The organism is Citrobacter sp. Cu231 (assembly GCF_030332265.1).
Lineage (GTDB): Bacteria > Pseudomonadota > Gammaproteobacteria > Enterobacterales > Enterobacteriaceae > Citrobacter > Citrobacter meridianamericanus.
In genome coordinates this window covers 57,672-115,342 of record NZ_JAOWIE010000020.1, presented here as the reverse complement: position 1 = coordinate 115,342, position 57,671 = coordinate 57,672, and the positions used below count along the sequence as shown (strand labels likewise).

The following is a 57,671-nucleotide window of genomic DNA, read 5'->3' as shown; positions in this document are numbered from 1 at the left end:
AATTGTGGGCCACGGCCCGTTGCACGACGAATTGGTTGCCCAATACCCGGATGTTGAGTTTTTAGGTTATGTGCAACAAGGGGAGGCTCTCGACAAGCTTATCAAGCATGCGCGGGCGGTGATCCTTCCTTCTGAATGCTATGAAAACTGTTCGATGGCGATATTAGAGGCGATGTCCTTGGGCAAGCCGGTGATCGGGTCGCGCATCGGCGGCATCCCGGAACAAATTCGTGACGGTATTGAAGGGATTTTATTTGAACCTGGCAATGCGCAGGAGTTGGCAAATGGGATGGACGCCCTGGCCGACTCGCCAGAAAAGGCGCGGACTATGGGGCTGCAGGGTCGTGCGCGGTTGAGTGAGAAATATGCGTTGAGTAAACATATGGATACCCTACAGGCGCTGTATAAAGAATTGCTGAGCAGGCCATAGCATGAGTAAAAAAATAACGGTTTTTGGTACGCGTGGAATTCCTGATGTATTGGGCGGTGTGGAGACACATTGCCAAAATCTTTATCCAGCCATTAAACAGCAGTTTGACGTTGATATATGTGTGATTGCTCGCTCGCCGTATGTAAATTACAAACGTTCGATCTATAAGAAGGTCGAAACTTACGCGCTGTGGGCTCCCAAAAAGCGTTCGCTGGAAGCGATTGTCCATTCCGTTTTAGCGGCGTTCAGGACAAGTATCGACCATTCGGATATTGTGCATGTCCATGCTATTGGGCCTGGCCTTGTGATCCCATTACTACGCATGTTAGGCAAGAAGGTGGTTTTCACTCACCATGGGCCCGATTACGACCGTCAGAAGTGGGGATTCGTTGCCAAAAAAATATTGTTGCTGGGCGAACGTTGGGCAGTGCGATATGCCAACGAAGTGATTGTGATCTCTGAAGTCATTAATCAACTGATCCAGAAAAAACACGGTCGCTATGATGCGCATTTAATTCACAATGGCGTCAATGAGCCGCGGTTGCTATCTGAACAGACCATCGACAATACGCTCTCCCGCTTTGGGCTACAGCCGAAAAATTACCTTGTGGTGGTTGGGCGGTTTGTGGAAGAAAAAGGGATGCATGATGCCATCGCCGCCTATCAGTGCAGCGGTTTGACCATGCCGTTGGTGCTAATTGGCGATGCGGATCATCCAACCGAATACAGCATTCGCCTCAAAAAGCTTGCCGCAGATACACCAGGCGTTGTGATGACTGGTTTTTTACGCGGTGATGAGCTGCAGGCGGTGTTTTCGCAGGCCCGGCTGTTTGTGATGCCTTCATACCATGAAGGTTTGCCCATTGCGCTGCTGGAAGCGATGTCATTTTCTCTTCCTGCCGTCGTCAGTGATATTCCGGCAAACCTCGAAGTTCAACTTCCCGCCGAGGCCTATTTTAAGGTCGGAGATGTGGTTAGTCTTGCCGAGAAATTAACCCAGTGGGCGCCAACCCATAGTGTGGACTATCGTGTATATTTACAACACTATAACTGGCATGAAATCGCCAAAAAGACGGTTAACGTCTATCACTCAATTAATAAAGATATAGGTTAATTTTGACCAGTTATCAAAACCGTCCCCCTGTCATCGAACGATTTTATACTCATCTTGATGAGACGATTGCGCAGGAATTGACCCCTGAACAGAAAGAAGGGGTGGAAAATGCGATTCTGGCCTCGACTCTGGCTTCGCGGCATCAGATCGATATTCGGCGAAGTTTTCCCTTTTTCAGTAAGCGTTATTATCTGGTTTTTTTGTTTGGCAGAGATTTACGCCGCCAGCACCGCCAGGAATCGACCCTGTCGAGAATGTTGCTCACTTTTTTGCTGCTGATTGCCGTGCTGTTCGTCACCTGCTGCGTATTGTTGACGCTGTATATGATCAAATCCGCGTTAGGTATTGATGTGTTCCAAAATTTTCACGTAGGTATCTGGGATTGGTGGTTAAGTCTGAAAAACCACTAGCGTTAACAAACCTGTGGAGGCATTACTGCGATGAAGTGTAAATGGGTTTCTGCGCTGTTGTTAATGTCCTTTCCGTTAACGGTCATCTCCGCATTAACGACCGTAACCCCCAAAGCATTAACTGGCCCGCTGACCAATCCGGGGATCGGCGTGGCAAGTTTTCATCAGGGATACGGTGAAACGCTGGGTCTGGCTGATTACCCCAATACCGGGTTTGAATACGACCGGTTTTACTGGCAAGAACTGGAACCTGTTGAAGGTCAGTATAATTTTGCGCTGGTGGATGCTGCCTTCAAATACGCGGCGGCACATCGTCCTGCGATGAACGTCGGGTTACGGTTTATGGCGCTAGCCGACCCAGGGGACGGTTCAAAAATTCCCGACTGGCTAATTAAAAAAGGCGTGAAAGGTACGTGGACACCCGATAATAAAACATTTATTCCGGATTTAGATGACCCTCTGTTTATTGAATACAGCCAGCGTCTGCTGAACGCATTCGGAAAACGCTACGACGGTAATGAGAATCTCGCTTTTGTCGATATCGGCATGGTGGGGGCTTGGGGAGAGTGGCATAACAGCAATTTCCCTAATCTGCAGCCACTATTGGAGCGATACACCACGGCGCAGTTGGACCGCTATGTTGCAATGCATTTTTCCGCCTTCCCCTCGACCCCGAAAATTATGTTGATGAGCGGTGGACAAAGCCTGGCGAATGCGGTGGCGCGAGGGGCGGGATGGCGCGCGGACTGCTGGGGTGATCTGCGCGTATTTTCAGAAAACTGGAACCATATGGCCGATGATTACCCGCAGCGATTACTGGCAGCACAGCAGAGTTATGCAGGGTTTAACGATGCCTGGAAACGTGCGCCGGTCAGTCTGGAAATCTGTTCATATATGCAAGACTGGAAGAATACTTTTCATTATACGCGTGCCGAAGTGCAGGGTATTTTTGACTGGGCGGTCAAGCAGCACGCCAGCACCATCAACCTGAAATCGAGAACGATCCCAAGCGATTATCGACCGATTGTCGACGATGCGCTGACCAAACTGGGCTATCGGTATCGCTTAGCGTCTCTGAGTCATGAATCAGTGTGGGACGGTGGACCAACGCTGGTATTAAACAGTATCTGGTATAACGAGGGTAACGCACCGATTTATCTGCCCTACACGTTGGCATTTCGTGTGGTGGATAGCGCTAATAAGGTCGTTGCGCAGGGTAATGCGGCGGATGATATACGGCACTGGTTGCCTGGAAAGTATCAGGTCAGCTATGCGTTGCCCATCCCGGGACAACTCGCGAAAGGTCAATACGCGATTGAGGTCGCGATACTGGATAAATCCGGCGCGGCACGAATTAACTTTGCTAACGAAGGGAAGCAGAGCAGCGGCTGGTATCGCGTATCAACGATTACTGCACGCTAGCCCGTTACGACAACGAGCCTGACCGTCAGGCTCGTTACAGGGCATATCAGATGTTATAACCATTCGGGTTATTTTTTTGCCAGTTCCAGGTGTCACGCATCATTTCATCAAGGTTGTAGACCGCCTTCCAACCGAGCTCTTTGTATGCCAGTGACGGGTCAGACCAACATTCGGCAATGTCTCCGGGTCTTCTGGCGACAAACTGATAATGAATTTTGGTCTGGGCCGCTTTCTCAAACGCCTTAATCAGATCAATCACGGAATAACCGACCCCGGTACCGAGATTAATCACCTTGTAGGCAGCGCCTTTGTTCTGGCAATCAAGCGCGGCTAAATGACCAGCCGCCAGATCCATGACGTGGATATAATCACGCACGCCGGTTCCGTCAGGGGTTGGATAGTCATTACCATACACCGATACGGTTTTTAGCTTACCAATCGCGACCTGGGAGATGTATGGCACCAGGTTGTTTGGGATACCGTTAGGATCTTCACCAATGCGACCCGATGGATGAGCGCCGACTGGGTTGAAATAGCGCAGGCAGGTAATGCGGAAATCAGGTTGCGCACGCGAGAAATCGGCCAGAATCTGTTCGACCATTAATTTAGAGGTGCCGTAGGGATTGGTGGTACCGCCCGTGCGTGATTGCTCGCTCAACGGCACGCTTTCCGGATTACCGTATACCGTAGCTGATGAGCTAAAAATGAATCGGTTAACGCCTGCGGCCAGCATCTCATCCAGTAAAACCAGCGTTCCTGTGACGTTGTTTTCATAGTAGGCAAGAGGTTCTTTTATCGACTCGGAAACCGATTTGAGCCCTGCAAAATGAATGACATCGGTGATGTGATGGTTGGTAAAAATGTTTTTTAAGGCCTGTCTGTCGAGAACATCGGCGATATAGACAATGGGTTCCTTTCCGGTAAGTTCCGCGACCCTGTCCAGCGATATCCGACTCGCATTTGCCAGATTATCGATGACAACGACATCATCGCCTCTTTCCAGTAGTGATAAAACAGTATGTGAACCAATATAACCTGCACCACCTGTGACAAGAATTGCCATACAGACTCCAGAAAAATGCTAGAAACCCGAACAATTTTCTACCAATGTCACCTGAGAATCCAGTGAATCAGTTGTGTTGCCGGGAAAGGTAGATGTTTCTGTATTTTACCATAAATTTATATGATAGTTTTTTTAAGATAGCCAACAGACTGAACTTATTGATTTTTGTATCATAAGCAATGAAATTATTTGAGAAATTCAGCGTATGAACACCGTCACTGTGGTTGATCGATGAATTGATTTGTTCGATCAGATTCTCATCAAAGTTAATATCGTTAAGTGTAACTAGTTCTTTGATATAGATAGATTTTCCATAAGTTTCGGGCGTGCATTCCTGGGTGAGGAAGTACATTTTATTATCGACAAGATAAGGGGTACCAGCTCCTCGATGATGATGATTACTCACCTTTAATGTAGGGGTGATCCGCTGCCACTGACCGTGAAGATGCTCTGCGGAATGAATAATTATTTTATTATCCATGGTGGTCGACAAAAGATAGCAAGTTTCATTTATTGAAAGAAAAATGTTATCTGTGACTTCGGTATCAGAGAGTAGAACTTTAATTTTCTTCCAGCGCGCAGGAAACTCTACCGACTGGAACAGGAGCACTTCTTTTCTTTCTGATGATTCTGGGATCATGAAGAGTTGATTGTTAATATTAATCAGGAAAGGGAATGACAAATGACACCTCAGGTCGTCAAATCCTTCAAGTTTCACATCATCAATTTCAGTTAGTTCACGATCAAGAATGCGGCAGCGGAGCGTGCCTTTCGAGTTGCGGAAGCTAAAAGCTTCATAAAAAACATACAGTTTGTCGTCTTTTTCAATAAGAAAAGGATCGGCCTGAAACGTATATTTCTTTTTTAACTGCTGCGCAGTAGATTTATTCAATATTTCCAGCGTGTTATCAGGAAATAAGTGTATACCATGATCCTTAATAATCATGATATCCCACGACTCATGATAGAATAACATGTTTATTATTCTTTTTATTTTCGCTTGCATTCGTACCTGCTCCTTTTTATCGCTTGCACCATGTATGAACAGCTACTTGCGGGGCAGCTCATGAGACTTGTCGCAATGTCGCAATGTCGCAATGTTGTATGAATGTGCGAAAACCGCGTGGTAACACCTGCGGTTATTTTAATGTTAGTAACAAGGATGTTTTTTGTCCATAGCACCAAAGTAGGTAAAAACTATCCAGAGCATCCTTGCTCCAGTGGAAGAATTACTCGAAATGCACCTGCGGGTTTTCAGCAAGGGAAACGTAGGTTTTGCTGTTTTTATCCAGGGTACGGATTTCACCGCTTTCGATGTCATATACCCAGCCGTGCAGACGAAGCGCATTATTTCGCAGTCCAACCGCGACACAAGGATGCGTTTTAATGTTGTTGAGCTGCGCGATAACGTTCTCTTCCACCATGGCGTTAACTTTATCGATTGGGTTAGCCCAGGTTTTTTTCTCGACCACGGCTTTCGCGGCATCGGCATAGTGCAGCCAGTGAGCCACAGCAGGCATCGGATCCAGAGGCTGGCTATCGGCGATGGCTTTCATTGCGCCGCAGTTGGAGTGTCCGCAGATGACGATATCCGTCACGCCAAGTGCCACAACCGCGTATTCAATAGTCGCGGATACGCCACCCGGTTCCGGGCCGAAAGAGGGGACGATATTACCGGCGTTGCGGATAACGAAAAGCTGTCCGGGGTCTTGCTGAGTAACGAGTTCTGGCACCAGGCGGCTATCGGAACAGGAGATGAAAAGCGCTTTAGGATTTTGGCTGGATGCCAGGCTGCGAAAGAGTTCCTTGCGTTGAGGGAAAATCTCTTTTTGGAAGTTGAGGAAGCCCTCAATGATATGTTGCATAGCAGTGTCTCTTTTCTCTGTTTAAGCAGGTTATGATGAAGATCACACTTTCCAGTTTAACACCAGCCGACAGAAGAGAAAGACTTTATAGCAGTTCTGCAACATCTTTGGCTAACTTTTCTCCACCGCGGCGAGGCGAATAGCGTGATGTGCGCTACGTGCTTTCCCCTTTTTTGCCAATAAATCGGAGTTATAGCGATAGCCAGTATTCACGCGATACCGTACATTTTTATATGTATCCACATTTTAAGGAATCATCATGTCCAGACTTCGTGCTTTAGCAACAGCTTTAGTCGCCGTTGCCGCGATGACGATGTGCGCCACCCCAGTATTGGCCAACCCCGGTAATGGCAACGGCAATGGTAATAGTGGCAACCATGGAAATAGTAGCAATCATGGTAATAGCGGGAATAAGGGCAATAGCCAGAAAAGCAATTCGCAAGCAGAACAACGTAAAAATTATGGTAAGCCGGACCATGTTGATAGTGACATCAGCTATAACGTGGCCAGACAGTATGCCGTCAGATATGGTTTGACGGGCTATAAGTCACTGCCTCCGGGTATCGCCAAAAATCTGGCGCGAGGAAAGCCGCTTCCTCCGGGGATCGCTAAGAAAAGTGTTCCATCCTCTATGCTGAACCAATTGCCGTATTATCCAGGTTATGAATGGCAGGTTGTGGGCGACAATCTGGTGTTGATTGCACTGAGTACGGCGATTGTCACCGCGGTAATTAATGGTGTGTTTGATTAAGTATTTTCGGGCTTAATTTGCTCTGTTATACCGATGAGAAGCCCGCGTTGTGCGGGCTTCTCAGTTAATAAGGAAAGCTTACAGTCCGTACAGTTTTATTTTTCGATAGAGTGTGGCAATACTGATCCCCAGTTCTGACGCGGCCTGTTTTTTGCCCTCCACACTTGCTCCAAATCGCTGGATGGCATTTTCGATGGCGTCCCTTTTCGCTTGTTTCCCTTGGTTCGCCAAAAGTCGGGGGGGCTCGGTCATCGTTGTTTTTCTGCCGTCAGCCGAGGTGAGTAAATAAGGGGGCAGATGGCTGGCATTGATACCGGCAGCTTCTCCGCGCATCACAAAAATGTATTCGATGACATTGCGTAATTCACGAATGTTACCCGGCCAGTGCCAGGCATAAAGGCGGTTAATAACGTCGTCGGGCAGCTTCTGCGGTGAACGCTGGTAACTGACCGAAAATTCATCGGCAAAATATTGTGCGAGAACAGCGATATCAGCCCGACGTTCGCGCAGGGAAGGAAGTACCAGAGGGACAACATTCAGACGATAGAATAAGTCTTCGCGAAACTGATTATTCTCCACCATCGCACTAATATTTTTGTTAGTCGCTGCAATAATGCGCACATCAATATTAATGGTGTTATTAGAACCAACGCGGGTAATTGCCTTTTCCTGCAAAACCCTGAGCAGCTTGGCCTGCAGGTGCAATGGCATATCACCGATCTCATCCAGAAACAGACTGCCGCCGTTGGCCAGTTCAAATTTCCCCATTCGTCCTTTGGGGTCTGCACCGCTAAATGCACCACGCACGTAGCCAAACAGTTCGCTTTCCAGGAGTTGCTCGGGGATTGCCGCGCAGTTAATTGTCACGAAAGGGGCGGCTTTGCGTGGGCTGTTTTGGTGAATGGCAAATGCCACGACCTCTTTACCCGAGCCGCTTTCCCCGGTGATGAGCACGCTGGCATAGCTTTTGGCAATTTTGCCAATGGTGCTTCTGAGCTGTTCCATTGAAGAAGAGTGACCAATCAGCCGCACCTGCGCGTCTGATTCATAAGGGGATGGGGTAAGGGTACTCAGGTAGTCGTATGCATCACGAAAGATGACCATAGTTAAGCGATCGTTATCCAGCGAGGAGAGCGAAATTTGTTTGCACAGTACATGGTGTTTCTGGCCTTCAAGCGTCAGCCACGCTTCTTCATCGCCATACAAGCTGTCCCCGGTTATTTCAATAGTCAGCGGTAATCCCTGAACCTCGCGGTTAAGAATACGATCGGCTGAGTGATTGGCATGCCAGATAAGACCATTGCCATCAATTGCTACAACGCCGCGGTCCATGGCATCTATCAGACGTCGAAATGCGCCGAGCGTTTCCTGCGCACGTAAACGCTCCAGACAATCAAATACCTTACTGGAGATCATCACCGCGATTTGCTCAATAAAAGTGACAAATTTATCAATCTGGCTCAATAACGTGTCACGCTGCGTCTGGGTTGAGCAAATAATGCCGATTACTCCAATCACGCGGTTGTTGAGAAAAATAGGTGCGTTCAAATCGAGCATTTCAGAACAGTAGCGGTGTTTTTCACATAACTGACAAAGCGGATGTTCGCCGGGGTTTTTGATAAGAACCGTTTCTCTGACCTGCAAAACGTGGCGGTAGATGTAGCCATTTTTTGCCACGTTCTCATTGAGCATATGCCGGTATTTACCGGTACCAGCGATGCGCATTAAAGATTCATCGATGATTTCAACGTCCGTACCGGTTATGCCAGAAATCGCGTCGGCATAATTGCATATATCATCCTGAATATTGCTGAGTACTGAAATCATGGTACTTCTCCGGCAGTGTGTCGTATTTCTCAAAGAAAATGATAAATAGGCGAACCACTACGGAAATGATTTGCGAAAAATCAATCTACTGCTTTGTTTTATTATGTTTTTTCTGTTTTATCTTCCTCGATCACACTATTTATCAACAGTGAGAATTTCTCAAATTCAGGCGATAAACTGACGCTGTAGTATTTTTAGTATCAATCATGGTGTTGCTTTAATTACTTGAAAATAAAGTCTTTATTAAAATATTTCTAAGATTTTACTCAAGGCGTAAAAAACTGGTAAGCATTTTGCTCTATTGGGAATACCGATAGCGTAAATATCTCTGTATTACCTTAACTACAGGGAATGAAATACCAGGACAATGAGGTTTTATGATGCAGGAAAACTTATCATTTTTTATCAACCAGACACCGTTTACCGAACATCCGAGCGCGCCGCTGGCACCGTTTAGTCGCCAGGAACTGGTAAAAGCGTTGAATTTTCATCGGTCTATTCCGGGCTATGCGCCGACGCCGTTATATGCGCTGCCGGCTCTTGCACAAAGGCTGGGTGTTAAAAATATCTATCTCAAGGATGAGTCTCAACGTTTTGGCCTGAAAGCCTTCAAAGCGTTGGGCGGGTCCTATGCGATGGCTTGCCATATCGCTGAATTAGTCGGCAAGGATATCAGTGACCTGCCGTTTGACGTGATGACCAGCGAAGAGGTGCGCCGCGATCTACAAACCGTTACGTTTGCCACCACCACTGATGGTAACCACGGTCGCGGCGTGGCATGGATGGCGCGTCAACTGAAGCAAAAAGCGGTGGTTTACATGCCTAAAGGCTCTTCGCAGCAGCGTCTGACGTCCATCCGTAATGAAGGCGCTACCGCTGAAATCGTCGATATGAACTATGACGATGCGGTGCGTATGACCGCGGAACAGGCACAAAAACATGGCTGGATTGTGGTGCAGGATACTGCCTGGGAAGGATATGAAAAAATCCCGCAGTGGATTATGCAGGGTTACGGCACGCTAATGCTGGAAGCGATAGACCAACTGCATCAGGTTGCACCGACGCATATTTTTGTTCAGGCAGGCGTTGGTTCGTTTGCTGGAATGGTTCAGGGAATGGTGACGGCAGCCTGGGGGGAAAATCGTCCAAAAGTGATTGTCGCCGAGGCATTGATTGCCGATTGTCTTTACCGCTCCGCACGTTCTAAAGAGGGGGGTGCGATCGCGGTGGGCGGTGATTTACTCACCGTGATGGCTGGTCTCGCCTGCGGTGAGGCAAATAGTATCGGCTGGAAACTGCTGCGTGATTATGCCAACGCATTTGCCTCCTGCCCTGATGAAGTTGCGGCGCTGGGTATGCGCATGCTGGGTAATCCGCTGGCGGGCGATCCGCAGATCGTATCTGGCGAGTCAGGTGCGGTCACTACCGGCCTGCTGGCGCTGCTGATGACATCGCCTGAACTGGCGCATACGCGTGAACAATTGGGGCTGGATGTGCATTCCCGGGTGTTGCTGATCAGCACCGAGGGAGATACCGACCCGCAACAATACCTGAATATTGTCTGGGGCGGTCAGTACCCGGGCATCAACAACTCGTTTCCTGATTGTGAGAAATAACGGAGAAACCCATGTTATCTGCAAACCGTATTGATGAAGTCATTAGAAACTGTCAGGCGCTAATCCAACAAAAAAGTTATTCGGGTCAGGAAGGGGATGTGGTTAATGCCATAAAAATAATGATGCAGCATTACCAGTTTGATGACATCCATGTTGATAAGTACGGCAACATAGTTGGTGGTATTGTCGGTAATCAGCCGGGGAAAACGCTGGTTCTCGATGGACATATTGATACCGTACCGGTCAACGAAGAGAAGTGGAGCCGCAATCCATACGGCGGCGATATCGAAGATGGCAAAATTTATGGTCGCGGCACAACTGACATGAAAGGTGCCGTGGCGGCGATGATCTCCGCCGTGGGTTTTTTTGGTCAGGACAATCAACGTAATTTCGCCGGCAAAATCTACGTTGCCTGTATTGTGCATGAAGAGTGCTTTGAAGGCATTGCCGCTCGGCTGGTCAGCGAGCGCTATAAGCCGGATTACGTGATTATCGGTGAAGCTTCCGAGTTAAACCTGAAAATTGGTCAGCGTGGCCGCGCTGAAATTGTGGTCGAAACGTTCGGTAAACCTGCGCACTCCGCCAACCCGCAGGCAGGAATTAACGCGGTGTACAAAATGGCGCAATTGATCGACAAAATTCGCACAATTACACCGCCAACGCACCCAATTCTGGGGCCAGGCATCCTTGAACTTACCGACATTAAATCTTCGCCGTACCCAGGAGCTTCGGTCGTGCCAGATTACTGTCGCGCAACCTACGATCGTCGTTTGCTGGTGGGTGAAACCAAAGAAAGCGTTATTGCCCCACTGGAAAATGCGCTCGCGGAACTTACCGCACAGGATCCACAGTTTAAAGCCTGTGTTTCCTACGCGGTGGGTCAGGAGTCTTGCTATACCGGTGCCACGATTGAGGGCGAGCGCTTCTTCCCGGGTTGGGTGTATGACGAGTCCGACGAATTCGTGCAGGCCGCTCTGGCTGGCATTCGCGAGGCCGGGTTTAATCCAACTATCACGCAGTACTCATTTTGTACCAACGGCAGCCACTATGCGGGAGAAGCGGGAATCAGAACCATCGGTTTTGGTCCTTCGCGGGAAAATCTGGCCCACACCATTGATGAGTATATTGAGATCGAGCAGTTAACCGGCTCGGCCAGCGGCTATTACAGCATCATCCAGACACTCTATCGCCAATAACAATAAAGAAACCACCTCTTACCTTACAAGCGGTGTCGTAAATCGACATCGCTATGGAGAATAACGATGAAAACCATTTTCAAAAACGGAAATGTAATCGATGGGACGGGCTGCGACGGCAGAATTGCCGATGTGATGGTTGATGAAGGACGTATTGTCGCAATCGGCAAAATTGATGTTGGCGTTAATGATCAGGTTATTGATGCAACAGGTAAAATTATTTGTCCCGGTTTTATTGATACTCATACGCACTCTGACCTTTCGGCCATTATTAACCCCGCACTGTCGGCAAAAATTCGCCAGGGTATTACCACCGAGTTATTAGGGCAGGATGGTGTTGCTTTGGCACCGTTGCCTGAAGAATACATTCCGGCCTGGCGTAAAAATATCGCTGGCCTGGATGGCGATACTGACAAAATAGACTGGAAATATAAAAATACTGACGGTTACCTCAATCTGCTGGCATCGCGTCATCCGGCGACAAACCTTGCGTATTTAGTGCCACATGGCAACGTGCGTATGGAAGCCATGGGTCTGGATGGTCGTCCTTCCACCCGTGAAGATGTGGCGAAGATGTGCGAAGTCCTGGAACGGGAATTAAAAGCCGGAGCATTTGGTCTTTCAACTGGGCTTATCTATATGCCTTGCGCCTTTGGTGATACCGCCGAAATGATTGAACTATGCAAAGTGACGGCGAAATATGACGGGATCTTTGTGGTGCATCAGCGCAGTGAAGCGGACGATATTATCAACTCCACACAGGAGCTGATTGATATCGCCACAGCTACTGGCGTCTGGCTGCATATTTCTCATATGAAGGTTTGCGGTAAGAAAAACTGGGGGCTGATTGACCAGATGCTGGGCATGCTGGAACAGGCGCAGGAAGCCGGGATTCGTATCTCTTTCGACCAGTATCCCTACGTGGCGGGCAGCACGATGCTCGGCGTGATCCTACCGCCGTGGGTCCATTCGGGTGGAACGGATAAATTGCTTGAGCGCCTGGCCTCGCCTGAACTGCGCGCCAAAATGATTGACGATATTCAGCAAGGCATTCCCGGCTGGGATAACTTTATCGATTTTGCCGGGTTGGATCAGATTTTTGTCACCAGCGTGAAAACGGCAAAAAACCAGGATGCCGTCGGTCTGAACCTTGTGCAACTGGGGGAGCTACGCGGAAAAGATCCCTACAACGCCACCTTCGATCTGCTGTTTGAAGAAGAAAACGCCGTGGGGATGGTCGACTTTTACGGTACTGAAGAACATGTGATTAAGTTCCTTTGCCGCCCGGAGCAAAACGTTTGTACCGACGGTTTAATGGGTGCTGGCAAACCGCACCCGCGCGTTTTTGGCGCATTCCCTCGCGTGCTCGGTAAATATGTGCGTGAAGAGGGATGTCTGAGCTGGGAGGCGGCAATCCGTAAGATGACGGGTAAACCTGCGGAGGTATTAGGCCTGCAGGATCGCGGACTGCTGAAGGTGGGGTACGCGGCGGATATTGTGATGTTCGATCCGAACACCATTGCTGATAAGGGTACCTTTGTTGAACCTAATCAATATCCGGAAGGGATTGAAATTGTCATGGTTAATGGACGCATAGCCTTAATCAATGGCACTGAAAGTTATGCCTGTAGCGGTACGGTTATTAGAAAACAATATTAATAAATAACGCTAAACACGCATTGATTTATCGCGACCATTTATGGCCGCGGTAGATCACTACACCCTAAGGACATCACAATGAACCTACAAACATCTTTACCTTCAGGTAAACCAAAGACCTGGAAAGCAAGATATACCGTCCTGACATTGATCTGGCTGGCGTGGCTGCTCTCTTTTCTCGACAGAATGGTGATGAGCGTCTCGCTCCCTTATATCGGCAAAGATTTAAATCTGGATACGACCCAACAAGGGTTAATTATTAGCGCCTTTTTTATTGGTTATGCTGCGTTTCAAATTCCCGGCGGTTTGCTGGCGGATAAGTTTGGCTCGCGCAAAATCATGGCCATCGGTATTGCCTGGTGGTCTGTTTTCACCAGCTTGACCGGCGCCGTATTGACGCTGCCATTGATGCTGGCCGTTCGCTTCTTCTTTGGTGTTGGTGAAGGTTGCTTCCCATCGGCGTCGTGGAAGATGATATCGACCTATTTCCCGTCGAAAGAGCGTGGCCGCGCCACAGCGATTCAGTCGACGGTAAACACCTTAGGCCCAGCGCTGGCAGTAGTTGTAGCGGCAAGTATAATCGGGGCTTTTGGCTGGCACATGGTCTTTATCGTGCTGGGTATTCCGGGTCTGTTTATTGCGGCGGGCATCTACTTATTTACTCGTGATAACCCGAAAGATCACCCTGCCATTACGCAGCAGGATCTAGCGGAGCTGGCTGCTGACGAACAGGGGAGCCTACAAAACACCAGCGGTATCGCGTTTAAAGATGTGTTGAAAATGCCGGTGCTCTGGCAAATGGCAATTATTTGGTTTTTGTTTGATATCACCTTCTGGGGGTTTTCAACCTGGCTGCCTAGCTACCTGATCACCGTTCGTGAGTTTTCTCTGGCAAAAACCGGTGTTATGGCGGCTATTCCTTTCCTGTTTGGCGCAGGTGGAACATTATTGGGCGGCTATTGCTCAGATAAATTTAAACCCCAGCGTAAAACGTTGTATGTCGTGACCTCGGTTATTGCTGCGGGTTTCCTGTATCTGACTTTCAGCGTGAGCAGTGCAGATATGGCAGTGGTGTATCAGTGTATTTCAGCCCTGTTCATGTTCTTCGCCATGGCGACATTCTGGGGCATTCTGATGGATACCATTCCCAGCAACATTATGGGACGGGCATCCGGTATCGTTAACTTTGGTGGGCAGATGGCGGGCGTTGTTTCTGCTCCGATCATCGGCTGGCTGATTCAAAGCGGCGGCGGAAGTTATAACAGTGCTTTTATCTTTATGATTGCCGCGCTGTTGTGTTCTGCCGTCGTTACGCTGACCGTGAAAAGCTCGCATGCAATAGGGGCATTGCCCAGTAAAGCCTGATTAATAGCGGCCTCCCTGTGGCACTGCTGTTTCAGAGCCGCAGGGAGTTTCTCTCTAAATTCAGCAGGTTTTCTCTATATTTGGTCGGGTATAAAATTGATTTTTAGATAGCTATTTTTCATATACGCCCCCGCAGTTCTGATGAACAATATTCCGACTATATGTTCCTGGTCATTAAGAATAAATTATAATAAATGAGCGATTTGTCCTACACGTGTAAGAATATTCCTTTATATTGTGTTAATAGTTTGATATTTAGATAGGTTCAAGGTTTAAAATTTGTAAATTACAGTGTTGCGTTTATGCCTTGATCTTCGTTTTTATAAAAAAATGAATAAAACAGACGAGTAATTATGTTAGGATTTACCTGAAAAAGCCTTATTTTCATAAATCATAACGTTGAAGGCACACCTGCTCTATAGCCATCGCCTCTCTTTATTTATCGGGATTCTTACACGCAATGAACGCGATAATCGTTGACGATCACCCATTAGCTCGCATAGCCATCCGCAATTTGCTCGACACTAATGGTATTACCGTAACCACCGAGCTTGACAGCGGGGAGCAAGTGGTTCAAACCGTTGAAAAAATGAAGCCTGAACTGCTGATTATTGATGTGGATATTCCGGGGATCAGCGGCATCGAAGTACTGGAGCAACTGCGAAAGCGACACTATGCTGGTGTAATCATTATCATTTCAGCCAAAAATGAATTTTTTTACGGCAAACGTAGCGCCGAATATGGCGCTAACGGATTTGTGAGTAAAAAAGAAGGTATGAATAATATTCTCGCCGCAATCGAAGCAGCAAAAAATGGCTATAGCTATTTCCCCTTTTCCCTTGAGCATTTCACTGGTTCATCTGTTAGCGAGCAGGATAAGCTTGATACGTTGTCAACCCAGGAAATGAGAGTGTTGCGCTATATTCTTAACGGTATGGATTACAGCACTATTGCCAGCAAAATGAACATCAGTAATAAAACAGTAAGCACCTATAAAAGTCGTTTAATGGAAAAATTAGATTGCTCATCATTAATGGAAATTTATGATTATGCGCAGAGAAATAAAATAGGATAGAGTAATGCTGGCACGCTTGTTTATTTTTTTGATGGTCATATTTACCATCGGGTTGTCTACGGGTGTAAGCTCGGCTCGGCAAGTTGAGCTAAAAAGTAACTATAATACCTCAGTACAGAATATCAGCTTGAACAAGGAAGAAACAAACTGGTTAGCGCATAAGAAAACCTTGGTTGTTGGCACCTGGTTACCGGAAGTTTCCCCCATTGTTTATCAAAATAGCGGTGAATATTATCGGGGAGTCAACGCAGACTATCTGGCGCTGATGCAAAAGATTCTCAATCTAAAAATTGTTATAAAGCAGTATGATAATGAGAAAGAAGCGTTGGCCGCACTTGCCAGTAACGACGTTGATACGTTGATAACCCAGCTTTCAAGGCGCCAGGAGATCGGCGGGCATTTATTGCGTACTTCTGCCTTGCTGACGACGTGGCCGACGTTGGTGACTTCGCTAAAAAACACCATGCTGCCGCTGACCTCCGGGCATCAGGTTAGCGTCGCGTGTGTGCGAGATTGTCCTTTTCTTGATGTTATCCAGGATGCTTTTCCTGAGGCTAAAGTTTCATTCTACGACGACGAATATCAGGCTATGGCGTCGGTAGTAAATGATGAGAACCAATATTATATTGGTAACAATATCACCAGCAGTCATTGTATCTCACGATATTTTTCGCAATCACTGGTTATTACGCACTACTTTGATCAGCAAGAACAATATAATTATTTTGTAGTAAAGGAAGACCAGCCGGTATTAAGAACTATTCTTGATAGTTTCATTACGTCAATCAGTAATGAAATCCATATGCAGGTCATGCAGAACTGGCTGAACCGCGGTAACCTTGCTTATCTGAATGCGCCTATTCCTTTCACTCATCAGGAAAAAGCGTGGCTGGAGAAAAAACACACTATTCGTATTTTGATCAACCCAGACTACCCACCGTATACTCTGGTCGATCGCAGCGGGGAGCTTCGCGGTATTCTTGGTGATTTGCTGAATATTGTTCATCTGCAAACGGGTCTCGATTTTGAACCTATTTTAGCTGATTCCAAAAGCGAACAGATGAAAATAATCAGCGGTGAAGACTGGGATATGTATCCCACCATTACGCTGACTACGCAAAATCAGCGAAATTCTACCTTTAGCGATCCGCTGATGAATGTTGCATTTGTGATGATCACTTCCCGCGAGGAAGCAGCCGACTCGCTACTGAATAAACCGATCCGTATTGCGTTGCCCGCCGGACATGCATTGGAAAGTGATTTGAGACAACGCTATCCCCAGGCCGCCTGGGTGGATGCTGATACAGGCAGCGTCGCGATGTCTATGCTCAGGGAGGGTAAGGTTGACGCGGCGATCGCTACCGAATTGTCGGCAAGGTACATGGTCGATCATTACTACCAGAAAAATATGCACTTTTTTAGGCTTCCGGATATGCCTGGCGCCTCCGTGAGCTTTGCAGTTTCTCCCCGCGAGCCCATGTTGAAGTCTGTTATGGATAAAGCGCTCCAGGCCATTCCGCCGCGTGAGATTTTGCAGATGACGGAGAAGTGGTCGAAAATTTCTAATACGCAGGTCGATATCTGGAGTCGATATAGCAAACAGTTCTATCAACTGGTGGTGTTTGCGCTTTTGCTGATAGCGGTTAGCCTGATCTGGGGGATTTCACTCTCTCGTGAGGTAAATAAAAGAAAACAATCTCAGCGGCTATTGGAAGAACAACTTCATCTCAAAGAGGCTTTATCTCAAGAGCTGGAGATCGAAAAGAACAAAGCGATTGAAGCGACCAAGGCCAAAAGCCGTTTTCTTGCGAGCATGAGCCATGAATTGCGTACCCCAGTAAGCTCTATTGTTGGCTTTCTGGAATTACTGTCGAGTTCAGAACTCAGTCCGGCGCAGCGAAAAGAGGCGATTGCCCTTACCGGGGCGACGGCTCAGTCCTTGCTTGGGCTGATCGGTAAGATTCTGGACGTGGATAAGATTGAGTCTGGTAAATACCAGGTTGTTCCTCAATGGACGGATCTCTCACAGCTCCTTGCATTGCAGTGCCACTCTTTTGATGCTTTAGCCAGACAGAAAGGCATAACGCTTGCTTGCACGAGCCAATTGCCGGCAAACGAGCGGGTATTTGTCGACCAACAGGCTTTGCGGCAAATTATTACCAACCTCGTGGGCAATGCGCTGAAGTTTACCGAACAGGGGAGTATTCATGTGACGGCCCGTTTGACGCCTGACGAGGAGAATCACGGTACCCTGATCATCACCATTAGCGACACAGGTTGCGGGATTAGCGAAGAGGAGCAGGCTGGGCTGTTTCATCGTTACGCTCAAGGGTGTTGCGGACGTCAGCAAACGGGGTCTGGTCTGGGATTATTTATCTGCAAAGAGCTGGTGACGCTGATGGGCGGCACGCTGGAGCTGATGAGTATCCCGTCGCAAGGAACCACGTTTACCATAACGCTGCCGGTCGAGACTGCCCGCCAGTCGGTTGTACCGGATGGCGACACGCCAGGTACTCTGTTGCCGCTGCCGTGTCTGTCTATTTTGATAGCCGATGACAACCCAACTAATCGCCTGCTGCTTAAGCGACAGCTGAACACCATTGGTTACAGTGTGGATGAAGCCTGTGATGGTGAGGAAGCTGAAGCCAAACTGGCTAAAAAATCATACGATCTGTTGATAACTGATGTGAATATGCCGAAGAAGGACGGGTTTGATCTCGCGGCTTCGCTACGTCAGCAGCAGCCCCATTTACAAATCTGGGGGCTGACGGCAAGTGCACTTCCGCAGTCTCGCGATCGATGTCTGCAAAACGGAATGAATTTATGTCTGTTTAAGCCCGTGTCTATTCAGACCCTGACGCATGAATTGAGTAAAATCGAAACCGGTTATTCGTCTCCTGGTGCAATCCGACATCTGAAATTCAATGTCTTGACGGAAAATACCGGCGGCGATCGCACGTTAATGAACGAGATACTCGAAACATTTCGTGAGGCCACGCTCAGCGATCTACAGGCGGCAGAGAAAGCCGTTAGGGAAGATGAACCTCAGCTGTTTTTGCGCGCCCTGCACCGGCTGCATGGTTCAGCGCAAATTCTGGGGATTACCGCGCTTCAGACGCTATGCAAACCTTTTGAATCTATGCGACATGAGGATATTCCTCTGGCGGTATGTCAGGAAGCATTACAAAAGATTGTTGCTGTGATGCGGGAAATTGAGATTGAGATCGACAGTCTGATTAGCCATTAACCCTCCCGCTCGGGTAGCCGTAGCTGCCCGGGCAGGAGAGAAAGTCCTGGTTCAACACGCCGTAGTGCTGAGTATTACTGGCCTGCGCCCAGCATCTCGCTATCGATCACAATGCCTTCTTCAGCACCCTTTAACACAAGGTTTGCTTCATAGTATTTACCTGAAGACAGCAGTTTCTGCGCGCTGGTAACGGCTTTACGCGTCTGATTCAGGGGCATCAGATATTGAGTCTGAAGTACGCTGATACCAGCCAGTTGCAAAGTATCTACTGCACCTTTCCAGTCGCCTTTGGCCATTTTGCCATTCGCTGTTTTGATTGCAGATTCTTTGGCCGGAGTAGCAATATAATCTTCTGACAGCGCAACCGTCGCATTGATGACCACGTACTGATCGTCAATCATCTTGGCTTTAGGCGCAGCCTTTACAAATTTCGCCCAGTCGTGGCTGTCACCTGCCAACAGGGAAGCGGCGTCATCTGTTAATTTTTTAGCACTGTCAGGCTGTCCATGAAACAGAGCCAGACGGGCAAGCTGAATATCACGCATCGCATTTGCACCTTGTACCGCGACCTGCATAATATCGGCAGCTTCTTTTTGTACATTTGCTGTAGCAGTTTGTGCCGGAGTGGTAGTGGTCGCTGCCATTACCGGTGCTGAACCCATCATGGTTGCTAGCAGACCCGCAAGAATAATCTTTTTCATTACTTTCTCCTGAATAAAGTTGGTATATGTCACCAAACGAAATAAGCATATTAAATAAATTAAATGAGAGGAATCAGAGCCAGGAAGGAATAATGAGCGTTTAATCTTACAGATGTCAGACGTCTGACGTGTGTAGGATTTTACGGATAACGGATTTCCTTTATTCTTATATACGAATCCTGAGTGGAAGTCTTATCATTCCATGGTAATTGATATGTATCAACTGAGTATTATTCTTTTATTTGCAGGTTACATTGCATTGCTATGTGACGGAGGATGTATGTTTGTTTTTAACCAGCGCAGCCTGAAAGCGTTCAATGAAAAAACACTATTTCACTATAAAAGACACGCCACGATCATGGCAGTGCTGTTATTGATTTGCGGCATCTGCTGCTTAATCTATCCAATCGCCGCAGGCGTTTACTTAAGCTATGCCACAGGTTTTATGTTCCTGGTATGTGGCTTCTATTCTATTTATAGCCTGTTCAGCGCGGGTAAAAAACAGTTGAAAGCCAGATTCACTTACGCCTTTTTTGCTATGGCGTGGTTACTGTTGGGATACTGTTTCCTTGTTAATCCGGTGATTGGCATGAATTCGCTGGCAATGGTTTTTTGCTGCCTGTTTATTCTCGGCGGTATATTCCGTGTTGCTTCCGGTGTCAAAATGTTCCGCAGTCCGGGCTATGGATGGAATACCTTTATTGGTATTTTTGACCTGCTTATTGCTGGCGCGTGGCTGAATATGGATCCTGACAGATCTTATGTGTTTACCTCCATCTTTATTGGTGTGGAGATGATCTTTAGTTCTTTGGCTTTTATCAGTCTGCGCAGAAATACGACCTTGGCACAAACTGATAAACTCGCTGATAAAAATTAATGCGCCCCTGGAGTGCATTTTGAGTGTTAAAATGTGTCATCAACATCCTGATGCTAAATTGGGTGAACTGGCTGTAAATCTGCAGGATACCGGCCTGCACTATTGATTAACCGTTTTGATAGCCTGGCATTAGTTAGAATTGACAACCTCTGTACCTACCCCGGTCGTTCCCCTACAAGAAAACCAGCTATCCGCGAGAAATTCGCTGGATAGCCGGGTCCGCTAATACTCGTAGATCTCACAAGTGAAGCGCTATCCCTGGGATCTTATATCTTTATCCCAGGGATAGGGCAGGGTATCAGCGCCGTGCTTTAAATCGCGCCAGCATGTTTTCAACAAGCACAAAGAAGAGCGGAACAAAATAGATTGCCAGCACCGTTGCGGCCAGCATCCCACCGATAACACCTGTACCGACAGCATTTTGCGCGCCAGAACCCGCGCCATTGTTTATAGCCAGTGGAATAACTCCAAGAATGAAAGCCAGTGACGTCATCAAAATAGGGCGTAAGCGCATTTTGGCCGCTTCCACCGCGGCTTCAAGCGGCGTTTTCCCTTCTTTTTGCATAATCTCGACGGCGAACTCGACGATCAGAATGGCGTTTTTAGCCGACAGTCCCATGGTGGTGAGCAGGCCGACCTGGAAGTAAACATCATTGCTCAGGCCGCGCAGATCGGTTGCCAGCAACGCGCCGACCACCCCAATTGGCACAACCAGCATCACGGAAAATGGGATCGACCAGCTTTCATACAGCGCCGCCAGCGCCAGAAATACGACGATCAGCGAAATGCCGTACAGCATTGGTGCCTGGTTTGTGGACAGCGCTTCCTGATAAGACAGGCCAGTCCAGGCATAGCCGACGCCCGCGGGCAGTTTATTAATCAGCGAGGCCATAAATTTCATCGCATCACCGCTGCTTTTCCCTTCAACCGGTTGGCCCAGAATTTCCATTGCTGGCTGACCATTGTAGCGTTCAAGGCGTGGAGAGCCGTAGGTCCACTCGGTTGATGAGTACGCGGAAAGCGGCGTCATCGCGCCAGAGGCATTACGTACGTACCAGCGATTGATATTGTCCGGCAACATACGGAATGGCGTATCAGCCTGGACATACACTTTTTTAACGCGTCCCTGGTTCAGAAAATCATTGACATAGCGACTACCGAAGGCCGTGGAGAGAGTCTGATTGATATCCGCTAATGCGACGCCCATGGCTTCCGCTTTCCTTGCGTCGACGTGAATGCGGAACATCGGCGTGTCTTCAAGACCATTCGGACGCACCCCGTCGACCTCACCGGACGACTGACTGGCCAGAGCCAAAAGCTCGTTTCGAGCCTGCATCATTTTTTCATGCCCAAGGTTACCGTTATCCAGCAGCTCCATATCAAAACCTGAAGCCGTACCCAATTCTGCCACTGCGGGTAAATTAAACGGATACACGACGGCATTATTGATGGTACTTAAGGCCATCATTGCCCGTCGAATAATGGCGGTAACCGAGTTTTCTTCGCCAATGCGTTCTGACCACGGCTTCAGGCTGATAAACGCCAGGCCATTGTTTTGTCCCTGACCGCTAAAACCAAATCCGCCTACGGTAAAAACAGACGCGACGTTTTTCTGTTCTTTCGTCAGGTAGTAATCCGTTATTTCTCCAAGCACTTTGCTGGTGTTTACCATCGTTGAACCTGAGGGCAATTGCGCCGTGGTCATGAATACCCCCTGGTCTTCTTCAGGCAAAAAGGAGGTCGGCGTACGTAAAAACAGCACCATCATGCCCGCGCCAATGACTAAGTAAACGACCATGTAACGGCCCGTGCAACGTAACAGTTTTCGGGTGCTGTCCGTGTAGTGCTGAGTGCATTTCTCCATGAAATGATTGAATCGGGCAAACAGAAAATGCGTATTTGCCTGCTCGTCATCGTGTGCTTTTAACAGCATGGCACAGAGTGCTGGCGTCAGGCTCATCGCCACAAACACCGACAGCAGCATGGAGGAGATCAAGGTGATGGAAAACTGACGGAAAATTTCTCCTGTCGCGCCGCTCATAAATGCCATCGGCATAAATACGGCGGATAACACGACGGCAATACCAACCAGCGCCCTCTGGAGCTGGCCCATTGCTTTATGCGTTGCCGCTTTGGGTGACAAGTGTTCTTCGGCAATAATACGTTCTACGTTCTCAACCACCACGATAGCATCATCGACTAGCAACCCTATCGCCAGCACCATGCCAAACATTGTGAGTGTATTAATCGAGAAACCGGCGACGTCGAGAATGGCAAAGGTGCCGAGGATAACCACCGGAACGGCGATTGTGGGGATAAGCGTTGCCCGGAAGCTTTGTAAAAACAGATACATGACGAGGAACACCAGAATGATTGCCTCGATCAATGTATGAAAAACACCCTGAATTGAAATCTCGATAAACGGCGTGGTGTCATAAGGATAAACGGTTTTCATGCTGGCCGGAAACCAGGCCGATAATCGGTTCAGTTCGTGTTTGACCGCCTGAGATGTTTCCAGGGCATTGGCGCCAGCGGCAAGTTTAATCGCAATCCCGGCTGCGGGTTTGCCGTTGTAACGAGCAACCGTAGCATAATTTTCCGCGCCCAGTTCAATGCGGGCGACATCACGCAGCAAAACCTGGGAGCCATCTTGCTGAACTTTGAGGAAGATCTTGCCAAACTCATCGGTAGTTTGCAGGCGCGTCCGGACGATGATCGACGCATTTAGCTGCTGATCGGCAGCCTGTGGCATGCCCCCCAATTGTCCGCCTGAGATCTGATTGTTCTGAACTTTGAGCTGGGTAATGACGTCCTGCGGGGTGAGGTTATACTTGTCGAGTTTTTGCGGATCAAGCCATATGCGCATAGCGTATTGTGAACCGAATAGCTGCACGCTCCCCACCCCAGCAGTACGGCTTAGCGGGTCTTTAATGTTCGAGGCCACATAGTCGGCAATATCATATTGGCTCAGACTGTTATTATCAGAGATAAAGCCGGCGACCATTAAAATATTGCTGCTCGATTTATCAACGCTGATCCCTTGCTGCTGTACCTCCTGCGGCAAGGATGGCATTGCCAGTTGCAGCTTATTCTGTACCTGAACCTGCGCAATATCGGGCGATGTGCCCGTTTTGAAGGTCAGGATGATTGACGCATTACCTGCCGCATCGCTGGTGGATGACATATACATCAGGCCATCAAGACCATTCATATTCTGTTCAATCACCTGAGTCACGGAGTCTTCAACGGTCTTGGCGTCAGCCCCTGGGTAGGCGGCGCTGATGGTAATGGTCGGGGGAGCAATTTGTGGATATTGGGCGATCGGCAGATTCATTATTGCGATACCGCCGGTAAACATCATGATAATGGCAAGCACCCATGCGAAAACCGGGCGCTCAATAAAAAAGTTGGCCATGAAGAGAGTGTCCTTAATACCTGAAATATTACTGTTTTGTTACCGCATCAGGGGGGTTCAGTTTTGAAGGGAGGACCCGGGCTTTGACTCCCGGACGAATTCGTTGTAGTCCGGACACAATGACCCGATCGCCGGGACGTAGACCTGCGGTCACCAGCCATTGATTGCCAACGGCCTTCACGGCGTTTATTTCGCGCAGTTGCACCACGTTTTCCTGGTCAAGGAGAAGCACGGTGGCTTTTCCTTGCGCGTTATGCGTAACCCCTTGTTGGGGGACCATCAAAACGTTCTGCTGACTGCCTTCGTCCAGCAACGCCGTGACATACATCCCGGGTAAAATTTCACCTTCAGGATTCGGGAACACCGCGCGCAGGGTTACCGAACCAGTGGTCTCATCGACGGCGGGATCGGCAAACTCAAGCGTACCGGTATGACGATATGGTTTGCCGTTTTCCAGCATCAGCTCAACAGGAATTTTGCCCTGTTGCTGGGCGATTTTGCCGTTGGCTTTCTCTTCTTTCAGGCGTAAGAAGTCTTGTACTGACTGCGTTAAATCAACATAAATAGGATCCAAACGCTGAACGGTGACCAGTGCGTTTTGCTGGTTGGCAGTGACCAGGGCACCCACGGTCACGGATGATTTACCGCTGATGCCATCAATCGGCGAGGTGACATTGGCGTAACGAAGGTTGATGGTGGCCTGCTCAAGATCCGCTTTGGCGACAGCGACATTGGCTTGCGCTTCATTCAGCTGGGAGCGTGTTGTGTCGTAGTCCTGACGGCTGACGTAATTAGATTTAAGTAACGCTGACTGCCGATTTAATGTGAGACGCACATTATTGGCCGTCGCTAATGCCTTTGCCAGTGCGCCTTTGGCTGAATCCAGTTGCGCCTGCAGCGGAGCAGGATCAATTTGATACAGTGATGCTCCTTTACTGACTTTATCACCCTCAATAAAATTGCGTTTTATGATTATCCCGCCAACCTGAGGCCGGATTTCGGCGATCTCGAATGAAACCGCGCGGCCCGGAAGTTCACTTTTAATATTTACTGAAGAGGGCGCTAAGGTAATAACGCCGACTTCGGGCTCTATGGCGGTGTTTTTTACTGCTGGTTTATTATCGCAGGCGGTGATAATGACGCTACTAAAAAATAATGGTATCAAGAGTAAGCATTTTCTGTTCATAGTTATCCCTGAATAATGTGTAAACACAAATGTTCTTGTATTGCATGCAGGATGGGAGAGTGATCGATAAATAACAAAAGATGCTCAGGCATGAGACGACTAAAGCCCATTTTTCGCTAAAGTGCTAGCGGGTAAATTATAGGTAACAGGAAGAATTCATGTTAGCCGAAGGATCGCATTCAGTGGCATGGCGCAATAAGATAAACACGGAAGATGATAAGGATGTTTCGCCTGTATCAAATTCCGCGATAGATTAGCGCCATCTAACTACGGGGTTATTTTACGAGCTCCGGTGTAACCTCGGTTACGGTATTTGTGTAGTAGGGGCCTCCCCACATCGGTTCAGGCCAGAACGCGCCGTATCCGTAATCCCACAGGTTATAGGTGGTGTTGACAGTATCTGTTAAATGCCAAATCTGAATGCCCTGTAAATCAACTTTCACAAAGTTGTACGGGACCTTATTGATGAATCCAGGTTCTTCCCCTTGAATTGTCCCTAAAATAGTCACGAAATGGTTTCTGTAGTTTACCGGGTCGAGAAACCCTTTCTGCTGGGCAAGTATACGTCCCTGATAGTTCGCGTCTATTTGTGGTTTGGCGTAGCTGTTCAGTGGTAATACGGCGATTTCCAGTAGCGTATCTGTTTTGGTGTTAATCACATTGATGACTTTACCCCCAAAGCGAGCCTGCTGACCGGTATATAACCCGGGTTGGTTGTGCACTGAGATAAAGTTTTTTTGAATATCGGATTGATTATTACCTTTGATATTCTCAGGAATTGAAGCACATGCTGCCAGGGCGAATGTAAGGGCAATAACCAGCAACCCTTTTACTTTATTCATTTTTACTTTCCTGCTAAAAAAGACAGGCCTATAGTAAACCTTTGCCCATTATTGTCAGCACGCACATTGTTGATTGGCTAATAGTCGTATAATTGTAGCTTATGGTAATAATAGAGAGTATTTTTGGACATATTCCCGTCACGTGACGGGAATATAAAAAGACGGGCCATCAATTTGTGGACTGCCCGGTTACCCGACAGAATGACCGCGTTCATTGCTCCCGTCACCCAGGCGGTAAGCCAGCGCAACCACTAGCGACTGTACCAGACACAGCGTCGCTGACTGAGAGCGAAACGCGTCAACCTGCGCCTCTTTTACCACAAAGCAGAGATCGCTGAACGTTGCCAGCGGGCTTATCTGGCTGTCGGTTATGACTATCTGGCGCGCGCCTGCATTGGCCGCAGTTTCGCTGACCATCACCGTTTCTTCCGCATACGGCGAGAAGCTTATCGACACAACAATATCGCGCGCTTTGATGCGGTTAATTTGCTCGCGCAACATCCCACCCATACCGTCGAGCAAAATAGGGCGACATTCAAGATGGCTCAGAGCGTAGGTGAGATAGGCGGCTACGCTAAACGAACGACGCAGACCGGCGATGTAGATGGTCTCGGCTTCTGCCAGTAATTGTACGGCGCGTTCTAACATTTCAGGTTCGGCACGGGCCGCCAGCTGCTGTAGGGCCTGAGTATTCGAACGGGCGAACTCCTGCAGGATATCAAGCGGCGTTTCTGGCACGGCTTCGCTTTCCATCTCCCGGAACAGGCGCGCGCGATCGCTGTAGCTGGCAGTTTCCTCCACCAGGTTCATACGAAACAGCTGTTTCATTTCGTTGAAGCCGGTGAAGTCAAAGGCGTTGGCGAAGCGGATAAGCGTTGAGGGAGGCACTCCGGCCCGCTCGGCAATGACGGCAACCGTATCAAAAGCCACGCTATTTGTATTATCCAGCACATAGCGGGACACCTGCTGCAGCCTCTTGCTCAGTCCATCGTAGCGATCGCGGATTTGCTGCTGCAGTTCGTTCAGGCTGGTTGCTGTCGTCATTTTACCTCCTGTTGCATAGTTTTATGATTCTAAACGCAAAACCGCGTCTTTGAAATGTCACTCATTCATACGACCGAAAAAACGAAACAAAAGCTTCAGACTTATCTCCTGCTGAAACGTTCTGCCAGTGCAGGTGAATCATGCAATTTCACTTGTTAACATAAAAACCCATCCTTGATCACATTAATCATTATTTATTTTATTTCAACTTAAAATGGAATGTTTGTTTCATATATAGTACACAGATAGCAGCGTTCAGGTAACAGTCACGTATCAACAGCGAGAGGTTAAGGATGGAGACGGTAGCGAATTTTATTCATGGCGAATGTGTCACCGGTTCAGGCCAGCGCGTTCAGGCGATCTTCAACCCGGCCACCGGCGAACAGATCCGCCAGGTGGTGATGAGTACAACACAGGAAACCGAACAGGCCATCGCGGCAGCGTATGACGCGTTCCCTGCCTGGGCGCGACACTCTCCACTAAAACGTGCGCGAGTGATGTTCCGCTTTAAGGCGCTGCTGGAAGAGAACATGGATCAGTTGGCGCGCATCATCAGTGAAGAACATGGCAAGGTGTTCTCTGACGCGGTCGGTGAATTGACGCGCGGCCTGGAGGTGGTGGAGTTTGCCTGTGGCATCCCACATCTGCAAAAGGGTGAACACTCAGCCAATGTAGGGACCGGAGTCGATAGTCATTCGCTGATGCAACCGCTCGGGGTTTGCGTGGGGATCACACCGTTTAACTTTCCGGCAATGGTGCCGATGTGGATGTTCCCCATCGCATTAGCGACCGGGAATACCTTCGTACTGAAGCCCTCGGAAAAAGATCCTTCTCTTGCATTGGCGCTGGCGAAATTACTGCAAGAAGCAGGTCTGCCGGACGGTGTGTTCAACGTCGTCCAGGGCGATAAAGAGTCCGTTGATGTGCTGCTGACCGACCCGCGCGTACAGGCCGTGAGCTTCGTCGGCTCAACGCCGATTGCGGAATATATTTATCAGACGGCTTCGGCCCACGGTAAGCGTTGCCAGGCGTTGGGCGGTGCTAAAAACCATTGCATTTTAATGCCGGATGCCGACATGGATATGGCGACTAACGCCATTATGGGCGCAGCTTTCGGCGCAGCGGGAGAACGCTGCATGGCGCTTTCTGTCGTGTTGGCGGTGGGCGATAAAACGGCAGATGAGCTGTGCTCACGACTGGAAAAGCAGATTGCTGCACTGCGTGTCGGACCGGGGCTTGATCAGACGCCGGAAAACGAAATGGGGCCGCTTATTTCCTCGGCACATAGGAATAAAGTGCTCGGGTATATCGACAGTGGGGAATCTCAAGGGGCCAGCCTGCGCGTGGATGGTCGACGTTTTAGCGTCAAAGGTCATGAGCAGGGCTATTTTGTCGGGCCGACCCTGTTTGATAACGTCACTCCGGAAATGACGATCTACAAAGAAGAGATTTTCGGGCCGGTACTTTCTGTGGTGCGCGTAGCAGATTACAGCAGCGCGTTGGAACTGATTAATCGCCACGAATATGGTAATGGCACGGCGATTTTCACACGTGATGGCGGCTGTGCGCGTCGCTTCTGCGAAGAGGTTCAGGCGGGTATGGTGGGCGTTAATGTGCCTATTCCGGTGCCGATGGCGTTCCACAGTTTTGGCGGCTGGAAGCGTTCCATTTTTGGTGCGCTCAACGTTCACGGCAACGATGGCGTACGTTTCTATACGCGGATGAAAACCGTTACCGCACGCTGGCCAGAAATGCTGCAGGACACGGGGGCCGCGTTCTCCATGCCGACGCTGGGCTGACAGGAGGGTTTATGCAAACCGAACGTATGACCATGGCTCAGGCGCTGGTCAAATTCCTTAATCAACAATATATCTGTGTCGATGGACAGGAAGCGCCTTTTGTCGAGGGTGTGGCGACCATCTTTGGTCACGGTAACGTGCTGGGTGTCGGCCAGGCGCTGGAGCAGGATCCCGGTCACCTGCAGGTGATGCAGGGCTGTAACGAACAGGGAATTGCGCATATGGCGACTGGATTCGCCAAACAGCATCGACGCCAGCGTATTTTTGCCGTCACGTCGTCGGTTGGACCGGGGGCGGCGAATATGGTGACTGCCGCGGCGACCGCGACGGCGAACCGTATTCCGCTGTTGCTGTTGCCCGGGGATGTCTATGCCAGCCGCCAGCCGGATCCGGTACTGCAACAAATTGAGCAATACCATGACCTTGGCATCAGCACGAATGACTGTTTCCGGCCTGTCTCGCGTTACTGGGATCGGATTAATCGCCCGGAGCAGTTAATGAGCGCGATGCTGAACGCGATGCGAGTGCTTACTGACCCCGCAGATACTGGAGCAGTCACTATTTGCCTGCCACAGGATGTGCAAGGGGAAGTCTGGGATTACCCGCAGAGCTTCTTTGCGCGCCGCGTGCATTTGATTGAACGTCGTCCACCCGATCCGCAGCGTCTGGCGATGGCGCGGGCGCTGATTGCCCGCAAACGTCGTCCGCTGGCGGTATGCGGCGGCGGGGTTCGCTATTCCGGTGCGCATGAGGCATTTCAAACGTTTGTTGAAACGCTGCAACTGCCATTTGCCGAAACTCAGGCCGGAAAGGGGGCGCTGGTTAGTGACCACCCACTTAACCTTGGTGGCATTGGGGTTACCGGGGGGATGGCCGCCAATCAGCTCGCGCCGAAGGCCGATCTGGTGATCGGCATCGGCACGCGTCTCACCGACTTTACCACCGGCTCGAAAGCGCTGTTTTCTCATCCGGACGTTGAATTCCTGCTGTTGAACGTGGCGGAGTTTGATGCGCTGAAGCTTGATGCTACTGCGCTTATCGCCGACGCCCGTACCGGGCTGAATGCACTAACCGAAACGTTGAAAGATTACCGCAGCGATTGGGGGAATGAGGTAGCGCAGGTGCAAGCGGCCTGGCGCGATGAGTGCCAGCGTTTGTGGGATCGCGACTGGCGTCCTGACGACGAACCTGAAGTGGCGGGGCATCTTGACGCCCAACTGGCAGAATATGGCGACACGCTTAACACCCGGTTGACCCAGACTAAGGTGCTGGGGCTTATCAATCAGCACATCGAAGACAACGCTATTGTCGTCGGCGCGGCTGGCTCGCTGCCTGGCGATTTACAGCGCATCTGGCAGGTCAAAACCCCTGACAGCTATCATCTGGAATACGGCTACTCCTGTATGGGCTATGAAATTGCGGCTGCTATTGGGGCCAGGCTGGCGAAGCCACAGCAGCCGGTTTATGCCATGGTGGGAGATGGCTCGTACATGATGCTACATTCCGAGCTGCAAACCGCCGTTCAGGAAGGGATAAAGGTGACCATTCTGCTGTTTGATAACGCCGGCTTCGGCTGTATTAATAATCTGCAGATGGGACACGGGATGGGGAGTTTCGGCACGGAAAACCGCCACCGTAACCCGCAAACCGGGCGACTGGATGGGCCTTTGGTAAAAGTCGATTTTGCCCAAAACGCGCAGAGCTACGGCTGTCGGGCGTGGCGGGTACATGATGAACAAAGCCTTCTGGCGGCGCTGGAAGCCTCCCGTGCGCATCCTGGTCCTGCGCTGCTGGATATCAAAGTCCTGCCGAAAACCATGACCCACGATTACGCCGCCTGGTGGCGCACTGGCGACGCGCAGGTGGCCGATTCGCCGTCGGTGCGCAAAGCCGCTGAGCAGACGTTTGAGCAGGTGAAAAAAGCGCGCCAGTACTGACGCAGAGTTATGCCGGATAAGCAAAGCCGCCATCCGGCAATCCTTCCCGACGAAATTTTCATTTCATTTTTCTTTTCTCTTGATCCACCGCCTCATCCACCGCCTCCTTCCTGAACGGAAGGGGGCCAATTCCTGCATCTTTCCTTATATCATGTTGTGATATTGATAACAGATTTTATCTCATTCGTCTCAAAAGTGTTAACTTGCACTCAAAAATATAATTTTCACTATTTATAAAAATGAAATAAATGTTTTATTTAAGGGGTCGTTAGTTCATCGCATTCACCAACACCGGGAGCCGTTATGTTTAACATTGCTTTACTGGGCGCTGGCCGAATTGGCCAGGTACATGCAGCTAACATTGCCAGTCACAGTGCCACCACGCTCTGGTCCGTCGTCGACCCGAATCAGGAGTTTGCCACCCGTCTTGCCACCCAGTACCAGGCCCGTCTGCAAAGTCTGGATGAGGCAATGACTGATCCAAACGTTCACTCCGTGTTGATCGCCTCCGCGACAGATACCCACGCAGACCTGATTGAACTGGCTGCTCGTCACGGCAAAGCTATCTTCTGCGAAAAGCCCGTCCACCTGGATCTGGCCCGCGTGCGCGACTGTCTGAAAGTGGTTAAAGAGTACGACGTGCCGCTGTTTATCGGCTTTAACCGCCGCTTTGACCCGCAGTTTCGCCGCGTGAAAACCGACGCACTGGCTGGGCGTATCGGTAAGCCGGAATCGCTGCTGATTATCTCCCGCGACCCGTCTCCGCCGCCTGCGGAATACGTGCGCGTCTCCGGCGGCATGTTCCGCGATATGACCATCCACGATTTTGACATGGCGCGCTTTATCATGGGCGAAGAGCCGGTGTCGGTGTATGCCCAAGGCAGTAATCTGGTGGATCCGGCGATTGGTGAGGCGGGCGATATCGACACCGCATTTATCGTTCTGAAATATGCTTCCGGCGCGATGGCGACCATCGTCAATAGCCGCCGCTCATCCTACGGCTACGACCAGCGCCTTGAGTTGCACGGCTCTGAAGGGCTGCTGTGTGCGGGCAATATTCTCGAAAACCAGGTGCAGCACTACGGCAAACAGGGCTGCAACAGCGCGCTGCCTGAACATTTCTTCCTGCAGCGTTATAAATCGGCCTATGCCGCGGAATGGGAGCACTTTGTTGCGGTACTGCGCGGCGAAGCGGTCCCGGATTGCAGCGGGGACGACGGTGAGCGTGCGCTGTATCTGGCGGATAAAGCGCTGGAGTCACTGCATAGCCAGCGTGAAGTTCTCCTCTGATTGTCATCACAACCAACCCTACACAGAGAGACATAATAATGAAAAAACTGATCTTAGCTGTCCTCATCGCCATGACATCCGGGGCAGCCATTGCTGAAAATGAGCAAATTGTTTTTAGTACGCCAAATCTGGCGATGCCATTTGAAGTTCACATGCAGCGCACGGCGGTGAAAGCCGCAAAAGAGATGGGTGTGAATTTGCAGGTTCTGGACGGGCAGGGTAGCTCGCCGAAACAGGTCGCTGACCTGGAAAACGCCATCACCCGTGGCGCACAGGGTTTTATCGTCTCACCGAACGATGTTAACGCGGTGTCCAGTGCGGTAGATGAAATTCAGGATGCGAAGCTACCCGTTGTTACTCTCGACCGCTCCGTCGATAGCCAGAAAAAAGTGCCGCACTTCGGCGCGAATAACTACAAAGGCGGCCAGGCGATTGGCGACTTTGTAAAAACCAAATTTCCTGACGGGGCGGACATTATTCTGCTGACCGGCCAGCCAGGCTCCTCCTCCAACATAGAACGTACTAAAGGTATTCGCGACAGCCTGAAGGCGGGCGGTGAAAAGTACAAGATCGTCGCCGATCAGACGGGTAACTGGATGCGCTCTGAAGGGATGCGCATTGTCGAAAGCGTGCTGCCTTCACTGCCGAAACGCCCACAGGTGATCCTCTCCGCTAACGACGACATGGCGCTGGGCGCGATTGAAGCGTTACAGGGGCAAGGTCTGAAACCGGGTGAAGTTCTGGTCACGGGCTTTGATGCTGTACCGGAAGCGCTGGCACGCGTGCGTGACGGCTGGCTGGCGGTAACGGCGGATCAGCGTCCTGGTTTTGCGGTGAAAACGGCCATGAGCCAACTGGTGAATAACGTCCGTGAGAAGACCGCAATCACCGGTGCTGACTATCCGCCAACGCTGATAACTAAAGAAAATCTGCAGCAGGCTGAGCGTATCGGTGAAGCCGGTAACTGATATGTCCAGAGCCGCTGCGTAAGTGGCGGCTCACTATGAGGAGGAGCAGACCGATGTCGCAACCCTTACTGAAAGTGACCGACCTGGCGAAAAGCTTTTCCGGCGTCTGGGCGCTAAGCAGCGCACAACTGACCGTTGGTGCGGGAGAAATCCACGCGCTGTTAGGTGAAAACGGTGCCGGAAAATCGACCCTGCTGAAAGCGCTGGCGGGCGCGCAGCCGCAAACGCGTGGGGAGATCTGGTTTAACGGCGAAACGTTGCCGGTAGAGGACTCTCCGGTCGAGCGGCAGAACAAGGGCATTATCACTATTTATCAGGAATTTAATCTGCTGCCCAACATGACCGTCGCCGAGAATATGTTCCTCGGGCGTGAACCGCGCAAGCGCAATCTGATTGTGGATGAAAAGGCGGTGAATCAGGAAGCGCAGGTGATTCTGGATTATTTGCAACTGAACGTTGCGCCAACCACTGCCGTGGCCCGACTGAGTGTGGCACAGCAGCAAATGGTGGAAATTGCGCGGGCGCTGACGTTGAACGCAAAGCTTATCATCATGGACGAACCTTCCGCCGCGCTGAGCGACAGCGAAGTAGAAAGTCTGCACCGGGTGGTGCGGGAACTTAAAGGGCGGGGCGTGAGCATTATCTATGTCACCCATCGTCTGCATGAAGTCTTTCAACTTTGCGACCAGTTTACCGTTTTCCAGGATGGACGTTTTACCGGCAATGGTGCGGTTGCACAGACCACTGTAGAACAGCTGATTCGCCTGATGGTGGGGCGTGATGTGGCCTTTAATCGCCGCCCGGCCAGTGAAACTCACCATCAAGATAAACCTGTGCGTCTGGCGGTAAAGGGACTCAGCCGTGAAAAGCCGCCGTTGGATCCGCATGGCATCGCGCTACACGACATTAGTTTCCACGTTCATGCCGGAGAAGTATTAGGCATCGCCGGGCTGGTTGGTGCCGGGCGCACTGAAGTGGCCCGCTGCCTGTTTGGCGCCGACGGGTTTACCTCCGGTAGCTTTGAGCTTGATGGCGTGCCGTATCAGCCGCGCGATCCGCTGTTTGCGCTGGATCAGGGGCTGGCGCTGGTGCCGGAAGATCGTAAAAAAGAGGGCGCGGTGTTGGGGTTGTCGATCCGCGACAACCTGTCGCTTTCCAGCCTGTCATCACTGCTGCAGTGGCGCTGGTTTGTGAATACCCGCAAAGAGGATGCCCTGATCGAGTCTTACCGTCAGGCGCTGCAGATCAAAATGGTCAACAGCGCGCAGGAGGTACGCAAGCTCTCTGGTGGCAACCAGCAAAAGGTGATCCTCGCGCGCTGCATGGCACTTAATCCGCGGGTGCTGATTGTCGATGAGCCGACGCGTGGCATCGATGTTGGTACCAAATCAGAAGTCCATCAGGTGTTGTTTGATATGGCGAAGAAGGGCGTGGCGGTGATCGTGATCTCCTCCGATCTGCCTGAAGTCATGGCGGTTTCCGATCGGATCATCACGCTGAGTGAAGGCCGGGTGACTGGCGAGATCCATGGAGATGACGCCAATGAAGAGCGGTTAATGACGATGATGGCCATCAACCACAACGCCCTGAATGCGGCATAACGGAGTGATTCATGACGCAGATTATTTCTAAAACGCAGGTTCCAGCCAAACGCGGCGGACGTCTCGATCCTATAGCCTTTTTTGAGCGCTTTGGGGTACTGATTTTCATGATCCTGCTGCTGATTTTCTTTCAGTTGCAGAACAGCAATTTTCTTTCTGAACGCAATATTTTCAACATCCTGACCGAAGTCTCCATCTACGGGATCATGGCTGTCGGTATGACGTTTGTCATTCTGACCGCCGGAATCGATCTGTCGGTAGGCTCCATCCTGGCAGTCTGCGCCATGACCGCCGCGTATGTGATTAAGGGCGACAACTTCACCACCGTCGATCCGAACGCCTGGGGCGGCATGAGCTGGCTGATTGGCCTTGGGATCTGTATGGCGATGGGCACCGCGATTGGTTTCCTGCATGGCCTCGGCGTGACCCGCCTGCGTCTGCCGCCGTTTATCGTCACCCTCGGCGGGATGACCATCTGGCGCGGCCTGACGCTGGTCATTAACGACGGCGCGCCGATTGCCGGGTTCGACGCGGGTTACCGCTGGTGGGGGCGTGGTGAACTGCTCGGCATTTCCATTCCGATCTGGATCTTCGCTTTGGTGGCGGTGGGTGGTTATCTGGCGCTGCATAAAACCCGTTGGGGGCGCTTCGTGTACGCCATCGGCGGCAACCCGGAGGCGGCGCGCCTGGCCGGGGTCAACGTCAAGCGCGTGTTGGTCAGCGTCTACGTGCTGATTGGCTGTCTGGCGGGGCTGGCGGGCTTCATCCTCAGTGCGCGTTTGGGCAGTGCGGAAGCGGTCGCCGGGATCTCGTTTGAGCTGCGCGTCATCGCTTCCGTGGTGATTGGCGGCACGTCGCTGATGGGGGGCTACGGACGCATCGGTGGCACCATTATCGGCTCGATCATCATGGGCATCCTGATTAACGGCCTGGTGCTGATGAACGTCTCGGCTTATTACCAACAAATTATAACCGGCTTAATTATCGTTCTGGCGGTGGCGTTCGATACCTACGCCAAGAGCCGTCGCGGCGCACTGTGAGGATCACGATGAAAGAAGTTCGTATTGGACTAATTGGCACCGGGTATATCGGCAAGGCGCATGCCATCGCCTATGCCCAGGCCCCGACGGTGTTCAACCTGCGCGGCAAACTGGTGCGCGAAATGGTGGCGGAAGTCACGCCGGAGCTGGCGGCCGAACGGGCGCAGGCCTTTGGCTTCAATCGCTCAACCGGAGACTGGCGTGCGCTGGTGGCCGACCCGGCCATTGACGTGGTTGATATTTGTTCGCCTAACCATCTGCATAAAGAGATGGCGCTGGAGGCGATCCGTCACGGCAAGCACGTCTACTCGGAGAAGCCGCTGGCGCTGAACGCCCATGACGCGCGTGAAATGGTGGAGGCGGCACAACGGACCGGAGTGAAAACGCTGGTGGGTTTCAACTACATGAAGAACCCGACCGCGCAACTGGCGAAAGAGATTATTGCACGCGGAGAAATTGGCGAGGTGATCCATTTCTACGGTACCCACAACGAAGACTATATGGCCGACCCGCTTTCGCCGATCCACTGGCACTGTTTTAAAGAAACGGCGGGTCTGGGCGCGCTGGGCGATCTCGCGGCGCATATCGTCAATATGGCCCAGTATCTGGTGGGGGATATCGAGCAGGTCTGCGGTGACCTGAAAACGGTGGTGCCAGAGCGTCCGGCGCAGGCCGATTCATCGCAAATGGTGGCGGTAGAAAATGAGGATCAGGCCCACGCGATGGTGCGCTTCGCGGGCGGGGCGCAAGGGGTGATTGAAACCTCCCGCGTGGCCTGTGGCCGCAAAATGGGGTTGTCGTACGTGATTACCGGGACTAAAGGGAGCATCAGTTTTACCCAGGAGCGCATGGCGGAGCTGAAACTCTATTTGCATGACGATCCGGTCAACCGACAGGGATTTCGTACCTTGCTCGTTGGCCCGGCACACCCGGACTACGGTGCGTTTTGTATGGGGGCCGGGCATGGCATCGGCTTTAACGATCAGAAAACCGTGGAAGTGCGCGATCTGGTGGACGGCATTGCCGCCGATGCGCCGATGTGGCCGGACTTCGAAGAGGGCTGGAAGGTGTCGCGTGTGCTTGACGCCATCGCACTCTCGCACCTGGAAGGCCGCTGGCTGAACGTGAACGACATTGTCTGAAGAGGGTTCAACGTGGAAAAGCAGTTTGATGTGATATGCATGGGCCGCGTGGCGGTTGACCTCTACAGTCAGCAGATTGGCGCACGCCTGGAAGATGTGTCGAGCTTTGCCAAATACCTTGGCGGTTCGTCGGGCAATGTGGCGTACGGCACGGCGCGCCAGGGATTGCGTTCTTCAATGTTGGCGCGGGTTGGCGACGAACATATGGGGCGTTTTCTGCGGGAAGAGTTAAACCAGGTGGGCTGTGACACCAGCCATCTGATTACCGATAAAGACCGCCTGACGGCGCTGGTGCTACTCGGCATTAAAGACCGGGATACCTTTCCTCTGATTTTTTACCGTGATAACTGCGCGGATATGGCGATTACTGCCAGCGATGTTGATGAACAGTACATCGCGTCTGCCCGCTGTCTTGCCATCACCGGAACCCATCTTTCTCATCCCCAGACCCGCGAGGCGGTGCTGACGGCGCTGGGTTATGCCCGCCGCCACGGCGTGCGCACGGTGCTGGATATCGACTACCGTCCGGTGTTATGGGGGTTAACGTCCTTAGGCGACGGCGAAACGCGTTTTATCGCCGCTGAGCAGGTGACGCGTCAATTGCAGGATGTGCTGCACCTGTTTGACGTCATCGTCGGCACCGAGGAGGAGTTTCATATCGCGGGCGGCAGCACCGAAACGCTGCAGGCGCTGGAGAAGGTGCGTGGTGTGAGTCAGGCTACGCTGGTCTGCAAACGCGGCGCGCTCGGCTGCTCGGTGTATATCGATGCCATCCCACCCCGGCTGGACGATGGCCTGACGGTGACCGGCGTGCGCGTCGAGGTGCTTAACGTGCTTGGCGCAGGGGATGCGTTTATGTCCGGCCTGCTGCGGGGCTACCTGAACGATGAAGGCTGGGAGCAGGCGTGCCGCTATGCCAATGCCTGCGGCGCGCTGGTAGTGTCGCGCCATGGCTGTGCCCCGGCGATGCCGAGCAAAATCGAGCTGGATGATTATCTCTCCCGCGCCGCACTCGTTCCGCGTCCGGATCTTGACCCGCGTCTAAACCATCTGCACCGCGTCACTACCCGTCGCCGCGAATGGCCGGAACTGTGTGTGATGGCCTTCGATCACCGCAGTCAGCTTGAGGAGATGGCGCTGCAGTGCGGCTCGTCTCTGAAACGTATTCCGGCGCTGAAGCAGCTGATCCTGCAGGCCAGCCGCGAGGCGGCCAACAGCGCCGGGCTGGAGGGTAAGGCCGGGCTGCTGTGCGACGGTACGTTTGGTCAGGATGCGCTGAATGCGATAACCGGAGAGGGCTGGTGGATAGGTCGCCCTATCGAACTGCCGGGTTCGCGCCCGCTGGAGATGGAACACGGCAATATAGGTTCGCAGCTCATCAGCTGGCCGCAGGAGCATGTGGTGAAGTGTCTGGTCTTTTTCCATCCGGAAGATGCCCATGCGCTGCGTCTGGAGCAAGAACAGAAAATTGCCGAGGTGTACCACGCCTGCTGCCAGTCCGGGCATGAGCTGCTGCTGGAGGTGATATTGCCCGCCAGCATGCCGCGCAGCGACGATCTCTACCTGCGTGCCATCTCCCGTTTCTACAACCTGGGGATTTCCCCCGACTGGTGGAAACTGCCACCGCTCTCGGCCAGCGGCTGGACGGCGCTGAGTGAAATTATCGCGCGCCGTGACCCACACTGCCGTGGGGTGGTGATCCTCGGTCTGGATGCCCCGGCAGAGCAACTGCGCGCCGACTTCAAAGCCGCTGCAGGACAAACGCTGGTCAAGGGTTTCGCCGTGGGACGTACGCTGTTTGGCGACGCCTCTCGCGCGTGGTTGAAACACGATATTGATGATGCGCAGCTGGTGGCGCGCATTAAGGATAACTACCTGCAGCTTATCGCCTGGTGGCGCGAGCGCGGACAAGCATAATTCAGGAGAAGATAATGACGGTACAATTAGGTATTAATCCACTGACATGGACGAATGACGATCTGCCTTCTCTGGGCGCCGAGACCTCGCTGGATACTTGTCTGAGCGAAGGCAAAGAGGCCGGGTTTGCTGGTTTCGAACTGGGCAATAAATTCCCGCGCGAGGCGCGACTGCTCGGCCCCATTTTGCAGCGCCACGAGCTGCAACTGGTTTCCGGCTGGTACTCCGGTCGTCTGCTGGAGCGTAGCGTAGAGGAGGAGATTGCCGCCGTGCAATCGCACCTGACGTTACTGCGCGAACTGGGGGCGAAGGTGTTGGTATTTGCCGAAGTGAGTGGCTGTATTCACGGCGAGCAGCAGACACCGGTACATCTGCGTCCGCGCTTCCCGCAGGCACGCTGGCAAGAGTACGGCGAAAAACTCACTGAATTTGCCCGCTACACACAGCAGCAAGGGGTACAGATTGCCTATCATCACCATATGGGCACGGTGATTGAGTCCGCCGACGACGTGGACAACCTGATGACCCATACCGGTGATGAAGTCGGATTGCTGCTCGACACCGGCCATTTGACCTTCGCAGGTGCCGATCCGCTGGCGGTGGCACAGCGTTGGGCATCGCGTATCAACCATGTTCACTGTAAAGACGTGCGTGCCGACGTGCTGGCGGATGTCAAAAATCGCAAAACCAGCTTTCTTGATGCAGTACTGAGCGGTGTTTTTACCGTGCCGGGAGATGGCTGCGTTGACTATCCGCCGATCATGGCCTTGCTGAAGGCGAATCAATATCAGGGTTGGCTGGTAGTGGAAGCGGAGCAGGATCCGGCCATCGCGCACCCGCTGACGTATGCGCGTCTGGGCTATAACAACCTTAGCCGTCTGGCGCGGGATGCCGGGCTTATCTGAGGAGGTGACATGTCACGTTTATTATCGCGCTGGCAGCAACCTGACGCACAAGGGCGAACGCAGTCGGTGACCCCAGAACGTGCTGGCTGGGGATATGTCGGCTTTGCAGCGTATGAACTGGAGGAGGGGCAGCAGCTTACGCTGCCCGCAGTCAGCGAAGAACGCTGTCTGGTACTGGTCGCCGGACGCGCAACCATCACCACGCCGCGCGCAACCTTTACGGATATCGGCGAGCGGATGAGCCCGTTCGAACGCAGTAAACCGTGGGCGGTGTATGTCACCTCTGGTGAGGCAATACAGATTCAGGCTGTGACCAGACTGGAGCTGGCAGTTTGTGCTGCGCCGGGGAAAGGAACGTACCCGACGCGGCTGATCGCACCACAGGATATCGAGGGAGAAGCGCGCGGCAAGGGCAATAACCAGCGTTATGTGCATAACATCTTACCGGAAGATAAACCCGCAGATAGCCTGCTGGTGGTGGAGGTGTGGACCAATGAAGGCTGCACCAGTTCCTACCCAAGCCATAAGCATGACACGGATAACCCACCGCAGGAGACCTATCTGGAGGAGACCTACTATCATCGTCTCAATCCGGAACAGGGGTTCTGCATGCAGCGCGTCTACACTGACGACAGAATGTTGGATGAATGTATGGCGGTCTATAACCGTGACGTGGTCATGGTGCCGAAGGGGTATCACCCGGTGGCGACGATGGCCGGGTATGACAGCTATTACCTCAACGTTATGGCCGGGCCGGTCCGCAAATGGATGTTCACCTGGGAAGATGATCACGCGTGGATTAACAGGGATTATCCGGTCGATAAATAAGGATGAAAGCGTTTGGCTGCGGTGAAAGCAGATTTGGAGTCAGGGCCTGTGCGTTACTGTGGCCCTGCTCTGGTTTCGCTGTAAAAAGGATTGAGTCAGGTCAGCAATCCTGGATTGTGGTTAAATAATAATAAAAAACGCGAAAGTGGCTTTCATTATTAAATGACTTTATTAAATGGCTGGGAAATTATTCGCTGATTTTTTTCTCAACGGATGCAGCACCTTCTTTGGTCTTATTCCAGCCTTTCTCTGTGCCTTCTTTGGTTGCATTCCAACCTTTTTCAGTGCCTTCTTTAGTTTTATTCCAGGCTTTTTGCGAACCTTCGCTCACTTTGCTACTCAGGTTATCTTGTTTACCTTCCGCAGCATGTTTAGCTTTTAATTTCTGCTCTTCGCCCTGATTCTGCGCCTGATGCAGTTTTTCTTTTGCGGTATTAGCGTTTTCGTGTGCGGCAGCTACATCATTATCAGTTGCGTGTGTCGTAGCGGCAATAACCGGAGAAGCCAGCAAAATTGCAGATAATGCGATAATTGTCTTTTTCATAATATCCTCGCTTAGCGTTATAAGTTATTAGCGTGAATAAGCGTGGCACGTAAACGAAGCGCTGGCTTTAGGAAAAAACTGTAAGTGCAGACAAAACTATTTATCTGATTAATGCACTCGCGAACCATCAATATGGTTATTTTGTGTTTGGTAAAATCCACGTTTAATATTGGGTTAAATAACGAGTGGCTGTGGGGGAACAGAATTTTACGCATTGGTTGATGCCCCGGTAGAAACTGTAGGGGCAGTGTTTCCTTCGGTGCGTTTGTGCAAGATGCGGACATTTCGCGGCTAAACTAAAGTAGTTTTGGTAGTGTTTAAAACCACCTAACCCTTTGTGATACGATGGCGGTTTCAGCTTGTCACATGAGGTCAGATTGTGAATTCATACATTTTTCTTGCAGGAGCTATCGTAGCTGAAGTTATAGGTACAACCCTGATGAAGTTCTCTGACGGATTTACACGCCTTTGGCCATCTGTAGCCACAATAGTGTGCTACTGCACTGCTTTTTATCTTCTTGCCCAGACGTTATCGACCATTCCAACGGGTATTGCGTACGCAATTTGGTCAGGTGCTGGAATCGTTTTAATCAGCCTTCTGGGCTGGTTAGTAAGTGGGCAAAAGCTTGATTTTCCGGCGATTGCAGGCATGGTCCTTATTTGTGCCGGGGTTCTGGTTATTAATATTTTTTCAAAATCCTCCCCACATTGATTCTCCTGGAGGAGTGTCGGATATCAGGTTATCTGCTTCATCTACCCCTAAATTTTCCGGTTAATGCGCAGCGCATCAACAACGAGTGAAAAGGCCGGGGAAGGCTGCTTGCGGCTGGGATAATAAAGATAGTAGCCCGGAAAAGGATGACACCAGGATTCAAGTACGCGAACGAGACGACCCTCTTTGAGGTGTGAGCCAAACTCCTCCTCAGGTAAAAAGGCAATACCCAACCCTGCCAGCGCGGCGTCAACAACATGTTCCGACGTATTAAACGTCAACTGTCCGTTAACCCGAACGTTCAGCTCTCCTCCCTCGTGATCGAATTCCCAGACATAAATCCCCCCGGATCGGACCATACGCAGATTAATACACTGATGCTGCGTCAGATCATGGGGCGTTTGCGGTACCGGGTATCGCTCGAAATAATCTGGCGAGGCGGCCGCTGCCATACGAAGTTTCGGACCGATGGGCATCGCTATCATATCTTTATCGATCGTATCGCCAAGCCGCACGCCCGCATCGAACCGATCTGCCACGATGTCACGGAATCCGTGGTTGGCATCGAATTCGATATGAATATCCGGATATTCGCGCAGCAGCGGCGTCAGCTTGGGCAGCAGAGTCGTTTTCAGCACGTTCGGCCCGCAGGTGATGCGGACGGTTCCTGCTGGCTTATCCCGCAGTTCAGTCAGCATATCCAGTTCGGCCTCAATCTCGTCAATGCGATGGCCCACCGACTGCAGCAGTCGTTCACCGGCGGCCGTCGGGGCGACGCTGCGGGTGGTCCGCGTCAGCAGGCGGATTTGCATCCGCTCTTCCAGCCCGGAAATCGCCTGGCTCAGCGCGGGCTGAGTCACGCCAAGCTGCGCGGCGGCACGCGTAAAGCTGCCTTCCCGCGCCACGGTGACGAAAGAGAGTAAATCGTTGAGGTTGCGTCTGGCCATGTTCAGTTCCGGTCTATTTATAAATTTTACTTATAGGCTTATTAAGCATTCATTAGCTAGTTTCCCCGCTGCCTATTGGTAACAATAATGCGATGAAAAAGTCAACGCTAAACGATATGCAAAACATGCACCGCAAAACGTCGCTGCTGATGATGTTCCTTCTTGTCGGGCTGCTATGCGTTACGCAGTCCGTGATGGCGGGTGACAACGAACGGGTCGCTGTACAGGAGAAGCTTATGAAAATTGAGATCGTTGTGAATAGTGAGACCGCCACTGCCACCCTCTATGACACGCCGACAGGGCGGGATTTTGCGTCACTGCTTCCCCTCAGCCTCACGCTGCAAGATTACGCCGATATTGAGCGCATTAGCGATCTGCCGCGCAGGCTTTCCACTGCACAGGCTCCGGAAGGCATGACGCCGGAAGCCGGGGATATTACTTTCTACGCGCCTTGGGGCAACCTGGCGATTTTTGCCCAGGGCAGGCCTTACGCCCGTTCACTGATCCCGGTTGGCAAAGTCGATTCGGGATTGTCCGCCCTGCAGCGCCATGGACCGCTTAAGTTGCAGATCAGGATCGTGGACTGAGCAGTCGTTCCTTTCATACCCATCGTTCCCTTTTACTACCGTGCTTGTCCCCACGCCGACGCGTCAAAGTCTCCTGAAGGCGCAGGGGAGGGCATCGCATTATCAACAAAAAAGAAAGGCTAAATGCGTAATCAGAAAACTGAAACCAGAAACAAAAACGGAGAAAGTGAAAAACAACCGGCGCACTGGGGCGGCGTGTTTGCCATGACACTGTGCGTCTTCGCCCTGATCGCCTCCGAATTTATGCCGGTCAGCCTCCTGACGCCGATGGCGCAGTCCCTGAACGTCACCGAAGGCATGGCCGGGCAGGGAATCGCCATTTCCGGCGTGTTTGCGGTGGTGACCAGCCTGTTTATTTCCCGACTGGCAGGCTCGCTTAACCGGAAAACTCTGCTGCTCGGCCTGACGTGCATCATGGCGCTGTCCGGGGCCGTTATTGCGATGGCCCCCAACTACCTGACCTATATGACGGGGCGGGCTCTGATTGGCATTGTAGTCGGCGGGTTCTGGTCGATGTCGGCGGCGACGGCGATGCGTCTGGTGCCAGTGCACCGTGTTCCGTTGGCGCTGGCTATTTTTAACAGCGGCAATGCGCTAGCCACTGTCGTGGCCGCACCTCTGGGCAGTTGGCTGGGTTCGGTCATCGGCTGGCGGGGGACCTTCTTCTGCCTGCTACCCGTCGCCATCGTCGCGTTTGTCTGGCAACTGCTCAGTCTGCCCTCTATGCCGGTTACCCGCCCGCATGTGGGCGCTGGCAACGTCTTCATGCTGTTCCGCCACCGGGTGGTCACGCTGGGCATGCTAGGGGTGGGGATCTTCTTTATGGGACAGTTCACGCTCTTTACCTATATCCGACCCTTCCTCGAAGCGGTAACGAAGGTGGACGCTTCAGCGGTGACTCTCATCCTGTTGGTCATCGGTATGGCGGGCTTCATCGGCACTACGTTGATTAGCCGGGTATTGAAGCGCGGATTCTACCCGACCCTGATGGCGATTCCTGTACTGATGGCGATCATCGCGCTGGCCCTGATCGCGTTTAGCAACCAGGCGGCCATCGTGACGATACTGCTCGGACTGTGGGGGCTGATTTCAACCGCCGCGCCAGTGGGATGGTGGGCATGGGTTCCACGCACGTTCCCGCAGGATGCCGAAGCGGGAGGTGGGCTAATGGTGGCGATGGTGCAACTGTCCATTGCGCTGGGATCCACCGTGGGAGGCCTGCTGTTCGACCATCACGGTTTCCAGAGCACCTTTCTGGTCAGCGCCGCAATGCTGATTATCGCAACCGTACTGATATTCCTGACCTCACGAGCAGACGCGTCTGCCGGTGGCCATTCATCACACTCGTCCTGATAAGGAAACCATCATGAATAAATTTACGTTAGCCCTGGGGATGTTCATCAGCGCATTTGCCGCCTCCGCGGCGGATATGTCCAGAGGTGCGGATAACTTTTATAAAAGCGATAAGGTGACGCAGCAAAAAGTCACCTTTAAAAACCAGTATCAGATGAACGTGGTTGGCAATCTGTTTGTCCCGAAAACGATCGTTCAGAACGCCAAAAACCCGGCGGTCATCGTGGGCCACCCGATGGGCGCAGTCAAAGAGCAGGGCTCAAACCTGTACGCGCAGAAACTGGCGGAGCAGGGTTTTGTCACGCTGGCGATTGATCTCTCGTTCTGGGGAGAAAGCGAAGGTAAGCCAGGGCACCTGATTTCACCGGAAATCTACGCGGATGATTTCAGCGCGGCGGTTGATTATCTCAGCACACAACCATTTGTTGATCCGGAAAATATCGGCGTGCTGGGCATCTGCGGTAGCGGAAGTTTTGTCATCAGCGCCGCGAAGATTGACCCACGTATGAAAGCCATCGCCACCGTTAGCATGTATGACATGGGAGCTGCGTTCCGTAACGGGCTTAACCATTCCCAGACGCTTGAACAACGTAAGGCCTTCATCCAGTCGGCCATTGAGCAGCGGTTTGCTGAGTTTAAAGGGGGAGAGACGGCTTACATTCCGGGCACTGTAAATAAACTGGACACCTCCACGCCAGAAATTCAGCGCGAGTTCTTTGATTTCTACCGCACCGAACGCGGCGGCTACACCCCGCAGGGCGAGAAAGAAGAACTGACGACAAAACCGATGCTGAGCAGTATTGGCAAGTTTATGAACTTCTACCCGTTCAACGATATTGAAGCCATTTCACCGCGTCCGATGCTCTTTATCACCGGCGATCAGGCTCATTCAAAAGAGTTCAGCGAGGACGCCTTCAAACGCGCCGCTCAGCCTAAAGAGCTGTATGTCGTTCCGGGGGCTGGGCACGTCGATCTGTACGATCGCACAGACGTGATCCCCTTCGACAAATTGGCCGACTTTTTCCGTAAGAACCTCAAATAACGCGTCAGTTAAGGAGCATGCGACATGAACTACAAACATCTGGGCCGAACAGGCCTGCGGGTGAGCCGTATCGGTCTTGGGACTATGAACTTTGGTGAACTGACGGATGAGCCAACCAGCTTCAGGATCATGGATGAGGCGGTGGATGCGGGTATCAACTTTTTCGATACCGCCGATGTTTACGGCGGACCGCAGTCGCCGGATATGGCAAAGGGGTACGGGACATCCGAAGAGATCATCGGCAACTGGCTGGCGCGCAGCGGAAAGCGCGAGCGGATCGTGCTGGCCACAAAAGTTTATCAGCCGATGGATACGGGTCCGAACGATAAATATTTGTCCGCTTACCATATTCGCCGGGCATGTGAAGCCAGCCTGAAAAGGCTCAAAACGGACCATATCGATCTCTATCAGATGCACCATATCGACCGGAACACCCCCTGGGAGGAGATCTGGCAGGCTATGGAACAGCTGATCCGTGAGGGTAAAATTAGTTATGTGGGCAGCAGTAACTTTGCTGGCTGGGACATTGCTACCGCACAATGTAAGGCCGACGTACGTAACCTGCTGGGACTGGCATCTGAACAGAGCCTGTACAATCTGACCCAGCGCACGGTTGAGCTGGAGGTGATCCCTGCGCTGCGTCATTACGGCATTGGCCTTATCCCATGGAGTCCGGTAGGGAGGGGAATGCTGGGCGGTGTGCTGCGTAAAATGACAGAGGGGCGCAGGGCAACACCGCATATGCAGGTGCAAATCAATCATCTGCGGCCACAGCTGGAAGCCTGGGAGCAGCTTTGCGATGAAATGGGTGAAACGCCGGCTGACGTTGCGCTTGCCTGGCTATTGCAAAATCCGACCGTCACCAGCGTACTCAGCGGGCCACGTACGGTTGAACAACTTCGTCAGAATCTCAATGCGCTGTCTGTAACGTTAACGCCTGAAACACTTGAAAAACTGGATGCTATTTGGCCAGGACCAGGCGGGGAAGCTCCTGAGGCCTATGCCTGGTAACAAAGTGTCTAAAAGGTTCGGATTTAATGGGTTCTCTTCGGACTTCGCTGGATAAAATGAGGGCACAAAAAAGCCCGCAGAGCTTGCGCCGTGCGGGCTCTTAGGACTTATCGGATGACACTGGTAATCACCGGCTGGCGTCCTTGTAATTGGTGTGGGAGGTGGTTGAGGCTCTGGTGGACGTTGCTAACATTGTGATGTGGCTTTATCGGAACATATCAATATCGCTAACACTGCTAAACTCAACGAGATATATGCAATCTGAACACGGAGCACATGATGGTCACCACACATGTTTTCATCGCGGTCAGTCTTGATGGTTTTATCGCTCGGCAGGAGGGTGATATCGACTGGCTGTTAAAGCGCGATGACCCGACAGAAGATCATGGCTATGCCGCATTCATCGCGGACAAAGATTGGATCATTATGGGTCGAGGCAGCTATGAGAAGGTGCTGACTTTTAACGAATGGCCTTATGATCTGCCCGTGCTGGTGCTTTCCCGGCAGCTAGCCGATACCACCGTGCCCGAGGCGCTGAAGGATAAAGTGCAGTTTTCATGCCTCACGCCAGGGGAGGCTCTTGCTGACCTGATGGAGAAGAACGTGCACCGGGTCTATATCGATGGTGGGCAGTTAATACAGTCGTTCCTGCGCGAAGGTCTGGTCGCCGATATCGTTATCACTACCGTTCCTGTCCTGCTCGGTTCGGGAAAACCGCTGTTCGGAGTTCTGCCCCATGATATCGATTTGACGCTATTATCCAGCCGCAGCTTCCCTTCAGGTCTGGTGCAGTCGCATTATCGGCTGACGCCATAAGCTGAATCAAAGCATAGTGGTGACCTCCACTTTTCGCTCATAGCCGATGCTCACATCAGTTATGGCTAAAAGCAGGTATGAGAGGAAGATTACAGACTAAGGTGAAAGAAAAGTGGGTTGTTGATTGTGGTTGCATTGAGCGTGGCTAATGAGGCTGGAAAGCAGAAACAAAAAAGCCCGCTGATGCGGGCTTTTTTGTCACTCGGGAGCCGCGGCTCCTTTGTGTATCCTTTTTTGTCTCCTCACCGTCTGGTCGGTGTCCTGCTGAGACTGCTAACTTCCTGTTTTACTAGTGCTGTCCTGGCACTGTCCAATCATGATTGGCTGGCGGAGTCTGAACTGGCCCGTTAACCACCTGAATTAAAATGCTAATTCTTCAATTCAATTATTCTTTGGTGCCTAAGAAGGTGCCTAAAACTAATTTTCATTTTATCGGTCCACTTGGCGTTATCTTATAATGCTGCTTAGGAGAAGGCGAGAGCTGGTTTCAACAATCACCTGCCGGGTTCCTCCGCGATACGCAGCGTAAGCCCTTGAGCATTAACGACAGCTATCAGCTCAGCGAGCTCGATACTGTCAACATCGACCGCGATTTTCCCCATGTTCAGCGCCAGCACATTGATGCTGTCAGTGTTAAGGTTCAGGCTGATTTTCACTGTGCTTTTCCTCCCTGATACTGGCCCGTTGTGATGCGGGTTATGGTGCTGTAGCCGCTGCTTACTATCAGTCCGGTCGCACGACGGGCACGCAGAATGTCGATGGCCCCAATCAGTGAAGAGCGTTCGGTTAGGCTGAAACGGCTGTGGTCGGTGCGCACCAGTTCATATCTTTCCACAATGAAATTGACAGCATCACACAGGGATATACCGGCGTTGATGTGCGCCTGAATCACGCTGTTGTCGCCAAACGGCGTGTCGTTGAGCATGAGGCCATAGTGTTTATCCAGCAGATGTGCGAGCAGCAACTGCCAGATTCGCACGGGAGACGGGCAGGGCTCAGCCGCCCGTGGCTCGGGTAACGGTAAAGTTTGCATTGGGTGTGTCCTGTTTTTGGAGGTGGCCGGTCAGACGGTTACAGTCGAAGAGGGATAAATCGCGATATAAACATAACCGTGTGAGCCAAGCGTGTCGGCTTCGCAGGTCAGTCCAATGTGATTCAGGGTAACGCGTTGCTGATGGCGAGAATTCAGCTCACCGGTTGAAAGCATCTGTTCCAGTTGTTTCATCATCAGTGGAAAAGCCTGGTCAAGGCGAAGTGCTTCATCGTCGCTGAAGTCGCCGGTAAACCTCGCCCGGTCAGCCAGGAAATGCAGCCGGTTGCCTTCCTGCACCAGCCTCACACTGAAATAAGGCGTTTTATTACACGTCAGTCCCCATTGTTCAGAATGCATATGTCCTCCTTCAGGACCAGCCACGTTCGGCGAACGAGACAATCTCTTTGCTGCCGACAATCAGATGGTCCAGCACGCGCACCTCAACCAGCGCCAGCGCTTTTTTCAGCCGTTCGGTGATATGCCGATCGGCATCGCTGGGCTCGGCATATCCGGATGGATGGTTGTGGGCAAAAATGGCAGCGGCGGCGTTATGCCGCAGTGCGGCTTTAACCACTTCGCGAGGATGAACTTCCGTGCTGGTGATGGATCCGTTGAACAGGGTTTCGTGCGCCAGCAGCCGATTCTGATTATCCAGAAACACCACCATAAACACTTCCCGCTCCAGTCCTGCGAGGTTTAGCCGCAGCCAGTCGCGGGTGAGTGATGCGGAGGTGAACGCCACGCCGGGTTCGCGCAGGTGATTCTCGATAAGCGTCAGAGCGCGTTTTATGGTGCGGTGTGAAGTTAGTGGATGAGGTAATACGGTACTTTCCATAATGTTCTCCACCTTCAGTCGATGATGTGCATGATGGCGTTGCTTTCAGGATGGCTCAGCGCAAATTCGCGCAGGCGAAAGTAATGTTCACTCATGGCGGGGCTGCCGGTTCTGCAGGCATGGTGGCTCCAGTTCAGCAGGCAGACTGCGATGCCAGCGGCTTCGCTGCTCATTTCCAAGCTGTTGCCATTCAGCTTGTTGAACACGGCCCAGCTGTTCTCGCTGTCAGGTGCGATGAAGGCACCGCCGTTGCTGAGCGTGTAATAATTCCAGTACCCGCCGTTGTAGGCTTCGCACAGGCGGTCCATCCAGGCGAAGGCACGAGGCTCCAGCAGCATCCATTGGGGGATTTTGCCGAAGTGCTTCGGCCAGAAGTTAAGGCGCTTCCTGTCTGGTAAGAGTGACGCGGTGATTAGTGATGTGATTTGATCCATGTTGATTCCGTATTAGTGGTTTGAAAACAAAAAGGCCATGCTTCCCGGAGGAGGCATGGCCTGAAGTTTTTTTAAGTGAGTACTGATAAGCTGGGATGTGGCAGTTGATCCTCTCAACCAGTCGTGACGGTTAATTCAAGGCAACTGATACTGACAATGGCTGGTAATATTGCGGATCGAATATGGACAGTGGCAGGTCGGTTTGATGCCCTGCATGTAATTCAGTTACCTTCAAAATTTCAACGGCACTGACACTTTCAACACATTCATATTCCAGAAAAGCGTCCTGTGAACGTGTTGCGTCACTTTCTCCAAAGGGAGCGACTTCCATGACGCCTTGCGCGAGCGTTTTTCCAGCTTTGTCTTTCAAACGCAGTGACACATTCAGTTGGCCGAAACCTGTACCGCTTCCGCCGTTATCAAGGCGAAACTGATAAACGCAAATATTGCCGGAAGTCCACACTGTATCGGTGTTACGGATACTGATGTAGCGTTGTTCATCGGCTTGTGCGGGTAGCAAGTGGCACAACGTTAAACCAGCGATGAAAGGTAAGGCTTTAACAAATCGGTTCAAAATGATGCTCCTGATTTTGATAAAGGGTCGCTTTGGTGTTGTTGGAAGGCCCTTAGCAGTTGCCAGTACGACGACATAGCTCCGTCAAACTTTGTTGTGCTACCCATTGCTGTAACTTCCGATCTTCTTCCGAACGTTTAGCTACCAGAGCAGCCTGCTGCTGCTTGTTCACACAATTATCCGGAATGACCATAACGACTTTCGGGGTCATCTGCTGTCTGATCTTTTTTGCTTTAGCATCGATATCATCAACTGGCGGGTAGCTAAGAAGATCATCAATCGCTTTTTGTCGTGCTGAAGATTGATTGTCGATAATAGCGAAATAGCATCCTTCACCTTTGTCTTCTCCCTGGTAGACCGTTTCAATGTCATTGTAGGTTTCACCTACAGGCTCCACTTTCAGTTGGCGAATCGTGTGCGTCTTTTTATCGGCAAGAAAAAGCGCACCACCACCACGGACACGTAACAGAAACTGTTTCGTCCACGTATAGTTATCAATCACACTGGCCTGATAGAGCATGTTGTGCAGTATGTTGTCATCCATACCATCGGCAGATTTCCAGCCTTCAGCCTGCATGTATTGCCAGGCTTTAACAGTTCCGACAATATTTCCAGCTTCAGTTGGGAAAACAGCCCCCAAGAAAAAGCTGGCAGCCAGCGCTGTAGTAGTAAGCAGTTTCATAATGATTATTCCTTTTGATGTATAAGGCCGCAGTTGGTTGCGACTAGCATTGAATTGAAAAAGCGAAAGAGGGGTAAAGCCTGAAGAAAATCCGGGCGTGAGAGGATGTCACGCACAGTGATATCCGGGGAAAAACTGTCCTTATGGAGCGTGATTGCCCGAATATCCGTCAAAGGAAAGACGGCAATCCGTGCCTGATGCTCCCCCGTCAGATACCACTCGCCTTCACGCAGAACCAGCCGGTAGGGAGCGAGACCTGTACAGCGGCAACCTTTACCGAGCAGCGTCACCTTTCGATGTTCAGATACCGCGCTCACCAACCGAGTAAACACGCCTGAGTCTGGTGATGAAGCCTGAGCTGCTCCTTGCCAGATAAGGCAAGGAGACTCCCCTGGTCCGCTCAACAGTGAACTGACCAGATGGTTATCCATATCTGGAAACAGTGCTTCAACGCCTGACTGGCGAGCAAATGTCATTACCGCCAGCTCTCTCTGTCGGCTACCGGATAACAAACGGCATCGGCCTTTACGATACTCCAGGTCCAGATACATCAGTCTTTCCCGAAAGTCCCGGCGCAGGGTTCGAACCGACACACCAAATTCAGTTGCCAGCGCTTGCAAATCCAGTGTTTCGCCAGCCACCAGACGGCTGATAATTAACGACAGTCGGACGGCAAGCCGATCATGACGACGTTCAACCTGAGCCATGAGGCAGGTTCTCCAGTGAGATAATTAGCTGAAAATAAAAAGAATATCTTAGCGAGGGTGTGGGACAGGGAATGGACACCAGACGACGTATTTTTTACAGTTGCCAAAATCAACCGTGATGGGGCGTAAAGGGGTAACTGTCGAAATTCAGCAGCTTATAAAACGCCAGAACGGACAGGGTATGTCCCGAAGTTCATGGCAAGTCAGCCAGCTCAGAAGAAAATCCAGTCCCAAACGGCACGAGCAACGGACACCACCGCCTCACGGACAGTACGGATGACCACTTTTAGTGGCGAGGGTATAAATGATGCCGCTTCAGCAGAATCAAACACTTCTCCGACCGCATTACCAAAGCCTTCACGAGCCTGCTTTTTTATCGGTTCACTGCATAACCTCCCATGCAGTTGTGCCGCCAATGGGCTGGTGGCACGATCCGGCAGGCAACGCATTACCGTTTCTACCATTGATGGGAGATTCCATTCTGTTCTCGCTGAGACAACGCACACAGGATGGTGTGGTGAAAATAGCTGACGAATGGACTCCAGCTTGGCCTCGATATTAACCGACTGGTCCGGTGATGGCGCATTGCCGGTGACATTCCACTCATGGCTGGGCTCTATTTTGTCAGCCTGGTTAATGATAAAAAGTGTCCGATGCTGGTGGTCAGTCATCACTCCCTTGTAGAAGCGTTCATCGACGGAGAAAGCACGATCATCGGCTTTGATTACCCACAGGATTAAATCCAGCCCAGGGAGGATTCTGCGATATAAAGATTCATATTCTTTATCCCGTTGCTCACTCTCACCTACACCGGGTAGATCTACGAGTATTAGGCTGTGGTGAACACTGCGCAGCCGGAATCGCAGCACGTCGCGGGTACAGGCACTGATATCGCTGATGGGCGTAACCTCACTTTGGAACAGAGCATTGCAGAGCGACGATTTCCCTGCGCCTGTTTTTCCCATAATGCCGATGACCGGTTCGTAGTGAGTGAGCTTTTGAATATGGTCAAAAATATGTTTGCCAATGGCGTGGGGGAGTGATGCCAGTGGCTTTTCGATGGCCTGCATACCTTCTGATTTTTTCACGATACGACCTCAGTAGAAAAACAAAACCCCTGAGGCAAGAAGGCATCAGGGGGGATTCATGGAGATAATATCTATCTGAAATTATTTGGATTGGAAGTGTGTTAGCCGAGTTATGAAATGTATTTCAAAGGATTAATAAAGAATCACATTTTGAGCCGGAGATAGCTATTAGATTGGATCTAAATCATTTTTTGGGGCAATAGTGAAAAAATGATGTCTCTGGCACATTGCCATAAGGAAGATGTTGATATTATTGTAATTGTGGAGTAGTTAATCAGTAATTATCGCTTCGCTTCATTCTAACAAATTCGTCGAATTCTGTTTATCCTCTACAAAGTAAACAGTTAATGGCCGTTAACCTCGAGTCGGACAGGACTATCGATATATTAAAGTATTTTGGATGAAGCCCTCCAAGTGGTCTTATCACGATGACTTATATGCTTCTGTAATATAAGGATATTTATGTATTTAGGTAAGCTGAAAATTTCGCGGTTTCGATCTTGTGATGATGTGACCGTTAGCCTCCGCCCAGATTTAACTGTATTGGTTGGTGAAAATAATGGTGGAAAATCCAATGTCGTAGACGCAATCAGATTGCTTACTTTGCCATTGAGTGGACGCCGCGAACGATATCCAGAGGATGAGGATGTACGACGTTATTCGACAGTCCCAAGTTTTCAAATCGAAGGGGCTTTCCAGGGTCTAAGCGATACTCTCAAAGGTCTATTGATATCTGCAGTTCCCGATCCTACCAAGAACGAGGCTACTTTCGGCTATCGATATGAATCGCGTTCTGAACATGCTCCCCGAGGAAAGACTACTTTATGGGCTGGACGTTTCGACACTAATGGACCAGAGCTTGGTTCTTCTGAGTTGATCCGACACGTTTATCTCCCTCCTTTAAGGGACGCACATCAGGTGCTTGGTACTAGCAGTGGCGCTCGAGTGATGGCATTGCTGCGTAATTTCTTGCCAAAAGAGCGGGAACAAGATTTCCTCGCTGGTGTCAGGCGTGCGGATAATCGGCCTGAGATATTAACTACAATCAATACGGATATCAGTACTGCTCTCGGACTACTCACGAATGGAGTACGTCCGCAGATAGCGGCATTGGATTTTGGTAGCGAAACCTTACTCGATGTAGCTCGTGATTTAAGATTTCGTATGGCCGATACAGGTTTGATACCCGAAGATATTCGGTCGTCTGGCCTGGGGTACTCAAATCTACTCTACATGGCCACTGTTGTTGTAGAGCTGACTAAGGCCAAAGAGGCAGACCTCACTATTTTCCTTGTTGAAGAACCTGAAGCGCATTTGCATCCGCAATTACAGGTACTTGTGCTTGAGTTCCTCTTGGATCAAGCGCGCCAATCAGCATCACGTATCGTAGAGCCAGGAAAGCCTGAAGGCCGCATCCAAATTGTTGTGACAACCCATTCCCCTAACCTGACCGCATGGGTTTCTCCACGTCACCTAGTGGTCATGCGTTCGCGGCATCGTGAACAAGATGGAATAGCTATCTCAGAATCAGTGAGTGTGCCCATTGCCGAAATAGGGCTAAAGCCAAAGACATTAGATAAAATTAGTCGATATCTTGACGTGACTCGTTCCGCTTTGCTGTTTGGTAACAGAGCTATCTTGGTGGAAGGGATCGCGGAAGCACTATTGTTGCCTGTGTTAGCACAAAAGCTTGTGCTAGCTAATGATTTAGATGGGTGGCTTAGGTTCAAGGGGGCTGTAATTGTGCCGATCGAAGGTGTGGACTTCCGTCCATATGTAGAGGTACTGCTACGGCCATATGGTGATGCACGTATTGCTGATAGGCTGATAGTGATCACTGATGCGGACCCAACCGTGTTGGGAAATAGGAAAGTTGATCTGGAAAATCTGGCTGCAACGCATGGAGCTCCAGATGCTTTGATCGTTCTAACCAATCAGCACACATTGGAGCACGAAATTTTTGGCGCTGGAAACGAAAGTTTCCTGAAAAGCGTGTTTCTTCGTTTGCATCGTAATTCACGTAGAGACTGGGAAGCGCAGATAGAGGGCATTCCAGAACAAGATCGTCCCAATGCATTTCTTAAATTAATTGAGACGAAAAAAACTCGCAAAGGCGATTTGGCGCAAGCTATGGCTTCGCGCATTGAGGCGGGTGAACCATTTGTTGTTCCGCCTTATCTTATTGATGCAATTCGTGGAGCTTCACGTATATGACTGGAATCCACAATCTAACCCCAGAGCAAGAGAGTTTTGCTTCTCACGTTGGCGGAGCCTTCGTTAATGCTTGTCCTGGAGCCGGAAAAACGCGCACTATCATTGCTCGGCTAGCGAGGATCGCCGCTACGTTGCCTTCTCGTCAGGGCATAGCGATACTTTCATTTACAAACTCCGCTGTAGACGAGTTCCGCGAACGATGCTTGGCTGCTGGGCTTGATACTCTTTTAAAGTATCCTAGTTTCATGGGAACACTTGATGCTTTCGTCAGGCATTTCGTTGTACTGCCAAGTTGTGCGATATCGAGTCAAACACGGCCAATTATCCTAGATAGTTGGGATACGCTTGGTGTAGAAATTCGTTTATCAGGTCAATTTGCCTTTCGAGGTCAACCGGTAAGTCTAGATTTGTTTGATCCAGAAACCAACGTTATTGATCCTGATAGGATTCGACATGCAGGTTTGCAAAATCATGTACGTCAACATCAGAATCGATATCAACAAGTAGCAGCAAATCGGCGACGATCTTTGCTACAAGCTGGCTATATGAGTGCAGGGGATGCACGTGCTCAAACATTGCGGTTGATTAGAGATAATGTAATTGGTGAGTCACTTGCTCGCGCATTGGCGGCACGTTTTCAAGAAGTTATGGTTGATGAAGGGCAAGATTGCAATCCACTCGATCTGCAAATACTGACATGGCTCAGAGCACATGGGGTAAATGTTACGTTCGTTTGTGATCCTGACCAAGCAATCTACGAATTTCGTAATGGTAATCCTCAAGGAATACAGGTATTTAAGGATACATATCCTATTGCGGCGCAAAAGGGGTTGACGGGGAATTTTCGTAGTAGTCCTGCAATTTGCCAGCTAGCAGCCACTCTAAGGCGAGAAGGTCAGATTGATCGGTCGCTTGGTGAAAGTGCTGATGTTGACTATCCAATTTTACTTCTTACCTACGGTGGCCGCGGCCCAACGGCAATTATTGGTCAGGCATTCCTTAGAAGGATTAGGGAACTGGGGCTCGAGTCAACCAAGACGATTATTTTGGCTCACTCAGGCAAAGTTGCGTTGCAGGCAGCTGGCGTCACTTCCAGCATTTCAACCGGGAACTCGCGAATTGAGTTTCTGGCTCGTAAAGTTTCAGAGTTCTGGTCACCTGCCGCAACTCCAAGAACGAAGGAGAATGTAATCCAGTCAGTCGAAATATTATTGCTGGATTTAATGGGGGTGCGTCAACGAAATGAGCATCTGGTTAAAGTCATCGAACGTCTTGGATTGGACCGGCGTGCCCATCGGAGATGCGCCCTAAATTTTCTCATTAACCTTCCAAAAACGTGTAGAGACTCCGATGAAGAGCGGCTTGCCTGGATAGCCTGTGTTCATGCGGAAATTGAGAAGCTGCATCTGCCACTCCCTGCTGGCGTAAGCTTACGTCGTTTCTTCCAACAGCCTCCTGATGCGCAATGGTCAAAGCATCTTCAAGTGCCCGCTGCTCTCAGTTTCGCATGTGGCAACATACATGAAGTGAAAGGTCGTGAGTACGATGCAGTATGCGTCGTAGTCCCGCCGAATCGAGCCCCTGAAAACAGAATTGAAGCACTCTTCGAGTCATGGCAAGCGCGAGTAGATGCAGAGGCAAAGCGCGTACTCTACGTTGGCCTCACCCGTGCTCGTAATTTTGTTGCTCTTGCGATACCAAACGCCTTTGCAGGGCGTTGTGTTGATTTGCTGGCCACAGGCCAAGTGCCCTACACAAGAGTGGATTTGTGAACCAGAAACCAATAGTTTTCATATCCTATTGATATAAATTAATTTTAAATGGACTTTTCACTATGTGGCATGATAACGAGACAACTGTCGATTATTTGAATTTTGGTGTTGTTGCTGATGCATGTGCAAGCCTGCTGAAGCAGGCTAATGGGGAACCTATTTCTATTGGGGTCTCAGGTGGCTGGGGAGCAGGTAAATCTTCTCTGGTGAAAATGATTGCATCACGCCTGGAAAGCTCTTCAGTTGAAGAGTTGCTGGTGGAAGAGACAAATCAAGAAAAGCATTCCTTTGTTGTACTCACTTTCAATCCATGGCTCTACCAAGATTTTGAGTCCGCCAGGAGTGCATTGCTACAAATTGTGGGGGACGAGATTGTTCGTCTTACAGATGAAAATAAAACTATCACTGACAAAGTATCTGAACTGTGGCGAAGGATAAATCTTCTCAGAGTCGCTCAATTAAGTGGCGAAGCCGCATTGACTTTAACCACTGGTATTCCTATTGGCTCTCTTGGAAAAACGGTTTGTAAATTGGCAGGTTGGTTTTCGTCGGATGATAAGGCTAACAACGAATCATCTGACACCGACACCCTTGAGCTAAGTTCCAGTGGTCTTCTAAAACCGAGTGAGCCATTCTCGATGCCCGCCCATATTCAGGCATTCAGGGATACTTTAGAAGGTATACTTGAAGAGCTGAAAATTACGCTAGTAATATTTGTGGATGATTTAGACAGATGCTTGCCACAAACAGCAATTTCAACACTTGAATCAATTCGTTTGTTGCTATTT

The 57,671-nt window shown here is 50.9% G+C and carries 50 protein-coding genes and 1 pseudogene (2 of these 51 cut by a window edge); 31 read left to right on the top strand and 20 right to left on the bottom strand.

Translation table 11 applies throughout. The features are described 5' to 3' along the window. The 4 genes in view from OGY15_RS01275 to OGY15_RS01260 are tightly spaced (at most 30 nt apart) and all read left to right on the top strand, a layout consistent with a single transcriptional unit that may run on beyond the window. Positions 1–430, top strand: partial view of a glycosyltransferase family 4 protein gene (locus OGY15_RS01275; RefSeq protein WP_151224223.1) — the 3' portion only. The gene continues 782 nt to the left of window position 1, outside the view; only the last 430 of its 1,212 coding nucleotides appear in the window; its start codon lies off the left edge, out of view; its stop codon occupies positions 428–430. Position 431: 1 nt separating this feature from the next. Further along, the gene (locus tag OGY15_RS01270) at positions 432–1,544 is read left to right on the top strand and encodes a glycosyltransferase family 4 protein (RefSeq protein WP_187253078.1); all 1,113 of its coding nucleotides are present in this window, start codon (positions 432–434) and stop codon (positions 1,542–1,544) included. A gap of 2 nt (positions 1,545–1,546) precedes the next feature. Then, positions 1,547–1,954 (top strand): hypothetical protein, encoded by a 408-nt coding sequence (locus OGY15_RS01265; protein WP_151218151.1) that lies wholly within the window; start codon positions 1,547–1,549, stop codon positions 1,952–1,954. 30 nt (positions 1,955–1,984) lie between these two features. After that, complete coding sequence (locus OGY15_RS01260) at positions 1,985–3,376, top strand: DUF4832 domain-containing protein (RefSeq protein ID WP_151218150.1); 1,392 nt, start codon at positions 1,985–1,987, stop codon at positions 3,374–3,376. Positions 3,377–3,422: 46 nt separating this feature from the next. On the opposite strand, the gene galE is transcribed toward OGY15_RS01260, so the two are convergent. The 3 genes from galE to OGY15_RS01245 all read right to left on the bottom strand — a co-directional run bounded on the left by galE (position 3,423) and on the right by OGY15_RS01245 (position 6,304). After that, positions 3,423–4,439: a UDP-glucose 4-epimerase GalE gene (gene galE / locus OGY15_RS01255; RefSeq protein ID WP_278238493.1), complete on the bottom strand. Its 1,017-nt coding sequence runs from the start codon at positions 4,437–4,439 to the stop codon at positions 3,423–3,425. 67 nt (positions 4,440–4,506) lie between these two features. Beyond that, a complete protein-coding gene (locus OGY15_RS01250) occupies positions 4,507–5,445 on the bottom strand; it encodes a glucosamine inositolphosphorylceramide transferase family protein (RefSeq protein ID WP_151224222.1) in 939 nt (312 codons plus the stop codon). A gap of 223 nt (positions 5,446–5,668) precedes the next feature. Next, positions 5,669–6,304, bottom strand: a complete 636-nt coding sequence (locus OGY15_RS01245; RefSeq protein WP_003037157.1) for a carbonic anhydrase — start codon at positions 6,302–6,304, stop codon at positions 5,669–5,671. A 259-nt stretch (positions 6,305–6,563) separates the two neighbouring features. On the opposite strand from OGY15_RS01245, the gene OGY15_RS01240 reads away from it, so the two are divergent. Next, entirely contained in the window at positions 6,564–7,055 is a 492-nt protein-coding gene (locus tag OGY15_RS01240; protein ID WP_151218147.1) for an anti-virulence regulator CigR family protein, read from the top strand. 78 nt (positions 7,056–7,133) lie between these two features. On the opposite strand, the gene OGY15_RS01235 is transcribed toward OGY15_RS01240, so the two are convergent. Continuing rightward, complete coding sequence (locus OGY15_RS01235; protein ID WP_286537707.1) at positions 7,134–8,882, bottom strand: sigma-54 interaction domain-containing protein; 1,749 nt, start codon at positions 8,880–8,882, stop codon at positions 7,134–7,136. Between the two features lie 380 nt (positions 8,883–9,262). Between OGY15_RS01235 and dpaL the strand changes: the two genes are divergently transcribed. The 6 genes from dpaL to OGY15_RS01205 all read left to right on the top strand — a co-directional run bounded on the left by dpaL (position 9,263) and on the right by OGY15_RS01205 (position 19,040). After that, positions 9,263–10,498 carry a diaminopropionate ammonia-lyase gene (dpaL, locus tag OGY15_RS01230; protein ID WP_286537828.1) on the top strand — a complete coding sequence of 412 codons (1,236 nt, stop codon included), beginning with the start codon at positions 9,263–9,265 and terminating at the stop codon, positions 10,496–10,498. 11 nt (positions 10,499–10,509) lie between these two features. Further along, positions 10,510–11,694 (top strand): YgeY family selenium metabolism-linked hydrolase, encoded by a 1,185-nt coding sequence (locus tag OGY15_RS01225; RefSeq protein WP_187253074.1) that lies wholly within the window; start codon positions 10,510–10,512, stop codon positions 11,692–11,694. Positions 11,695–11,760: 66 nt separating this feature from the next. Further along, positions 11,761–13,353: an N-acyl-D-amino-acid deacylase family protein gene (locus OGY15_RS01220; protein ID WP_151218144.1), complete on the top strand. Its 1,593-nt coding sequence runs from the start codon at positions 11,761–11,763 to the stop codon at positions 13,351–13,353. A 78-nt stretch (positions 13,354–13,431) separates the two neighbouring features. After that, positions 13,432–14,718, top strand: coding sequence for an MFS transporter (locus tag OGY15_RS01215; RefSeq protein ID WP_151224219.1), 1,287 nt, complete (start codon positions 13,432–13,434; stop codon positions 14,716–14,718). Positions 14,719–15,178: 460 nt separating this feature from the next. Then, positions 15,179–15,793, top strand: a complete 615-nt coding sequence (evgA, locus tag OGY15_RS01210; RefSeq protein ID WP_151218143.1) for an acid-sensing system DNA-binding response regulator EvgA — start codon at positions 15,179–15,181, stop codon at positions 15,791–15,793. Between the two features lie 4 nt (positions 15,794–15,797). Beyond that, positions 15,798–19,040 (top strand): response regulator, encoded by a 3,243-nt coding sequence (locus tag OGY15_RS01205; protein WP_151224218.1) that lies wholly within the window; start codon positions 15,798–15,800, stop codon positions 19,038–19,040. A gap of 74 nt (positions 19,041–19,114) precedes the next feature. On the opposite strand, the gene OGY15_RS01200 is transcribed toward OGY15_RS01205, so the two are convergent. Beyond that, positions 19,115–19,741 (bottom strand): YfdX family protein, encoded by a 627-nt coding sequence (locus OGY15_RS01200; protein WP_151218142.1) that lies wholly within the window; start codon positions 19,739–19,741, stop codon positions 19,115–19,117. A gap of 280 nt (positions 19,742–20,021) precedes the next feature. Between OGY15_RS01200 and OGY15_RS01195 the strand changes: the two genes are divergently transcribed. Then, positions 20,022–20,618, top strand: a complete 597-nt coding sequence (locus OGY15_RS01195) for a DUF308 domain-containing protein (RefSeq protein WP_286537826.1) — start codon at positions 20,022–20,024, stop codon at positions 20,616–20,618. A gap of 298 nt (positions 20,619–20,916) precedes the next feature. On the opposite strand, the gene OGY15_RS01190 is transcribed toward OGY15_RS01195, so the two are convergent. The 4 genes from OGY15_RS01190 to OGY15_RS01175 form a co-directional block, all read right to left on the bottom strand. Continuing rightward, positions 20,917–24,033 (bottom strand): efflux RND transporter permease subunit, encoded by a 3,117-nt coding sequence (locus OGY15_RS01190; RefSeq protein WP_286537697.1) that lies wholly within the window; start codon positions 24,031–24,033, stop codon positions 20,917–20,919. Between the two features lie 28 nt (positions 24,034–24,061). After that, positions 24,062–25,219, bottom strand: a complete 1,158-nt coding sequence (locus OGY15_RS01185; protein WP_151218141.1) for an efflux RND transporter periplasmic adaptor subunit — start codon at positions 25,217–25,219, stop codon at positions 24,062–24,064. A 275-nt stretch (positions 25,220–25,494) separates the two neighbouring features. After that, positions 25,495–26,061 carry a Slp family lipoprotein gene (locus OGY15_RS01180; protein WP_151224217.1) on the bottom strand — a complete coding sequence of 189 codons (567 nt, stop codon included), beginning with the start codon at positions 26,059–26,061 and terminating at the stop codon, positions 25,495–25,497. Positions 26,062–26,250: 189 nt separating this feature from the next. Continuing rightward, positions 26,251–27,105 carry a MurR/RpiR family transcriptional regulator gene (locus OGY15_RS01175; RefSeq protein WP_151218140.1) on the bottom strand — a complete coding sequence of 285 codons (855 nt, stop codon included), beginning with the start codon at positions 27,103–27,105 and terminating at the stop codon, positions 26,251–26,253. Between the two features lie 293 nt (positions 27,106–27,398). Between OGY15_RS01175 and OGY15_RS01170 the strand changes: the two genes are divergently transcribed. From OGY15_RS01170 to iolB, 10 genes are all read left to right on the top strand, one after another. Beyond that, on the top strand, positions 27,399–28,904 hold the full coding sequence (locus tag OGY15_RS01170; protein WP_151218139.1) for a CoA-acylating methylmalonate-semialdehyde dehydrogenase: 1,506 nt from the start codon (positions 27,399–27,401) through the stop codon (positions 28,902–28,904). 11 nt (positions 28,905–28,915) lie between these two features. Continuing rightward, positions 28,916–30,841, top strand: a complete 1,926-nt coding sequence (iolD, locus tag OGY15_RS01165) for a 3D-(3,5/4)-trihydroxycyclohexane-1,2-dione acylhydrolase (decyclizing) (protein ID WP_286537689.1) — start codon at positions 28,916–28,918, stop codon at positions 30,839–30,841. Positions 30,842–31,144: 303 nt separating this feature from the next. Further along, a complete protein-coding gene (iolG, locus tag OGY15_RS01160; protein ID WP_286537685.1) occupies positions 31,145–32,131 on the top strand; it encodes an inositol 2-dehydrogenase in 987 nt (328 codons plus the stop codon). Between the two features lie 38 nt (positions 32,132–32,169). After that, a complete protein-coding gene (locus tag OGY15_RS01155) occupies positions 32,170–33,099 on the top strand; it encodes a sugar ABC transporter substrate-binding protein (protein WP_032949851.1) in 930 nt (309 codons plus the stop codon). A gap of 53 nt (positions 33,100–33,152) precedes the next feature. Continuing rightward, positions 33,153–34,700: a sugar ABC transporter ATP-binding protein gene (locus OGY15_RS01150; protein WP_151224215.1), complete on the top strand. Its 1,548-nt coding sequence runs from the start codon at positions 33,153–33,155 to the stop codon at positions 34,698–34,700. A gap of 11 nt (positions 34,701–34,711) precedes the next feature. Continuing rightward, a complete protein-coding gene (locus OGY15_RS01145) occupies positions 34,712–35,740 on the top strand; it encodes an ABC transporter permease (protein WP_003826102.1) in 1,029 nt (342 codons plus the stop codon). An 8-nt stretch (positions 35,741–35,748) separates the two neighbouring features. Further along, the gene (locus tag OGY15_RS01140) at positions 35,749–36,882 is read left to right on the top strand and encodes a Gfo/Idh/MocA family protein (RefSeq protein ID WP_286537678.1); all 1,134 of its coding nucleotides are present in this window, start codon (positions 35,749–35,751) and stop codon (positions 36,880–36,882) included. Positions 36,883–36,894: 12 nt separating this feature from the next. Further along, on the top strand, positions 36,895–38,799 hold the full coding sequence (locus OGY15_RS01135; protein WP_151224213.1) for a bifunctional 5-dehydro-2-deoxygluconokinase/5-dehydro-2-deoxyphosphogluconate aldolase: 1,905 nt from the start codon (positions 36,895–36,897) through the stop codon (positions 38,797–38,799). A gap of 14 nt (positions 38,800–38,813) precedes the next feature. Continuing rightward, positions 38,814–39,704, top strand: coding sequence for a myo-inosose-2 dehydratase (gene iolE / locus OGY15_RS01130; protein ID WP_151218133.1), 891 nt, complete (start codon positions 38,814–38,816; stop codon positions 39,702–39,704). Between the two features lie 9 nt (positions 39,705–39,713). After that, positions 39,714–40,532, top strand: coding sequence for a 5-deoxy-glucuronate isomerase (iolB, locus tag OGY15_RS01125; RefSeq protein ID WP_151224211.1), 819 nt, complete (start codon positions 39,714–39,716; stop codon positions 40,530–40,532). A 187-nt stretch (positions 40,533–40,719) separates the two neighbouring features. Here the strand turns inward: iolB and OGY15_RS01120 are convergent, their stop codons facing one another. After that, complete coding sequence (locus tag OGY15_RS01120; protein WP_187258872.1) at positions 40,720–41,076, bottom strand: KPN_00521 family repetitive protein; 357 nt, start codon at positions 41,074–41,076, stop codon at positions 40,720–40,722. A 379-nt stretch (positions 41,077–41,455) separates the two neighbouring features. Between OGY15_RS01120 and OGY15_RS01115 the strand changes: the two genes are divergently transcribed. After that, the gene (locus OGY15_RS01115; RefSeq protein ID WP_151218131.1) at positions 41,456–41,788 is read left to right on the top strand and encodes an EmrE family multidrug efflux SMR transporter; all 333 of its coding nucleotides are present in this window, start codon (positions 41,456–41,458) and stop codon (positions 41,786–41,788) included. 47 nt (positions 41,789–41,835) lie between these two features. Here the strand turns inward: OGY15_RS01115 and OGY15_RS01110 are convergent, their stop codons facing one another. Further along, positions 41,836–42,735 (bottom strand): LysR family transcriptional regulator, encoded by a 900-nt coding sequence (locus OGY15_RS01110; RefSeq protein WP_151218130.1) that lies wholly within the window; start codon positions 42,733–42,735, stop codon positions 41,836–41,838. A 92-nt stretch (positions 42,736–42,827) separates the two neighbouring features. Between OGY15_RS01110 and OGY15_RS01105 the strand changes: the two genes are divergently transcribed. The 5 genes from OGY15_RS01105 (at position 42,828) to OGY15_RS01085 (ending at position 47,544) form a co-directional block, all read left to right on the top strand. Then, a complete protein-coding gene (locus OGY15_RS01105) occupies positions 42,828–43,322 on the top strand; it encodes a cyclophilin-like fold protein (RefSeq protein WP_286537662.1) in 495 nt (164 codons plus the stop codon). Between the two features lie 123 nt (positions 43,323–43,445). Further along, positions 43,446–44,675: an MFS transporter gene (locus OGY15_RS01100; protein WP_286537658.1), complete on the top strand. Its 1,230-nt coding sequence runs from the start codon at positions 43,446–43,448 to the stop codon at positions 44,673–44,675. A gap of 13 nt (positions 44,676–44,688) precedes the next feature. Beyond that, positions 44,689–45,717 (top strand): alpha/beta hydrolase, encoded by a 1,029-nt coding sequence (locus OGY15_RS01095; RefSeq protein WP_187253061.1) that lies wholly within the window; start codon positions 44,689–44,691, stop codon positions 45,715–45,717. 24 nt (positions 45,718–45,741) lie between these two features. Next, entirely contained in the window at positions 45,742–46,728 is a 987-nt protein-coding gene (locus OGY15_RS01090; protein WP_151218127.1) for an aldo/keto reductase, read from the top strand. 279 nt (positions 46,729–47,007) lie between these two features. Beyond that, positions 47,008–47,544, top strand: coding sequence for a dihydrofolate reductase family protein (locus tag OGY15_RS01085; protein WP_151224443.1), 537 nt, complete (start codon positions 47,008–47,010; stop codon positions 47,542–47,544). A 497-nt stretch (positions 47,545–48,041) separates the two neighbouring features. Here the strand turns inward: OGY15_RS01085 and OGY15_RS01080 are convergent. The 9 genes and pseudogenes from OGY15_RS01080 to OGY15_RS01040 form a co-directional block, all read right to left on the bottom strand. After that, a pseudogene (locus tag OGY15_RS01080) lies at positions 48,042–48,200 on the bottom strand (DUF5983 family protein); the annotation flags it as partial. Continuing rightward, positions 48,197–48,577: a TA system toxin CbtA family protein gene (locus OGY15_RS01075; RefSeq protein ID WP_038886251.1), complete on the bottom strand. Its 381-nt coding sequence runs from the start codon at positions 48,575–48,577 to the stop codon at positions 48,197–48,199. The pseudogene OGY15_RS01080 and the gene OGY15_RS01075, both read right to left, overlap by 4 nt. A gap of 30 nt (positions 48,578–48,607) precedes the next feature. Continuing rightward, positions 48,608–48,934, bottom strand: coding sequence for a type IV toxin-antitoxin system YeeU family antitoxin (locus OGY15_RS01070; protein WP_286537623.1), 327 nt, complete (start codon positions 48,932–48,934; stop codon positions 48,608–48,610). Between the two features lie 10 nt (positions 48,935–48,944). Next, positions 48,945–49,412 (bottom strand): RadC family protein, encoded by a 468-nt coding sequence (gene radC / locus OGY15_RS01065; protein ID WP_181499891.1) that lies wholly within the window; start codon positions 49,410–49,412, stop codon positions 48,945–48,947. A 14-nt stretch (positions 49,413–49,426) separates the two neighbouring features. After that, positions 49,427–49,846 (bottom strand): antirestriction protein, encoded by a 420-nt coding sequence (locus tag OGY15_RS01060; RefSeq protein ID WP_181499892.1) that lies wholly within the window; start codon positions 49,844–49,846, stop codon positions 49,427–49,429. Between the two features lie 130 nt (positions 49,847–49,976). Then, on the bottom strand, positions 49,977–50,420 hold the full coding sequence (locus OGY15_RS01055; protein WP_038886245.1) for an IrmA family protein: 444 nt from the start codon (positions 50,418–50,420) through the stop codon (positions 49,977–49,979). A 52-nt stretch (positions 50,421–50,472) separates the two neighbouring features. Then, on the bottom strand, positions 50,473–51,102 hold the full coding sequence (locus OGY15_RS01050; RefSeq protein WP_286537589.1) for a hypothetical protein: 630 nt from the start codon (positions 51,100–51,102) through the stop codon (positions 50,473–50,475). A 5-nt stretch (positions 51,103–51,107) separates the two neighbouring features. Continuing rightward, positions 51,108–51,809, bottom strand: a complete 702-nt coding sequence (locus tag OGY15_RS01045) for a WYL domain-containing protein (RefSeq protein WP_038886240.1) — start codon at positions 51,807–51,809, stop codon at positions 51,108–51,110. 212 nt (positions 51,810–52,021) lie between these two features. Further along, the gene (locus OGY15_RS01040) at positions 52,022–52,897 is read right to left on the bottom strand and encodes a GTPase family protein (RefSeq protein WP_286537559.1); all 876 of its coding nucleotides are present in this window, start codon (positions 52,895–52,897) and stop codon (positions 52,022–52,024) included. A 462-nt stretch (positions 52,898–53,359) separates the two neighbouring features. Here OGY15_RS01040 and OGY15_RS01035 point away from each other — a divergent pair, with 462 nt between their 5' ends. From OGY15_RS01035 to OGY15_RS01025, 3 genes are all read left to right on the top strand, one after another. Continuing rightward, positions 53,360–55,111, top strand: a complete 1,752-nt coding sequence (locus OGY15_RS01035) for an ATP-dependent nuclease (protein ID WP_181499897.1) — start codon at positions 53,360–53,362, stop codon at positions 55,109–55,111. Beyond that, positions 55,108–56,883: an ATP-dependent helicase gene (locus tag OGY15_RS01030; RefSeq protein WP_286537547.1), complete on the top strand. Its 1,776-nt coding sequence runs from the start codon at positions 55,108–55,110 to the stop codon at positions 56,881–56,883. The genes OGY15_RS01035 and OGY15_RS01030 overlap by 4 nt, the downstream gene beginning before the upstream one ends. Positions 56,884–56,945: 62 nt before the next feature. Next, a protein-coding gene (locus tag OGY15_RS01025; RefSeq protein WP_142476590.1) for a KAP family P-loop NTPase fold protein crosses the window boundary here: on the top strand, positions 56,946–57,671 show its start. The gene runs 1,152 nt beyond the window's last position; 726 of the gene's 1,878 nt are visible here — the first part of the coding sequence; it begins with the start codon at positions 56,946–56,948; the stop codon falls past the right edge of the window.

Bases quoted from the DNA above. Each gene is read 5' to 3' on its own strand.
- OGY15_RS01105 (WP_286537662.1), top strand. From the start codon at position 42,828: ATGAAAAAGTCAACGCTAAACGATATGCAAAACATGCACCGCAAAACG.
- OGY15_RS01070 (WP_286537623.1), bottom strand. From the start codon at position 48,934: ATGCATTCTGAACAATGGGGACTGACGTGTAATAAAACGCCTTATTTC.
- OGY15_RS01220 (WP_151218144.1), top strand. From the start codon at position 11,761: ATGAAAACCATTTTCAAAAACGGAAATGTAATCGATGGGACGGGCTGC.
- evgA (WP_151218143.1), top strand. From the start codon at position 15,179: ATGAACGCGATAATCGTTGACGATCACCCATTAGCTCGCATAGCCATC.
- OGY15_RS01235 (WP_286537707.1), bottom strand. From the start codon at position 8,882: ATGATTTCAGTACTCAGCAATATTCAGGATGATATATGCAATTATGCC.
- OGY15_RS01250 (WP_151224222.1), bottom strand. From the start codon at position 5,445: ATGCAAGCGAAAATAAAAAGAATAATAAACATGTTATTCTATCATGAG.
- OGY15_RS01050 (WP_286537589.1), bottom strand. From the start codon at position 51,102: ATGAAACTGCTTACTACTACAGCGCTGGCTGCCAGCTTTTTCTTGGGG.
- OGY15_RS01200 (WP_151218142.1), bottom strand. From the start codon at position 19,741: ATGAAAAAGATTATTCTTGCGGGTCTGCTAGCAACCATGATGGGTTCA.
- OGY15_RS01110 (WP_151218130.1), bottom strand. From the start codon at position 42,735: ATGGCCAGACGCAACCTCAACGATTTACTCTCTTTCGTCACCGTGGCG.
- OGY15_RS01155 (WP_032949851.1), top strand. From the start codon at position 32,170: ATGAAAAAACTGATCTTAGCTGTCCTCATCGCCATGACATCCGGGGCA.
- OGY15_RS01045 (WP_038886240.1), bottom strand. From the start codon at position 51,809: ATGGCTCAGGTTGAACGTCGTCATGATCGGCTTGCCGTCCGACTGTCG.
- OGY15_RS01140 (WP_286537678.1), top strand. From the start codon at position 35,749: ATGAAAGAAGTTCGTATTGGACTAATTGGCACCGGGTATATCGGCAAG.
- OGY15_RS01270 (WP_187253078.1), top strand. From the start codon at position 432: ATGAGTAAAAAAATAACGGTTTTTGGTACGCGTGGAATTCCTGATGTA.
- radC (WP_181499891.1), bottom strand. From the start codon at position 49,412: ATGGAAAGTACCGTATTACCTCATCCACTAACTTCACACCGCACCATA.
- OGY15_RS01095 (WP_187253061.1), top strand. From the start codon at position 44,689: ATGAATAAATTTACGTTAGCCCTGGGGATGTTCATCAGCGCATTTGCC.
- iolB (WP_151224211.1), top strand. From the start codon at position 39,714: ATGTCACGTTTATTATCGCGCTGGCAGCAACCTGACGCACAAGGGCGA.
- OGY15_RS01205 (WP_151224218.1), top strand. From the start codon at position 15,798: ATGCTGGCACGCTTGTTTATTTTTTTGATGGTCATATTTACCATCGGG.
- OGY15_RS01120 (WP_187258872.1), bottom strand. From the start codon at position 41,076: ATGAAAAAGACAATTATCGCATTATCTGCAATTTTGCTGGCTTCTCCG.
- OGY15_RS01030 (WP_286537547.1), top strand. From the start codon at position 55,108: ATGACTGGAATCCACAATCTAACCCCAGAGCAAGAGAGTTTTGCTTCT.
- iolG (WP_286537685.1), top strand. From the start codon at position 31,145: ATGTTTAACATTGCTTTACTGGGCGCTGGCCGAATTGGCCAGGTACAT.
- OGY15_RS01185 (WP_151218141.1), bottom strand. From the start codon at position 25,219: ATGAACAGAAAATGCTTACTCTTGATACCATTATTTTTTAGTAGCGTC.
- OGY15_RS01240 (WP_151218147.1), top strand. From the start codon at position 6,564: ATGTCCAGACTTCGTGCTTTAGCAACAGCTTTAGTCGCCGTTGCCGCG.
- OGY15_RS01150 (WP_151224215.1), top strand. From the start codon at position 33,153: ATGTCGCAACCCTTACTGAAAGTGACCGACCTGGCGAAAAGCTTTTCC.
- OGY15_RS01075 (WP_038886251.1), bottom strand. From the start codon at position 48,577: ATGCAAACTTTACCGTTACCCGAGCCACGGGCGGCTGAGCCCTGCCCG.
- OGY15_RS01085 (WP_151224443.1), top strand. From the start codon at position 47,008: ATGGTCACCACACATGTTTTCATCGCGGTCAGTCTTGATGGTTTTATC.
- OGY15_RS01090 (WP_151218127.1), top strand. From the start codon at position 45,742: ATGAACTACAAACATCTGGGCCGAACAGGCCTGCGGGTGAGCCGTATC.
- OGY15_RS01035 (WP_181499897.1), top strand. From the start codon at position 53,360: ATGTATTTAGGTAAGCTGAAAATTTCGCGGTTTCGATCTTGTGATGAT.
- galE (WP_278238493.1), bottom strand. From the start codon at position 4,439: ATGGCAATTCTTGTCACAGGTGGTGCAGGTTATATTGGTTCACATACT.
- OGY15_RS01215 (WP_151224219.1), top strand. From the start codon at position 13,432: ATGAACCTACAAACATCTTTACCTTCAGGTAAACCAAAGACCTGGAAA.
- OGY15_RS01175 (WP_151218140.1), bottom strand. From the start codon at position 27,105: ATGACGACAGCAACCAGCCTGAACGAACTGCAGCAGCAAATCCGCGAT.
- OGY15_RS01170 (WP_151218139.1), top strand. From the start codon at position 27,399: ATGGAGACGGTAGCGAATTTTATTCATGGCGAATGTGTCACCGGTTCA.
- OGY15_RS01190 (WP_286537697.1), bottom strand. From the start codon at position 24,033: ATGGCCAACTTTTTTATTGAGCGCCCGGTTTTCGCATGGGTGCTTGCC.
- OGY15_RS01145 (WP_003826102.1), top strand. From the start codon at position 34,712: ATGACGCAGATTATTTCTAAAACGCAGGTTCCAGCCAAACGCGGCGGA.
- OGY15_RS01060 (WP_181499892.1), bottom strand. From the start codon at position 49,846: ATGGATCAAATCACATCACTAATCACCGCGTCACTCTTACCAGACAGG.
- OGY15_RS01180 (WP_151224217.1), bottom strand. From the start codon at position 26,061: ATGAATAAAGTAAAAGGGTTGCTGGTTATTGCCCTTACATTCGCCCTG.
- OGY15_RS01100 (WP_286537658.1), top strand. From the start codon at position 43,446: ATGCGTAATCAGAAAACTGAAACCAGAAACAAAAACGGAGAAAGTGAA.
- OGY15_RS01225 (WP_187253074.1), top strand. From the start codon at position 10,510: ATGTTATCTGCAAACCGTATTGATGAAGTCATTAGAAACTGTCAGGCG.
- OGY15_RS01195 (WP_286537826.1), top strand. From the start codon at position 20,022: ATGTTTGTTTTTAACCAGCGCAGCCTGAAAGCGTTCAATGAAAAAACA.
- iolD (WP_286537689.1), top strand. From the start codon at position 28,916: ATGCAAACCGAACGTATGACCATGGCTCAGGCGCTGGTCAAATTCCTT.
- iolE (WP_151218133.1), top strand. From the start codon at position 38,814: ATGACGGTACAATTAGGTATTAATCCACTGACATGGACGAATGACGAT.
- dpaL (WP_286537828.1), top strand. From the start codon at position 9,263: ATGCAGGAAAACTTATCATTTTTTATCAACCAGACACCGTTTACCGAA.
- OGY15_RS01260 (WP_151218150.1), top strand. From the start codon at position 1,985: ATGAAGTGTAAATGGGTTTCTGCGCTGTTGTTAATGTCCTTTCCGTTA.
- OGY15_RS01245 (WP_003037157.1), bottom strand. From the start codon at position 6,304: ATGCAACATATCATTGAGGGCTTCCTCAACTTCCAAAAAGAGATTTTC.